At 52.1% G+C, this 57,671-nt stretch carries 52 protein-coding genes (2 of these 52 cut by a window edge); 24 read left to right on the top strand and 28 right to left on the bottom strand.

Annotation, left to right across the window (positions count from 1 at the left end):
• Positions 1-145: the end of a cell-envelope stress modulator CpxP gene (cpxP, locus tag FDW88_RS14905; protein ID WP_137362848.1), read on the top strand. Its footprint begins 356 nt before the window's first position; only the last 145 of its 501 coding nucleotides appear in the window; its start codon lies beyond the left edge, outside the window; it ends in the stop codon at positions 143-145.
• A gap of 207 nt (positions 146-352) precedes the next feature.
• On the opposite strand, the gene FDW88_RS14910 is transcribed toward cpxP, so the two are convergent.
• Complete coding sequence (locus FDW88_RS14910) at positions 353-712, bottom strand: putative T6SS immunity periplasmic lipoprotein (protein ID WP_137362849.1); 360 nt, start codon at positions 710-712, stop codon at positions 353-355.
• Positions 709-1,272 carry a type IV secretion protein Rhs gene (locus tag FDW88_RS14915; protein ID WP_137362850.1) on the bottom strand — a complete coding sequence of 188 codons (564 nt, stop codon included), beginning with the start codon at positions 1,270-1,272 and terminating at the stop codon, positions 709-711. The genes FDW88_RS14910 and FDW88_RS14915 overlap by 4 nt, the downstream gene beginning before the upstream one ends.
• A gap of 307 nt (positions 1,273-1,579) precedes the next feature.
• On the opposite strand from FDW88_RS14915, the gene fieF reads away from it, so the two are divergent.
• From fieF to FDW88_RS14945, 6 genes are all read left to right on the top strand, one after another.
• Positions 1,580-2,482: a CDF family cation-efflux transporter FieF gene (gene fieF / locus FDW88_RS14920; protein WP_096758832.1), complete on the top strand. Its 903-nt coding sequence runs from the start codon at positions 1,580-1,582 to the stop codon at positions 2,480-2,482.
• Between the two features lie 184 nt (positions 2,483-2,666).
• The gene (gene pfkA / locus FDW88_RS14925) at positions 2,667-3,629 is read left to right on the top strand and encodes a 6-phosphofructokinase (RefSeq protein WP_096758831.1); all 963 of its coding nucleotides are present in this window, start codon (positions 2,667-2,669) and stop codon (positions 3,627-3,629) included.
• 199 nt (positions 3,630-3,828) lie between these two features.
• On the top strand, positions 3,829-4,818 hold the full coding sequence (sbp, locus tag FDW88_RS14930; RefSeq protein WP_096758830.1) for a sulfate/thiosulfate ABC transporter substrate-binding protein Sbp: 990 nt from the start codon (positions 3,829-3,831) through the stop codon (positions 4,816-4,818).
• A gap of 103 nt (positions 4,819-4,921) precedes the next feature.
• Positions 4,922-5,671 (top strand): CDP-diacylglycerol diphosphatase, encoded by a 750-nt coding sequence (locus tag FDW88_RS14935; protein WP_115259767.1) that lies wholly within the window; start codon positions 4,922-4,924, stop codon positions 5,669-5,671.
• Between the two features lie 73 nt (positions 5,672-5,744).
• A complete protein-coding gene (locus FDW88_RS14940; protein ID WP_115259766.1) occupies positions 5,745-7,049 on the top strand; it encodes an SLC13 family permease in 1,305 nt (434 codons plus the stop codon).
• A gap of 112 nt (positions 7,050-7,161) precedes the next feature.
• Entirely contained in the window at positions 7,162-8,634 is a 1,473-nt protein-coding gene (locus FDW88_RS14945) for a DASS family sodium-coupled anion symporter (RefSeq protein WP_096758827.1), read from the top strand.
• 41 nt (positions 8,635-8,675) lie between these two features.
• Here the strand turns inward: FDW88_RS14945 and tpiA are convergent, their stop codons facing one another.
• On the bottom strand, positions 8,676-9,443 hold the full coding sequence (gene tpiA, locus FDW88_RS14950; protein ID WP_096758826.1) for a triose-phosphate isomerase: 768 nt from the start codon (positions 9,441-9,443) through the stop codon (positions 8,676-8,678).
• A 108-nt stretch (positions 9,444-9,551) separates the two neighbouring features.
• Positions 9,552-10,151, bottom strand: a complete 600-nt coding sequence (locus FDW88_RS14955; RefSeq protein WP_096758825.1) for a YiiQ family protein — start codon at positions 10,149-10,151, stop codon at positions 9,552-9,554.
• Between the two features lie 225 nt (positions 10,152-10,376).
• Here FDW88_RS14955 and FDW88_RS14960 point away from each other — a divergent pair, with 225 nt between their 5' ends.
• On the top strand, positions 10,377-10,799 hold the full coding sequence (locus tag FDW88_RS14960; RefSeq protein WP_096758824.1) for a DUF805 domain-containing protein: 423 nt from the start codon (positions 10,377-10,379) through the stop codon (positions 10,797-10,799).
• 86 nt (positions 10,800-10,885) lie between these two features.
• Here FDW88_RS14960 and fpr read toward each other — a convergent pair whose 3' ends face one another.
• The 4 genes from fpr to FDW88_RS14980 all read right to left on the bottom strand — a co-directional run bounded on the left by fpr (position 10,886) and on the right by FDW88_RS14980 (position 15,291).
• Complete coding sequence (gene fpr, locus FDW88_RS14965; RefSeq protein WP_096758823.1) at positions 10,886-11,632, bottom strand: ferredoxin--NADP(+) reductase; 747 nt, start codon at positions 11,630-11,632, stop codon at positions 10,886-10,888.
• Between the two features lie 95 nt (positions 11,633-11,727).
• The gene (gene glpX / locus FDW88_RS14970) at positions 11,728-12,738 is read right to left on the bottom strand and encodes a class II fructose-bisphosphatase (RefSeq protein ID WP_096758822.1); all 1,011 of its coding nucleotides are present in this window, start codon (positions 12,736-12,738) and stop codon (positions 11,728-11,730) included.
• Positions 12,739-12,915: 177 nt separating this feature from the next.
• Entirely contained in the window at positions 12,916-14,424 is a 1,509-nt protein-coding gene (glpK, locus tag FDW88_RS14975; protein WP_096758821.1) for a glycerol kinase GlpK, read from the bottom strand.
• Between the two features lie 21 nt (positions 14,425-14,445).
• Positions 14,446-15,291, bottom strand: coding sequence for an MIP/aquaporin family protein (locus tag FDW88_RS14980; protein WP_096758820.1), 846 nt, complete (start codon positions 15,289-15,291; stop codon positions 14,446-14,448).
• 428 nt (positions 15,292-15,719) lie between these two features.
• Here FDW88_RS14980 and zapB point away from each other — a divergent pair, with 428 nt between their 5' ends.
• The 3 genes from zapB to FDW88_RS14995 all read left to right on the top strand — a co-directional run bounded on the left by zapB (position 15,720) and on the right by FDW88_RS14995 (position 17,112).
• Entirely contained in the window at positions 15,720-15,965 is a 246-nt protein-coding gene (zapB, locus tag FDW88_RS14985; RefSeq protein ID WP_115259761.1) for a septal ring assembly protein ZapB, read from the top strand.
• A gap of 92 nt (positions 15,966-16,057) precedes the next feature.
• Positions 16,058-16,726, top strand: coding sequence for a hypothetical protein (locus FDW88_RS14990; protein WP_137362851.1), 669 nt, complete (start codon positions 16,058-16,060; stop codon positions 16,724-16,726).
• Positions 16,723-17,112, top strand: a complete 390-nt coding sequence (locus tag FDW88_RS14995; RefSeq protein ID WP_117343659.1) for a hypothetical protein — start codon at positions 16,723-16,725, stop codon at positions 17,110-17,112. The genes FDW88_RS14990 and FDW88_RS14995 overlap by 4 nt, the downstream gene beginning before the upstream one ends.
• 39 nt (positions 17,113-17,151) lie before the next feature.
• On the opposite strand, the gene rraA is transcribed toward FDW88_RS14995, so the two are convergent.
• The 10 genes from rraA to priA all read right to left on the bottom strand — a co-directional run bounded on the left by rraA (position 17,152) and on the right by priA (position 27,971).
• Positions 17,152-17,637 (bottom strand): ribonuclease E activity regulator RraA, encoded by a 486-nt coding sequence (gene rraA, locus FDW88_RS15000; RefSeq protein ID WP_115259760.1) that lies wholly within the window; start codon positions 17,635-17,637, stop codon positions 17,152-17,154.
• 1,026 nt (positions 17,638-18,663) lie between these two features.
• Positions 18,664-19,089 (bottom strand): type VI secretion system tube protein Hcp, encoded by a 426-nt coding sequence (locus tag FDW88_RS15010; protein WP_249354892.1) that lies wholly within the window; start codon positions 19,087-19,089, stop codon positions 18,664-18,666.
• Between the two features lie 12 nt (positions 19,090-19,101).
• Positions 19,102-19,443 (bottom strand): putative T6SS immunity periplasmic lipoprotein, encoded by a 342-nt coding sequence (locus FDW88_RS22825; protein ID WP_220137863.1) that lies wholly within the window; start codon positions 19,441-19,443, stop codon positions 19,102-19,104.
• On the bottom strand, positions 19,440-19,991 hold the full coding sequence (locus FDW88_RS15020) for a type IV secretion protein Rhs (protein WP_137362852.1): 552 nt from the start codon (positions 19,989-19,991) through the stop codon (positions 19,440-19,442). The genes FDW88_RS22825 and FDW88_RS15020 overlap by 4 nt, the downstream gene beginning before the upstream one ends.
• 579 nt (positions 19,992-20,570) lie before the next feature.
• Entirely contained in the window at positions 20,571-21,500 is a 930-nt protein-coding gene (gene menA / locus FDW88_RS15025; protein ID WP_137362853.1) for a 1,4-dihydroxy-2-naphthoate polyprenyltransferase, read from the bottom strand.
• Positions 21,501-21,567: 67 nt separating this feature from the next.
• A complete protein-coding gene (gene hslU / locus FDW88_RS15030) occupies positions 21,568-22,899 on the bottom strand; it encodes an HslU--HslV peptidase ATPase subunit (RefSeq protein WP_096758815.1) in 1,332 nt (443 codons plus the stop codon).
• Between the two features lie 9 nt (positions 22,900-22,908).
• The gene (gene hslV, locus FDW88_RS15035) at positions 22,909-23,439 is read right to left on the bottom strand and encodes an ATP-dependent protease subunit HslV (protein WP_003028805.1); all 531 of its coding nucleotides are present in this window, start codon (positions 23,437-23,439) and stop codon (positions 22,909-22,911) included.
• A 92-nt stretch (positions 23,440-23,531) separates the two neighbouring features.
• Positions 23,532-24,497, bottom strand: coding sequence for a cell division protein FtsN (ftsN, locus tag FDW88_RS15040; protein ID WP_115259758.1), 966 nt, complete (start codon positions 24,495-24,497; stop codon positions 23,532-23,534).
• 93 nt (positions 24,498-24,590) lie between these two features.
• Positions 24,591-25,616 carry a DNA-binding transcriptional regulator CytR gene (gene cytR / locus FDW88_RS15045; protein WP_117343662.1) on the bottom strand — a complete coding sequence of 342 codons (1,026 nt, stop codon included), beginning with the start codon at positions 25,614-25,616 and terminating at the stop codon, positions 24,591-24,593.
• 156 nt (positions 25,617-25,772) lie between these two features.
• The gene (gene priA / locus FDW88_RS15050) at positions 25,773-27,971 is read right to left on the bottom strand and encodes a primosomal protein N' (RefSeq protein WP_137362854.1); all 2,199 of its coding nucleotides are present in this window, start codon (positions 27,969-27,971) and stop codon (positions 25,773-25,775) included.
• A 332-nt stretch (positions 27,972-28,303) separates the two neighbouring features.
• Here priA and rpmE point away from each other — a divergent pair, with 332 nt between their 5' ends.
• The 3 genes from rpmE (at position 28,304) to FDW88_RS15065 (ending at position 31,050) form a co-directional block, all read left to right on the top strand.
• Positions 28,304-28,519: a 50S ribosomal protein L31 gene (gene rpmE, locus FDW88_RS15055; RefSeq protein ID WP_096758811.1), complete on the top strand. Its 216-nt coding sequence runs from the start codon at positions 28,304-28,306 to the stop codon at positions 28,517-28,519.
• A gap of 336 nt (positions 28,520-28,855) precedes the next feature.
• Positions 28,856-29,536: an oligogalacturonate-specific porin KdgM family protein gene (locus FDW88_RS15060; RefSeq protein WP_096758810.1), complete on the top strand. Its 681-nt coding sequence runs from the start codon at positions 28,856-28,858 to the stop codon at positions 29,534-29,536.
• Between the two features lie 89 nt (positions 29,537-29,625).
• Positions 29,626-31,050 carry an MFS transporter gene (locus FDW88_RS15065; RefSeq protein ID WP_117343663.1) on the top strand — a complete coding sequence of 475 codons (1,425 nt, stop codon included), beginning with the start codon at positions 29,626-29,628 and terminating at the stop codon, positions 31,048-31,050.
• A 120-nt stretch (positions 31,051-31,170) separates the two neighbouring features.
• Here FDW88_RS15065 and metJ read toward each other — a convergent pair whose 3' ends face one another.
• Positions 31,171-31,488, bottom strand: coding sequence for a met regulon transcriptional regulator MetJ (gene metJ, locus FDW88_RS15070; protein ID WP_003825168.1), 318 nt, complete (start codon positions 31,486-31,488; stop codon positions 31,171-31,173).
• A 265-nt stretch (positions 31,489-31,753) separates the two neighbouring features.
• Here metJ and metB point away from each other — a divergent pair, with 265 nt between their 5' ends.
• Together metB and metL are read left to right on the top strand one after the other, a co-directional pair.
• Complete coding sequence (gene metB, locus FDW88_RS15075) at positions 31,754-32,914, top strand: cystathionine gamma-synthase (RefSeq protein ID WP_137362855.1); 1,161 nt, start codon at positions 31,754-31,756, stop codon at positions 32,912-32,914.
• A gap of 2 nt (positions 32,915-32,916) precedes the next feature.
• The gene (metL, locus tag FDW88_RS15080) at positions 32,917-35,349 is read left to right on the top strand and encodes a bifunctional aspartate kinase/homoserine dehydrogenase II (protein WP_115259753.1); all 2,433 of its coding nucleotides are present in this window, start codon (positions 32,917-32,919) and stop codon (positions 35,347-35,349) included.
• An 81-nt stretch (positions 35,350-35,430) separates the two neighbouring features.
• Here metL and FDW88_RS15085 read toward each other — a convergent pair whose 3' ends face one another.
• Together FDW88_RS15085 and FDW88_RS15090 are read right to left on the bottom strand one after the other, a co-directional pair.
• A complete protein-coding gene (locus FDW88_RS15085; protein WP_137362856.1) occupies positions 35,431-36,417 on the bottom strand; it encodes an MFS transporter in 987 nt (328 codons plus the stop codon).
• 62 nt (positions 36,418-36,479) lie between these two features.
• Complete coding sequence (locus FDW88_RS15090; protein WP_137362857.1) at positions 36,480-37,622, bottom strand: cytoplasmic protein; 1,143 nt, start codon at positions 37,620-37,622, stop codon at positions 36,480-36,482.
• Between the two features lie 133 nt (positions 37,623-37,755).
• On the opposite strand from FDW88_RS15090, the gene FDW88_RS15095 reads away from it, so the two are divergent.
• Entirely contained in the window at positions 37,756-39,312 is a 1,557-nt protein-coding gene (locus FDW88_RS15095; RefSeq protein ID WP_137362858.1) for a bifunctional UDP-sugar hydrolase/5'-nucleotidase, read from the top strand.
• Between the two features lie 38 nt (positions 39,313-39,350).
• On the opposite strand, the gene FDW88_RS15100 is transcribed toward FDW88_RS15095, so the two are convergent.
• The gene (locus FDW88_RS15100; protein WP_137362859.1) at positions 39,351-39,728 is read right to left on the bottom strand and encodes a carboxymuconolactone decarboxylase family protein; all 378 of its coding nucleotides are present in this window, start codon (positions 39,726-39,728) and stop codon (positions 39,351-39,353) included.
• A gap of 88 nt (positions 39,729-39,816) precedes the next feature.
• On the opposite strand from FDW88_RS15100, the gene FDW88_RS15105 reads away from it, so the two are divergent.
• The 3 genes from FDW88_RS15105 to katG all read left to right on the top strand — a co-directional run bounded on the left by FDW88_RS15105 (position 39,817) and on the right by katG (position 44,118).
• Positions 39,817-40,725, top strand: coding sequence for a LysR family transcriptional regulator (locus tag FDW88_RS15105; RefSeq protein WP_137362860.1), 909 nt, complete (start codon positions 39,817-39,819; stop codon positions 40,723-40,725).
• Positions 40,726-40,882: 157 nt separating this feature from the next.
• Positions 40,883-41,770: a methylenetetrahydrofolate reductase gene (gene metF / locus FDW88_RS15110; protein ID WP_137362861.1), complete on the top strand. Its 888-nt coding sequence runs from the start codon at positions 40,883-40,885 to the stop codon at positions 41,768-41,770.
• A gap of 167 nt (positions 41,771-41,937) precedes the next feature.
• The gene (gene katG / locus FDW88_RS15115) at positions 41,938-44,118 is read left to right on the top strand and encodes a catalase/peroxidase HPI (protein WP_137362862.1); all 2,181 of its coding nucleotides are present in this window, start codon (positions 41,938-41,940) and stop codon (positions 44,116-44,118) included.
• A gap of 106 nt (positions 44,119-44,224) precedes the next feature.
• Here katG and gldA read toward each other — a convergent pair whose 3' ends face one another.
• The 6 genes from gldA to argE all read right to left on the bottom strand — a co-directional run bounded on the left by gldA (position 44,225) and on the right by argE (position 53,302).
• Positions 44,225-45,328 carry a bifunctional L-1,2-propanediol dehydrogenase/glycerol dehydrogenase gene (gene gldA / locus FDW88_RS15120; RefSeq protein ID WP_135912759.1) on the bottom strand — a complete coding sequence of 368 codons (1,104 nt, stop codon included), beginning with the start codon at positions 45,326-45,328 and terminating at the stop codon, positions 44,225-44,227.
• An 11-nt stretch (positions 45,329-45,339) separates the two neighbouring features.
• Positions 45,340-46,002, bottom strand: coding sequence for a fructose-6-phosphate aldolase (gene fsa / locus FDW88_RS15125; RefSeq protein ID WP_137362863.1), 663 nt, complete (start codon positions 46,000-46,002; stop codon positions 45,340-45,342).
• A gap of 268 nt (positions 46,003-46,270) precedes the next feature.
• Entirely contained in the window at positions 46,271-47,122 is an 852-nt protein-coding gene (locus FDW88_RS15130; RefSeq protein ID WP_137362864.1) for a helix-turn-helix transcriptional regulator, read from the bottom strand.
• Between the two features lie 151 nt (positions 47,123-47,273).
• On the bottom strand, positions 47,274-49,007 hold the full coding sequence (locus tag FDW88_RS15135; protein WP_137362865.1) for a phosphoethanolamine transferase CptA: 1,734 nt from the start codon (positions 49,005-49,007) through the stop codon (positions 47,274-47,276).
• A gap of 211 nt (positions 49,008-49,218) precedes the next feature.
• Positions 49,219-51,870 (bottom strand): phosphoenolpyruvate carboxylase, encoded by a 2,652-nt coding sequence (gene ppc / locus FDW88_RS15140; protein WP_137362866.1) that lies wholly within the window; start codon positions 51,868-51,870, stop codon positions 49,219-49,221.
• Between the two features lie 280 nt (positions 51,871-52,150).
• Positions 52,151-53,302: an acetylornithine deacetylase gene (gene argE, locus FDW88_RS15145; RefSeq protein ID WP_137362867.1), complete on the bottom strand. Its 1,152-nt coding sequence runs from the start codon at positions 53,300-53,302 to the stop codon at positions 52,151-52,153.
• Between the two features lie 155 nt (positions 53,303-53,457).
• On the opposite strand from argE, the gene argC reads away from it, so the two are divergent.
• From argC to oxyR, 4 genes are all read left to right on the top strand, one after another.
• A complete protein-coding gene (argC, locus tag FDW88_RS15150; RefSeq protein ID WP_115259745.1) occupies positions 53,458-54,462 on the top strand; it encodes an N-acetyl-gamma-glutamyl-phosphate reductase in 1,005 nt (334 codons plus the stop codon).
• Between the two features lie 7 nt (positions 54,463-54,469).
• Positions 54,470-55,246, top strand: coding sequence for an acetylglutamate kinase (gene argB, locus FDW88_RS15155; protein WP_117343671.1), 777 nt, complete (start codon positions 54,470-54,472; stop codon positions 55,244-55,246).
• Between the two features lie 107 nt (positions 55,247-55,353).
• Positions 55,354-56,727 (top strand): argininosuccinate lyase, encoded by a 1,374-nt coding sequence (argH, locus tag FDW88_RS15160; RefSeq protein WP_137362868.1) that lies wholly within the window; start codon positions 55,354-55,356, stop codon positions 56,725-56,727.
• A 291-nt stretch (positions 56,728-57,018) separates the two neighbouring features.
• Positions 57,019-57,671, top strand: the 5' portion of a protein-coding gene (gene oxyR, locus FDW88_RS15165; RefSeq protein WP_137362869.1) for a DNA-binding transcriptional regulator OxyR. It continues 265 nt past the right edge of the window; 653 of the gene's 918 nt are visible here — the first part of the coding sequence; it begins with the start codon at positions 57,019-57,021; its stop codon lies beyond the right edge, outside the window.

Below are 57,671 nucleotides of genomic sequence, written 5' to 3' on the forward strand. Positions count from 1 at the left end.
GATGTATCGCCTGTTAACGCCCGAGCAGCAAGCGGTTTTAAATGAGAAACATGAACAACGAATGGAGCAGCTGCGCGATGTCGCGCAATGGCAAAAAAGCTCATCGTTGAATTTATTGAGTAGTAGCAACTCACGTTCCCAGTAGTAACCCTGTTTTCCTTGCCATAGACACCATCCCTGTCTTCCCCCACATGATGTGGGGGTTTTTTTTGCCCAAAATTCCAGTGAACTGCCAAAGATAAACAGCGATTTGCAGAAGGTATTTAGCGCTTATAAAAGCTTTTGTTATGTGTGGCTGACCTCAATGTAACTCACAGCCTTTATGTAGAGCCGTGTGATCTGACAATAGTGCTCAGCTTTTTCCTAAATCCAACACAGTACCATCATGGGTAATGATAAATGTGTAGTAGTGATTTTTTCCATTTAAGGTATAGCTTGCACCATACACCACCCCTTTTTCTAAATTAACCGTGAAGCAGGTACTTGGGTAGGTGAGATGTGTAAAGTCGCCGACTAATAATTTTTTACCTTCTCTACCATTAGTTGACAGAATATAGCGGTTTAACACATCGTTTTTATCTATGGTAAAGCAAACACGATTGCCATCTACGTAGATCGCCCGTCGTTCACCGGACTCTGCACCCTCTCTGCCTTTCCCCGGGCACCCGGCCAGAAATAAAAGTAAAGGGAGAAAAAAGAGCGATTTCTTCATATCGGAAAGCTCCCGAGTACCTTTTCATATTTCTGCATTAATTCCAGCGCCGGTTCTTCTGGGTCATAATCGCGGTAAACATAGAGATCGCTATGCCCATCAAACCCATAGTGCTTTAACAACCAGTAATCGCTGACTAAGGATGCTTGCTGCTCCAGTCCGTAATCAAGTAGATTTTTTTCATTTAGACTGTATGTATAATCAGCAGCCCATGAGAACGCCCCGCGTGTTCGTACCCACATTCCATATTGGTGCTGCCAAACATGCATCATTTCATGCAAAAAAAGATGCTGGGCATTTGGTGTTGGCTGTTTTGTTGGCATCGAGAAATCATCTTCGTATTTTATGGTTCTAAACCACATTTCGCCGTCAGGCGTCATCGCCTGACCTGGGTTTTGAGTATCAAAAGGAAGGTAACTTTCCAGATGAATCGAAACTTGATGGTAAAGAATGCTAAAGCCAAAGAGCGAGTTTGCAAGATTCATCTCGCCAAGCCTTAACCTACGCAGTCCCCCTTCTTGGATCGGTTTCCAGTCAATAGAATTAGGGTAATACACTATCTTAATCCCTCAAGATATGTTGATTGAGTATTTATCGTACACCTAAAGTAAAGGAGTAATGGAAAAGTTGTTGAGAGGTCCTAAAAATTCAGAATAAAACGTATTCAGATGACGTATTGCCATACTGGTCCGGCTATAAGAGGGGGCGTAATTTTTTATTTTAATGTGCTATGTTTGCTGCAACATTCCATCCCCGCTTTTCCACACATTGCGTATGGTTTTTTTTGCCCGAAATTTGACACTTTCTTATTGCCTGACTGTTTTAGTTCATCCGTTATACTAGCGGCATATCCTGATGGGAGTGCTTATGAATCAAACTTATGGGCGGCTGGTGAGCCGGGCGGCTATCGCGGCGACCGTGATGGCTTCGCTGTTACTTTTGATCAAAATTTTTGCGTGGTGGTACACCGGGTCGGTGAGTATTCTGGCTGCACTGGTGGACTCTTTGGTCGATATTGCCGCGTCGTTAACCAATTTGCTGGTGGTGCGCTATTCCTTACAGCCAGCCGATGATGAACACACGTTCGGGCACGGGAAAGCAGAATCGCTGGCGGCGCTGGCGCAAAGTATGTTTATTTCTGGCTCGGCGCTGTTCTTATTTTTGACAGGCATTCAGCATCTTGTTCAACCGACGCCGATGAAAGATCCGGGCGTTGGGGTAATCGTCACCGTCATTGCGTTAATTTGTACTATCATACTGGTCACGTTTCAGCGTTGGGTCGTTAAGCGTACGCAAAGTCAGGCCGTTCGGGCAGATATGCTTCATTATCAGTCTGATGTTATGATGAACGGCGCTATTCTCGTCGCGCTTGGTCTGGCCTGGTACGGTTGGCATCGTGCGGATGCCTTGTTTGCGCTCGGGATTGGCATCTATATTCTATATAGCGCATTGCGTATGGGCTACGAGGCGGTGCAATCCTTGCTGGATCGCGCCTTGCCCGATGAAGAACGTCAGGAAATTATTGATATAGTGACGTCATGGCCAGGAGTCAGCGGCGCTCACGATCTTCGCACGCGGCAGTCAGGGCCGACCCGCTTTATTCAGATTCATTTGGAAATGGAAGATAATCTGCCGCTCGTTCAGGCGCATTTAGTGGCTGAACAGGTTGAGCAGGCGATTTTGCGGCGTTTCCCGGGATCGGATGTGATTATTCATCAGGATCCCTGTTCAGTCGTACCCAAGGAAGGCAAGATGTTTGAGCTTTCATAATTCGTTGTAAAAAAGTGAGCAGGGCCAGCATTTTGTGTATAAATTACCACCGTTTGGCCTGACCTGAATCAATTCAGCAGGAAGTGATTGTTATACTATCTGCATATTCGTTGGATCGTTTCGATATGCGGAATCGACTTCCGGCAGCAGATTTCATTTTGCATTCCAAAGTTCAGAGGTAGTCATGATTAAGAAAATCGGTGTGTTGACAAGCGGCGGTGATGCGCCGGGCATGAACGCAGCAATCCGTGGTGTTGTACGTGCAGCGTTGACGGAAGGACTGGAAGTCATGGGGATCCATGATGGCTACCTGGGTTTGTATGAAGACCGTATGGTTCAGCTCGACCGTTATAGCGTGTCCGACATGATCAACCGTGGCGGTACTTTCCTCGGTTCTGCTCGCTTCCCGGAATTCCGCGACGAAAACGTGCGCGCTGTGGCTATCGAAAACCTGAAGAAGCGTGGGATTGACGCCCTGGTTGTTATCGGTGGTGACGGTTCCTACTTGGGTGCAAAACGTCTGACTGAAATGGGTTTCCCGTGCATTGGCCTGCCGGGTACTATCGACAACGATATTAAAGGCACCGACTACACTATCGGCTACTTCACCGCACTGGGTACCGTGGTAGAAGCGATTGACCGTCTGCGTGACACCTCCTCTTCTCACCAGCGTATCTCCATCGTTGAAGTGATGGGGCGCTACTGTGGTGACCTGACTCTGGCGGCAGCAATTGCCGGTGGCTGCGAATTCGTCGTCGTTCCGGAAGTTGAATTCAGCCGTGACGATCTGGTCGCTGAAATCAAAGCTGGCATCGCCAAAGGTAAGAAACACGCGATTGTGGCGATCACCGAGCACATGTGTGACGTTGATGAACTGGCGCATTACATCGAGAAAGAAACCGGCCGTGAAACGCGCTCAACCGTACTGGGTCACATCCAGCGTGGTGGTTCCCCGGTGCCTTACGACCGTATTCTGGCATCCCGTATGGGGGCGTATGCCATTGATCTGCTGCTTGAAGGTCATGGCGGTCGCTGCGTCGGTATTCAGAACGAACAGTTGGTTCACCACGACATCATCGACGCTATCGAGAATATGAAGCGTCCGTTCAAAGGTGACTGGCTGGACTGCGCGAAAAGATTGTACTGATTGCAATTGCCGGATGGCGGCTTGCGCCTTATCCGGCCTACATGAGCAAATCGTAGGCCTGATAAGCGTAGCGCCATCAGGCAAAAACCCGACTCCATATATTCCCCCACGTTATAGCAAATCTTTTTTTATTCTTTAAAGTTTGGATCGCTTTCTGGCACGCTCTGCTCATCACAACATTAAATAAGAGAGCTGGGCGATGAACAAATGGGGCGTAGGGTTAACATTATTGCTGGCATCGACCAGCGTTCTGGCAAAGGATATTCAGTTACTTAACGTATCGTACGATCCAACGCGTGAGCTGTACGAACAGTACAACAAAGCCTTCGCGGCGCACTGGAAACAGGAAACGGGCGATAACGTGGTGATCCGCCAGTCACATGGTGGCTCCGGTAAACAGGCAACATCCGTCATTAACGGTATCGAAGCCGATGTGGTTACCCTGGCGTTGGCCTATGACGTGGACGCCATTGCTGAGCGTGGCCGTATCGATAAAAACTGGATTAAACGCCTGCCGGACAACTCTGCACCTTACACCTCTACCATCGTCTTCCTGGTACGCAAAGGCAATCCAAAGCAGATTCATGACTGGAACGATCTGGTTAAACCGGGTGTATCAGTCATTACGCCAAACCCGAAAAGCTCCGGCGGGGCGCGCTGGAACTATCTGGCGGCATGGGGTTATGCCCTGCACCACAATAACAACGATCAGGCCAAAGCTCAGGACTTCGTCAAAGCTCTGTTTAAAAACGTGGAAGTGCTGGATTCCGGCGCGCGCGGCTCTACCAATACCTTTGTTGAACGCGGAATTGGCGATGTGCTGATCGCATGGGAAAACGAAGCGCTGCTGGCGACGAACGAACTGGGTAAAGATAAGTTTGAGATCGTCACGCCAAGCGAATCTATTCTCGCAGAACCGACCGTGTCTATTGTCGACAAAGTGGTAGAAAAGAAAGACAGTAAAGTGGTGGCCGAAGCTTACCTGAAGTATCTCTATTCTCCGCAAGGTCAGGAAATTGCGGCGAAAAACTATTACCGCCCGCGTGATGCTGACGTGGCGAAGAAATACGAAAATGCCTTTCCGAAGCTGAAGTTATTCACCATCGACGACGAGTTTGGTGGCTGGACCAAAGCGCAGAAAGAGCACTTCTCTAACGGCGGTACGTTTGACCAAATCAGTAAACGCTAACGCAGATGTGTTTGCAGGCCCGGTGGCATAACGCGACCGGGCTTTTTTATTTGTCATCATTTTACGTTACGCTTACCCTTCAATGGGATACAGGAAACGCGTAATGAAAAAAGCAGGCTATTTTTTACTGGTGGTGATGATTATCGCTGCCGCTGCGGGCATAGGTTACTGGAAACTCAACGGTAACCCGGATGCATTACGCCAGATTGTTCTTGAGCAATGCCTGCCGAACCAGCTGCAACGGCATAACCCTGCGCCGTGTGCGGAGGTGAAACCGGATGCCGGGTATGTGGTGTTCAAAGACCGTAACGGCCCTCTGCAATACTTATTGATGCCCACTTACCGCATTAACGGCACGGAAAGCCCGCTGCTGTTGCAATCAGGCACGCCGAATTTTTTCTGGCTCGCCTGGCAAGCGCGCGGTTTTATGAGCCAAAAATACGGTCAGGAAATTCCCGATAAAGCGGTATCACTCACGATCAACTCGCCGTCTGGCCGCACGCAAAACCATTTCCACATTCATATCTCTTGCTTGCGTCCTGACGTTAGAACGCAACTGGATGACAATCTGGCGAAAATCAGCACCCGCTGGCTGCCTTTGCCGGGGGGATTACGTGGGCACGAGTATCTGGCGCGCCGTGTCACGGAAAACGAACTGGCACAGCGCAGCCCGTTTATGATGCTGGCGGAAGAGGTGCCGGATGCGCGTGATCATATGGGGCGCTATGCGCTGGCGATGGTGCGTCAGAGCGATGAGTCCTTTGTCCTGCTGGCGACCCAGCGCGATCTGCTGTCGCTGAATCTCGCCTCCGCCGAGGAAATTCAGGATCATCAGTGCCAGATCCTGCGGTAACCCCACCTAATCTGGCGTTTACTCTCTGTGCCTGTCCCCGTATTCTTGTTGAAAAAAACAACAGGAGACAGGCATGTCGCTCTGGCTTACGCACCCTCTGTTTATCCCTTCATTGGTGGTTGGCATCACCATTCTGCTCTGGGCTACGTCGCTGTTACCGGAGTTCATTACGGCGCTGATATTCTTCTCTGTCGCAATGGTGGCGAAAATCGCCCCACCGGAGGTGATTTTTGGCGGCTTTGCTTCGTCGGCGTTCTGGCTGGTTTTCAGCGGTTTCGTGTTGGGCATCGCGATACGTAAAACGGGACTGGCGGACAGGGCGGCGCGGGCGTTGTCGTCCCGGTTGACCGATTCCTGGCCGTTAATGGTCGCAAGCGTGGTGCTGCTGAGCTATGCGCTGGCGTTTGTGATGCCGTCCAATATGGGGCGTATTGCGCTGCTGATGCCGATTGTCGCGGCGATGGCGAAACGCGCTGGCATTGTCGACGGTACCCGTGCCTGGTACGGTCTGGCGTTAGCCGTGGGTTTTGGGACGTTCCAGCTTTCAGCTACCATCCTACCCGCCAACGTACCGAATCTGGTGATGAGCGGCGCAACGGAAGGTTCTTACGGTATCCATCTGAATTATCTACCCTATTTATTGCTGCATACGCCGGTCCTCGGGTGGTTAAAAGGCGCGCTGCTGGTTGGACTGATCTGCTGGCTGTTCCCCGGCAAGCCCCATGCCCCTATGGATGTGACGCCACCTGCGCCGATGAGTCGCGATGAAAAACGGCTGGCCTGGATGTTAGCGGTGGTGTTGCTGATGTGGGTCAGCGAAAGCTGGCACGGTATTGGTCCGGCCTGGACTGGGCTGGCGGCGGCAATCATTACGCTGTTGCCACGGGTAGGCTTTATTAACGGGGACGAGTTTTCCAGCGGGGTGAACATCCGCACCTGTATTTACGTGGCGGGGATCCTGGGGCTGGCGATCACCGTGACGCAAACCGGCATCGGTAGCGCGGTGGGGGAGGCGTTGCTACACGTGATGCCGCTGGACGCGGATAAACCCTTTACCAGCTTTCTGGCGTTAACCGGTATTACCACGGCGCTCAATTTTATTATGACCGCCAACGGCGTTCCGGCGCTGTATACCACGCTGGCACAGAGCTTTGCCGATGCGACCGGGTTTCCGCTGCTGTCGGTGATTATGATTCAGGTGTTGGGCTATTCCACTCCGTTGCTGCCGTATCAGGCATCGCCAATTGTGGTGGCGATGGCGCTAGGCAAAGTGCCTGCACGGGCAGGAATGCTGCTGTGCATTACGCTGGCTATGGCAACGTATCTGGTTCTGCTGCCGCTGGATTATCTGTGGTTTAGCGTACTGGGGAAACTATAACGTCTTGTAATCGTAAAAATTTATGTATTGAGAAGGTGAATCGCATTCTGTATGTCGATACCGGGTAATATCGATGTGCATACTTGCGTGCTGGAAACTCAAGGATTGACTCATGGACAGATTGACCCCTATACGCTGTTGGCCTGCCATTATCTCGATCGTGATTACCCTGACTATCTGGTTTGTTATCCCTTGCCCTCCTGACGTTACTCCCGAAGCGTGGCATCTGCTGGCGCTGTTTATTGGCACTATCGCGGCCATCATTGGCAAAGCCATGCCTATTGGCGCTATCGCGATTGTAGCGATTATGCTGGTGGCAATGACCGGCGTCACTCACCCTGGTAAACCGACTGCGGCGCTGAGTGATGCGCTGAGCGGTTTCTCTAACCAACTGATCTGGTTGATCGGTATCTCCATCATGCTGTCGCAAAGCCTGTTGAAAACGGGGCTGGGCGCGCGCATTGGCTATGGATTTATTGCCCTGTTTGGCAAACGGACGCTGGGTATTGCCTGGGCGTTAACCCTGGCGGAAACGCTGATAGCCCCCGTAACCCCAAGCAATACCGCGCGCGGTGGTGGGATTATTCACCCGGTCATGCGGGCGATTGCCGAAAGCCTCGGGTCTCAGCCGGGAGATAAGGAAAACGGTTCTACCGGCCGCTATCTGGCGCTGGTGAACTACAACATTAACCCGATTACCTCGGCGATGTTTATTACTGCGACCGCGCCTAACCCACTGATTGTCAGCTTTTTGACCAAAGGGACGGATGGGGTACTGAATATGACCTGGGGAATGTGGGCCATCGCTGCGCTTCTGCCTGCGGTCGTCTCACTGATCGTGATGCCCATTATTATCTGGTGGCTCTACCCGCCGGCCATTACCCGCACGCCGAACGCGCCGCAGTTCGCCCGGCAAAAGCTCGATGCGCTTGGCCCGCTTGCGCTGGCAGAGAAAATCACCCTCGCGGTTTTCGTTTTGCTGCTCTGCCTGTGGGCGGGTGTTCCTGCGATGATTATGGGCAGTGCCTGGACCGTCAACCCCACCAGCGCGGCGTTAATCGGCTTATCAATTCTGTTAGTGACCGGGGTACTCAGCTGGGATGATATTCTCAAATGCCGTGGGGCATGGGATACGATAGTCTGGTTTGCTGCGCTGGTAATGATGGCGGACTTCCTGAGCAAACTGGGCCTGGTCGGCTGGCTGGCGACCAGCGTCGGAAGTGCCATCGATCATCTCGGCGTTCACTGGAGTATCGCCACACTGCTGCTGGTTCTGCTTTACGTCTATTCGCACTACTTTTTTGCCAGCACTACCGCGCATATTACGGCGATGTTCGCGGCGTTCTTCGCGGCGGGATTAGGTCTCGGTGCGCCTCCGGCGCTGCTTGGCCTGATGCTGGGATTCTCATCCTCGTTGATGATGTCGCTCACGCACTACGGCACAGGTACTGCGCCCATCATTTTTGGCTCGGGTTACGTTACGCTGGCTGAGTGGTGGAAAACAGGGCTGGTGATGAGTGTGGCCAACCTGACTATCTGGGGGGTAACGGGTGCCTTCTGGTGGCACTGGCTGGGATATTGGTAACGCGGAGATGACAAGGGGGGCAATGCCCCCCTTACAACAACTTAAGCCTGTTTAGCGGCTTCAGCTGCCTTAACGATCACGGCGAAGGCGTCGGCTTTCAGAGAAGCACCACCCACCAGCGCGCCGTCGATGTCCGGCTGCGCGAACAATTCTGCCGCGTTAGCTGCGTTTACGGAACCGCCGTACTGGATGATAACTTGTTCAGCGATTTTTGCGTCAGCTTTAGCAATATGGTCACGGATGAATTTGTGAACAGCCTGAGCCTGTGCCGGAGTTGCAGATTTGCCGGTACCGATAGCCCATACAGGTTCGTAAGCGATAACCACGCCTTCGAATGCTTCTGCGCCCTGAGTCTTCAGTACTGCGTCGATCTGACGTGCGCACACTTCTTCAGTTTTGCCCGCTTCGTTTTCTGCTTCGGTTTCACCGATGCACAGAACCGGCGTCAGACCCTGCTCTTTCAGCACGGCGAATTTTTTAGCGATCAGTTCGTCAGACTCTTTGTGGTAAGTACGACGCTCAGAGTGACCGATAATGATGTATTTCGCGCCGATATCTTTCAGCATTTCAGCGCTGGTTTCACCGGTGAATGCGCCAGACAGGTTCAGGTCAACGTTCTGCGCACCCAGGATGATGTGGCTACCGGCAGCGGCGTGGTTCGCCAGGTCGATATACATTTCCGGTGGAGCGATTGCTACTGCACAGCCAGCAACGCCAGCCAGTTCTTTACGCAGGTTAGCAACCAGTTCGTTTACCATGTGGCGGCTGCCGTTCAGTTTCCAGTTACCCATCACTAAAGGATGTCGCATATCATTTCTCCACGCTTGTCAGCGAATTAAGGAAGATGGCCGCCCGTCAGGGCAGCATGGTCTGTGAAACAGTATAGAGATTGATCATCATGAAGGCTTTGCTTTTTGTCATTTATTCGACCCTTCGAGATTTTCAGATAGCGCCAGCTTAATCGGTTCAACAGCGAAGGTCAGCCCTTTTTCGCCGTTATCTGCCACGACATAGCGAATTGCACCCTCGGTTTCTGCGTAGTAATGCTTACTTTTGCCTGCGGTGAGCAATTTTTGCAGTTTTTTCTGACTTTGTTCTTTGGTCAATAAGGGGGCTACGGTACGGATGACGGCACTCATGTACTCCAGCGCTTTGGCTTTGGCGGCCTTTTGTTCCGGCCCCTGGATCGGCAGCCAGGTTATCTGCATGCTTTTAATTTTCAATGTCCCGCGCTCAAGGGCTGATGACGCATACAGGTTTTCATTGATTTTACTGGCTGCTCGGGTGAGATTTGCCTTATCGCGGCTGCTGTCGATGGCGCGGAATTCATTTAATGCAAGCTTCGGATTCTGCGTATTAAAGTTTTCACGAAATTGGCTGATCGACAGATCAAACGTCGGCGCACCCGCCAGCAGATAGGGGGCAGTGGTTGCCGTCGAGGGCGCTTCCGCCCGAGCCACAGGGCTTGCGGACAGGGCTGAAAACAATAATAAAAACAGAGTAAATCCTTGCTTCATCAATCGTACCTTTCATTATGACTGACCACGATTAAAACGATATACTCGTCGTCTTTCAAGTGGCAGGTGCGTTAGCTGCGTTCATTCACCCGAATCACTTACTTGAGTAAGCTCATCGGGACTCATTCACTTGCCGCCTTCCCACCACTCGAAATCCATAGAGCAAAACCGTCGGGCTTGTCAAAAGGGTAAGCTGTTCTTGAAGGTAATAATAAAGGAACTTACATGACCATACAGCAGTGGTTATTCTCAATTAAAGGGCGTATTGGACGCCGTGATTTCTGGATTTGGGTCGGCCTCTGGATTGTCGGTATGCTGGTTCTGTTCTCGCTGGCGAGTAAAAAACTTCTCGATATTCAGACAGCGGCTTTTTGCCTGGTGTGCTTGTTATGGCCGACAGCGGCGGTGACGGTAAAACGCCTGCATGATCGGGGACGCTCTGGCGCATGGGCGCTATTGATGATTCTGGCGTGGATGCTGCTGGCAGGAAATTGGACGATGTTACCCAGCGTCTTGCCGTGGGTCGTCGGACGCTTTGTCCCCACGTTGATTCTGGTCGGCATGCTGATTGACCTGGGCGCGTTTGTTGGCACCCAGGGCGAGAATAAGTTTGGTAAGGATACGCAGGACGTGAAGTACAAAGCGTGAATACAATGCCAGATGGCGAAAGTGTCACCCGTAGGCCGGATAAGGCGAAGCCACCATCCGGCAAAAGTGACTTCAGGCAAACACCCTTACCAGTAATGCTCAGCGGTCATATGGCCCGGTCGGCGACGCAGGTGTTTGGTCATCTGCCGGGTATCTTTCAGCAACTGCTGGGTATCGCGTACCATCTGTGGGTTCCCACAGAGCATCACATGGCTGGTGGCGGTATCCATCGGCAGACCGACTGCTTTTTCCAGCTCACCGCTTTCAATCAGTGCGGGAACGCGGCCAGTAAGCGAACCTGCAGCTGTTTCACGGCTGACGACGGTCTGAATACGTAATTTCCCTTCGTAACGCTTTTCCAGCGCCTGCATCAGCGGCAGGTAGCTTAAATCGGCGGCATAACGGGCAGCATGGACCAGCACCAGATTTTTAAAGCGATCGACATCTTTGCCCAGTTGCAGAATGGATAAGTATGGGCCGATCGCCGTGCCGGTTGCCAGCATCCACAGCGTATCGCAATCGGGGACTTCATCCAGCACAAAGAACCCCGCGGCTTCACTGACCACCTGTACGTCATCGCCAGGTTTTAGCGCGGCCAGACGTGGACTCAGCTTCCCGTCAGGCACTGTCACCAGATAAAACTCTAAATCGGGGTTGTCTGGTGCATTCACGTAGGAATAGGCGCGCTGGACGCGTTCGCCGTCGATCTCCAGACCAAGCTTGGTGAACTGACCCGCAGTGAAGGGGAGAACCGGCGCGCGCACGGTCAAACTAAACAGGGCGTCGGTCCAGTTTTGTACCTTAGTGACTTTGCCTGTTACCCAATCTGCCATGGTGTCCTCCTGTCTGCTTTGATTGCCTTATCTTCGTTCGTTGCACGAAAGATTTCCAGCCCCGAAGGACTGGAAGGCTCAATCAAACAAATTTGTTACAGGATATGCGCCTGCACATCAGGATCTTTGCGATCAAGGTAGTGGATGGATTGAATACGACGGATCGTGCGCGACTTGCCGCGGATCAGCAGCGTTTCGGTGGTGGCGATATTGCCTTTACGGCTGATTCCATCCAACAGATCACCTTTGGTGATCCCGGTGGCGGAGAAGATAACGTTATCGCTACGTGCCATTTCGTCCAGACGCAGCGCTTTACCGGCTTCAATGCCCATCGCCTGGCAGCGGGCCAGTTCCTGTTCGCCGATACGGCGGTTTTCTTCGCTGTCGCCTTTGACGTCATGACGTGCCAGCAAACGACCCTGCATGTCGCCGTCCAGCGCGCGGATGACGGCGGCAGAAACGACACCTTCCGGTGCGCCGCCAATGCCGTACAGCACGTCAACTTCGCTGTCTGGCATACAGGTCAGAATGGAGGCTGCGACGTCGCCATCGGGAATGGCGAACACGCGAACGCCAAGCTTCGCCATCTCTGCGATCACCTCATCGTGGCGAGGTTTGGCCAGAATCGTCACGGTCAGATCGCCGAGCGGCTTGTTGAGTGCGGCGGCGACATTACGTAGGTTTGTTTCCAGCGGCAGGTTCAGGTCGATAGCCCCTTTGGCTCCAGGGCCTACAATCAACTTCTCCATGTACATATCTGGCGCGTTGAGGAAACAGCCTTTGTCACCAACTGCGAGGACCGCCAGCGCATTCGCCTGGCCCATTGCCGTCATGCGCGTACCTTCGATAGGGTCGACCGCAATGTCTACGGCATCGCCGTGACCGGTACCGACTTTCTCACCGATAAACAGCATCGGCGCTTCATCAATTTCACCTTCGCCAATCACGATGGTGCCGTCAATATTGACCTGGTTGAGCATAATACGCATGGCGTGCACCGCTGCGCCGTCGGCGGTATTTTTATCGCCGCGTCCCAGCCATTTATAGCCAGCCAGCGCTGCCGCTTCGGTTACGCGTGAAAATTCAATGGCAAGTTCTCGTCTCATTGCAAACTCGTAGCAGAAAGGAATGACGCGAAGTGTAGCACAGGGGAGAGGGCGGGATTATTGATGTGTGTGCGGGATTGCCCCGCACGAAGATATTGCTGGATGGCGACGCTAACGCGTCTTATCCGGCCTACGTCAGATTCGTATCAGTAGGCCGTGCCATCCGGCAATGACGGGTTACTCTTCGTGGTCTTCCCACGCCAGGGCGCGTTTAACCGCTTTTTTCCAGCCGCTGTAACGGAAGTTACGTTCGGTGGTTTCGATGCCCGGGCGGAATTCACGCTCGATGACCGCTTTTTCCTGCAGTTCATCCAGGTTTTGCCAGAAGCCAACGGCCAGACCTGCCAGGTATGCGGCACCCAGTGCAGTCACTTCACGTACTTCCGGGCGCTCAACGCGGGTGCCAAGAATGTCGGACTGGAACTGCATCAGGAAGTTGTTGGCGACCGCGCCACCGTCGACACGCAGCGCGTGCAGACGAATACCGGAGTCGGCCTGCATTGCTTCCAGCACGTCACGGGTCTGATAAGCGATAGACTCAAGCGTTGCACGGATGATGTGGTTGGAGTTAACGCCACGGGTCAGGCCAAAGATGGCACCACGCGCATACGGGTCCCAGTATGGCGCACCCAGACCGGTGAATGCCGGAACGACGTACACACCGTTGGTGTCCTTCACTTTGGTGGCGAAGTATTCGGAGTCGAACGCATCGCTGATGAGTTTCATTTCATCACGCAGCCACTGAATGGATGCGCCGGCCATAAACACCGCGCCTTCCAGCGCATAGTTTACTTCCCCGGTCGGACCGCAGGCGATGGTGGTCAGCAGCCCGTTTTCAGACTTCACGGCTTTCTCGCCGGTATTCATCAGCATGAAGCAGCCGGTGCCGTAGGTGTTTTTCGCCATCCCTTCTTTCACGCACAGCTGACCGAACAGTGCAGCCTGCTGGTCACCCGCGATACCCGAGATAGGAATACGCGTGCCGCCTTTACCGCCAATGTTGGTCTGACCGTAGACTTCAGAAGAACGACGCACTTCCGGCAGCATGGCACGCGGGACGTCCAGTGCGTCCAGCATTTTGTCGTCCCAGTCCAGGGTATGGATGTTGAACAGCATGGTACGTGAGGCGTTGGTGTAATCCGTTACGTGTACGCGCCCCTGAGTCATTTTCCAGATAAGCCAGGTGTCCACGGTACCAAACAACAGTTCGCCGCGACGAGCGCGCTCACGCGAGCCCTCTACGTGGTCGAGGATCCACTTCACTTTGGTGCCAGAGAAGTACGGGTCAATGACCAGCCCGGTGTTGTTACGGACATAGTCTTCCATACCGTCGCGCTTAAGTTTCTCGCAAATATCCGCGGTACGACGACACTGCCAGACAATGGCGTTATAGATAGGTTTACCGGTTTCACGCTCCCAGACGATGGTGGTTTCGCGCTGGTTGGTAATCCCGATCGCGGCAATTTCGTCGGAACTGATATCGGCTTTCGCCAGCACTTCTACCAGCGTAGAGCTTTGAGTCGCCCAAATTTCCATCGGGTCGTGTTCTACCCAACCGGCTTTCGGGTAGATTTGCTCGAATTCGCGTTGTGAAACGCTAACAATATTTGCATCGTGGTCCATTACGACCGCGCGGGAGCTGGTAGTGCCCTGGTCGAGCGCAACGATATATTTTTTTTCAGTCATGATTTTTGTCCCGTAGTCACATTACTGCGAAGCTTTTTGTTGAGTGTTGGCCGCGACGTCTTTCTCTTCAATCGCGCAGACATCGCACGGCAAATGGCGACCAATCAGTTTGCGATATGCCCATGCGCCCAAAATCGCGCCGGTAATCGGGCCAAACACCGGTACCAGGAAGTAAGGAATATCGCGACCGCCCGTGAAGGCAATCTCACCCCATCCAGCCATCCAGGCGAAGAGTTTCGGTCCGAAGTCACGTGCCGGGTTCATTGCAAAACCGGTCAGTGGTCCCATAGAGGCACCAATAACTGCGATCAATAAACCGATCAGCAGCGGCGCCAGTGGACCACGTGGCACACCGTTACCATCGTCGGTCAGTGCCAAAATCAGCCCCATCAGAATAGCGGTAATGACCATTTCAACTGCGAAGGCCTGCACAAAATTGATATGCGGGTTTGGATATGTTGAGAATGTCCCTGCCAGATTGAGGCTTTCAGCGCTACCGCGCACGATATGGTTGGTTTGTTCGAAATCGATGAAAAGATTGTAATAAAGCCCGTAAACCAAAGCCGCTGCGCAAAAGGCGCCGGCAATTTGTGAAATGATAAAAGGTACGACTTTACGCTTATCAAAGCAGGCAAACAGCCAAAGTGCGATTGTGACCGCCGGATTCAGGTGTGCACCAGAAACGCCTGCCGTCAGATAGATAGCCATCGCTACCCCCAGACCCCAGATGATACTGATTTCCCACTGCCCAAAAGTCGCCCCAGCGACTTTGAGTGCAGCAACACAGCCCACACCGAAGAAAATCAACAACCCGGTACCGAGGAATTCAGCAATGCACTGGCCTTTCAAGGTTGATGTTTGACTCATAATCGGATCCTGAAGAGAGATTAATGTTTATTGTGTGCGAGAAGGTCACTGACATCCCCGGAGCCCGGTAGGCACACTGTTAATTTATCGTTAACGAGCAAAAACGAGAAATATCGAAATTAAAATGTGTGTGCTGCATCAACAAAATGAGCGTTTTCGCGCCATAACGAGGTATTTGTAATACATAACTAGTGTGAGCTGAATCATTTCATTAACCAATATGTTAACACTTTTGAGCTATAGGGTGTTTGTCGCCAGGACAAGGATTAAAAGTGTTGCAAACCGCAATCTACGCGGGATGCTGCTGGACAGGGATGGCGCGGCTTCATACAATCGGTGCTAAGTAGAGAACGCGCTTTTTTATTAAGGCGTCACCGTTATCGGGACGAGGATTTATATCCATCAACGCCTTGCAATTCAGGAGAGGTATGACGATGTCATTAGAAGTGTTTGAGAAACTGGAAGCAAAAGTACAGCAGGCGATTGATACCATCACGCTGTTGCAGATGGAAATCGAAGAGCTGAAAGAAAAAAACAACTCACTGTCGCAGGAAGTTCAGTCTGCACAGCAGCAGCGTGAAGAGCTGGAGCGTGAGAACAACAGCCTGAAAGAACAGCAGAGCGGCTGGCAGGATCGTCTGCATGCTCTCCTGGGGCGTATGGAAGAAGTCTAATTCTGATTTCTTGAGAAAGGCATCCATTATGGATGCCTTTTTACTATGTAGACTTTAGGATATCGTAATTCTCAAATTTCAAAGAATACGATATGACAAAAAGAAATGATATTATTGATAGTTCGGATCGATTTATCACCAGAGATATTAGATACGGTCTTATCTATACAGAGAATATAGGATGGATTGATTTAGGTCATGCCAATCCGGCTGGAGCTGAAAAGCTCTGGTTTGAAATGACAAGGGCTCGTGGTGGTGATAGCGAATTTTATGAAGTAAATTATCATCAAAGTATGTCCAAAAGCATTCATGGCCTAAATATTAATACTGGCATATATCGTAGATTTATGGTGCGACGAGGATTGCAGGAACGAACTCTGCAAGGTGTTGCTTTATCTATATTCTTAAGTACGTCACATCGCTTTGAATCCTTACAGGATTTTTGGCCTTACGTTTATTTAACTGATAGTGGCTATAGTGCCGAAGATTTGGTATCGAATTTATTTGGTTTTTACCAAGCAGTAAATTACGCAGATTACACCTCTTATCTTCAGATATGCTCGAAAGAAAAGGCTTATCGGATATGGGACTTCTATGGTCCGGTTGGTGAATTTAAGAATAAAAGCGTCATTCCGTTACTGTTTCCCGATCCTTTAGATAAGGGGACGAAACATGAACCCTATTCAGGGGAGTTACCTTTATTTATGGATGTAATAAAACCGGTTGCAAATCCTGATTATGTTTGGGAACTCCGCATATGATGTCTCGTATATCAGGTATTATTATTGGTTTTATGATTTTCTTTGCGCTGTTGTATTGTTATTTCATGGCGAGCATTTTTACAAAAAAAAACTATGCGCAGAAGAATTTATTAATTTATCAGCTGTTAACGCCAGAACCTCTTAAACAGGTTCCAAGGGTATCCAGCGACTGGTTTTTTGTAAGCCATGCAGATGAAGGTAGCCATCTTCAACGCAGTGAAATAGTTTTTACGGGGATACCAAAGAGTGATGTTCAGAGAGCAGAGGAAAAATTAAACGCATACATTGAATCTTATCCTGCAAGTCGCGAGATGATGAGTGTCGTTGTTGAAGCTAGGGCTGGGAATTATGATGTGAAAGTCATCCACTACAAATCGGATGAATGAAAATAAAAGGCCATCAAATTTGCTGATGGCCTTTTTCGATTACTCGATATCGAGCGGGTCTTCGGAGAGGATCATCCCGGTATTGTCGGCGTACAGGTGGTCGCCGGAGAAGAACGTCACGCCACCGAAGTTGACGCGCACATCGCTTTCTCCAATGCCTTCACCTGCGGCACCCACCGGAATAGCGGCAATTGCCTGGATACCGATGTCCAGTTCTTCCAGATCGTCTACCTGGCGTACTGAACCGTAGATGACCAGACCTTCCCATTCATTCTGTACCGCCAGCCGCGCCAGTTCGGCATCAACCAGCGCACGACGGACAGAGCCGCCGCCATCGACTAGCAGAATGCGACCACGGCCATTTTGTTCGAGCAGATCGTACAGCAACCCGTTGTCCTCGAAACATTTTACCGTGGTGATTTGTCCGCCAAACGACGACCGTCCCCCAAAGTTAGAGAACAGTGGTTCCACGACGTTGACATCTTCCTGGTAGATGTCACAAAGCTCGGATGTATCGTATTTCATAGGCTCAACGTTCAGTTGCTGCGAGAATTTTTAGTATATCGCGCTATGTGTACTGTTGGCAAAATCATCAATTGTTAATTAGTGTCCAGATCAATAACTATTCGTATTTTTCATTGAAAAACAGTTAATTGCTGATTTTTAAAACAGCCGATACTGACCTACAATTACCCGTATTTCCATCTGTAAAGTATCCCCGAGGTATCTCCGGAAGATTGCTGGAGCATAAAAGAAAGCCCTATGAGAACGATCAGATTCACCAAAGCCGTGCTGATGCAACTCCCCGTTCCCTGATGCCGGCAAACGCCTTGAATATGCTGATAGTGTCGTTAATGGGTGCGGCTGCGCGTTACGTCTAGTGGCAGCAAAAGTTTTTGTGTGTCCCGAAAGCGCGACGGAAAATTTTACCGTGTGACGTTGGGCAAGTTCCTGGATATGACTATTGGGCAGGCCAGAGAGCGGGCATATGGTTTGGTGGCCCGTTCAGGCGTGAAGAAAAAGGCAGTAAAGCCCAGGCTGATTTATGGGCACGTGTTCTGCGTGCTGTCTATCGCTATGCATATGATAGCTACCGTGATAAAGATGGTGGGAGATTGTTACCGGATCCGCCCACAACCATTTTAAGTACAAAAATGCTTTGGAATGGAAATACACGGAGAACAACTAAAATCAGAAATAATGATTTAGGCAACTGGCTCAAGGCCCTTGATACCGTAAGACAATGGGCTATAGCAGGCTATAAAACTGATGTGTTGATGGGGGGTGAAGCCCAACCGTACGGAAATGTACGCTAAGAACGTAACTTTATGATTTAAATCTATAAAGTTGTTGAATTATTGGTTTGATGGCCAAGTACGCTCGTATTGCAAGTAAACGTGTTCGGGAATAGCGACGAGTATTGCAGACAGTCTGCTAAGTGGTCTTTATTTCAGCAGATCTGCCTGCCAATTCGATTTACCTCTGCTGCTGGTTGTAACCAACCGGGCGGCTCCAGTCATCGTCGTATTTGATATTCCCTTCGATATAAAATCACTCAATGCCTGAGTAGGTGATGGCGATATTTTCCATCATGCCCGGAGTGTGGGAACCCGGCATATAAGCATGAGCAGCATTGACGGACATGATTACGATGTTGTTAAGCGTAATTCGGTAAATCTCGTATTCGACACCCGCCTCGTTGATGTCGTAATAGTGGATTACTGCCTTTTGCAGCCGCTTACTTTGGCAGACTGCAACCGCAAAATATGGCGAGGTCTTATCGATCTCTTTGTGCAGGGTAAAAGCGTTGTGTTCGCGCGAACCCATCAGCTTACCAGTGTTGCGGCATGTGTTTTGGTACACACCGTAACTGCTGTTCATGATTTCAATTGCACCCTCACGGCCCAGCGCCATGCAACTGCCTTTGATCAGCTGTCCATTTTCATCATAAATATACATATAAGCTGGTAATGACATTTATAGATCTCCTTATTTTGTGCTTAATATTTGCCCGTTTCTGTCAATGAAAAAGTTGTAACGGTAATTCTTTCCGTTCAACGTGTATGAAGCCGCATAGATATAGCCCGGCGTTATCGGTATTTTTAAGCACGTTTCAGGATAGGAGAGAGCTACATGCGAATTTTCCGCCAATGTCTTGTATTCATTCCCCTGCTCAGAATAAACGCCGTATCGGCTCAGAACGTCCGATTTATTAACAGAGAAGCAAAGCGAATTATTTATAATAGGGAAACTACGCCATGGGGGAACGCTGTCGCCAGCGCCACACCCAGCCAGCGCAAAAAAGGCAGGAATGAGAAAGTAGTGTTTCAATGCGGGAACCTCCCTAATACTTTCTCATAGCGGGATATGAGGCTAAGGACAGGCTCAGATGGATCGTAATCCTTGAGGCGATACAAATCAGAGCGGTTGCCGAATCCATACGTTTTAAGCAGCCAATAATCAGCCACCATTGCAGCCTGCTGCTCTAAGCCGTAATCCAAGAGTATAGCCTTATCTAACGTGTAATAGTAATCAACTGCCCAAGAGAACAGGCCCCGCATCCTTACCATCATCCCGCGCTGATGCTGCCAAACGTGCATCATTTCATGTAAAAAAAGATGCTGCCCACCAACGCGATCGTTATTAACATGCGGCTGTGAAAAGTCAGGCTCATAAGTACCTTCCTGAAAGTACAATTCGCCGTTGGGCGTCATGGCGTAGTTGTTCTTTTGGAGGTTGAAAGGTAGATAGCTGCTGCGGTGGATCCAGACTTCGTTATAGTGGATGGTGAAAGCGTAGAGGGTACGGGCCAAGTTAATCTCACCAAGCGTAAACAGCCGTAACCCGCCCCGGTCTATCTCGTTCATTTCCCTTATCATTGGAGACATCATCCATTGATAAAAAACACCTTAATACGCCTTAAAGTAAATTTTTTCCTGTTAAAAAATGCGGGAAATATCAGAAATTGTCACAAACTGCGGCTACGCCGCTTCTAGCGTTAAGCCCCTCTGGTTTGGGGAGCAACCGTACGAGATCGTACGCTAAGAACGTAACTTTATGAATTTAAATCTACAAAGTCGTGGCGTTGTCGGTCAGGTTTACGTTGATTAGATTACCGGGTTTATTAGCACAGTTAATGCCGGAAACCGCACGGATACTGGCATTAATGGAAAAAGTAAATAAAACCCTCATTTTCTTTACTCGCCCAATCTGCTTAAAAAATGCACTTAGCGTATGCTCTCGTACGGTTGGGCTTCAGGCCCCGTGATCGGTTAAGTAAGCTGGGAAACGCTGATTTTAGTACTTATAGGTCACGGTGTTTACCGTTCGTTGGTATCCCCCCGAGGTATCTCCGGAAAATATGAAAAACATGGAAAAACCTCGCGACCCTCTATTTGTAAGGGTTGCGAGGCGTTATGCGATTCTAAAAATTGAAATTGTTAATTGATATTTGTCAGTTAAACAGACCACTGGCTTAGGAAAATTCCAACCACAAACAGTAGGTTAGTTAATAGTGCCGCTTTTACGGTGCGTTCCAGCATCGGGCGCATTGCCTCAGGGTTCATCTCACGCATCACGTAACGCGCCTGCTTAATCAGCAGCGGAGCGGCCAGGATGAACAGCCATCCCCACAGACTTTGCAGCGAAAACAGATTAAACAGCGCCAGGCAAACCAGCGTCCCCATCAGCAGGCAGGCATGGTAACGACGTGCATTCACGGCCCCCAGACGCACCACCAGCGTGTTTTTACCGTTCTCCCTGTCGCTGTTGATATCACGCAGGTTATTGACGTTGAGCACCGCGGTAGCCAGCAGACCGCAGGCGGTGGCTGGCAGGATCAGCGCGGGGATCAGCGTATGGGCCTGCAAATACCAACTGCCCATCACGCTCAGCCAGCCGAAGAAAACCAGCACGGAAATATCACCGAGGCCGATGTAGCCATAGGGGCGATTGCCGACGGTATAGGTGATCGCTGCGATAATCGACAAGCCACCGAGCACCAGGAAGCCGACAAAATCAGCCATCGTGTGGCAGGCCACCGCCACTAGTGCCAGGCCGGACAGGCAAATTAAGGCCACGGTGACCATTAAGGCGCGCTTCATCTGCTGTTGGGTGATCACCCCTTTTTGCATGCCACGCAGCGGTCCAATGCGGTCAGGCTTGTCGCTGCCTTTGACAGCATCGCCATAGTCGTTTGCGAGATTGGACAGGATTTGCAGCAGCCCCGCCGTTATCAATGCCAGCAGAGCCACCAGCGGATCGAAATACCCTTGCCACCATGCTAATGCCGTACCGACGATGATCGCCGCGAAGGCGAGCGGTAAGGTCTTAGGTCGTAAACTTTCCAGCCAGGCTTGTGAGCGGCTAATTTGTTGTTGTTCAGTCATATTTAGCGCCAATAAAAATGGGGCTTAATCAGCCCCATCAACAGTGATGAAAATGCATTGAACGCGATTATAGGATAAAACGGCTCAGATCTTCATCTGCGACCAGCGCATCCAGATGTTTGCTCACATATTCGGCATCAATTGTGATGCTTTGGCCGTTTAAATCGCTCGCATCATAGGAAATATCTTCCATCAGACGCTCAAGCACGGTGTGCAGACGACGGGCACCGATGTTCTCGGTGGTTTCGTTGACCTGCCAGGCGGCCTGAGCGATGCGCTTAATGCCATCTTCCGTGAACTCAATATTAACGCCCTCAGTTGCCATCAGTGCTTTGTACTGGACGGTGATGGAGGCGTTAGGCTCAGTCAGGATACGCTCAAAATCGCTGGTGGTCAGTGCCTGCAATTCTACACGAATTGGCAGACGACCCTGCAGTTCCGGGATCAGGTCGGACGGTTTCGCCACCTGGAACGCGCCGGAAGCGATAAACAGAATGTGATCTGTTTTCACCATGCCGTGCTTGGTCGAGACGGTGCAGCCTTCGACCAGCGGCAGCAGGTCGCGCTGCACGCCTTCACGGGACACGTCCGGACCGGAGGATTCACCGCGCTTACAGATTTTGTCGATTTCGTCGATAAAAACGATCCCGTGCTGCTCAACGGCGTCGATAGCGTCTTGCTTCAGTTCTTCCGGGTTTACCAGCTTCGCCGCTTCTTCTTCAATCAACAGCTTCATGGCTTCTTTGATTTTCAGCTTACGCGGTTTTTGTTTCTGGCCGCCCAGGTTCTGGAACATGGACTGCAGCTGGCTGGTCATCTCTTCCATGCCAGGAGGTGCCATAATTTCTACGCCCATCGGCGCAGCGGCGAGATCAATTTCAATCTCTTTGTCGTCCAGTTGGCCTTCACGCAGTTTTTTACGGAATGCCTGACGTGCAGCGGAAGGTTCCTGAGGCTGTTCAGACTGTCCCCAGTTATTTTTAGCTGGTGGGATCAGTACGTCGAGAATACGTTCTTCCGCCATTTCTTCGGCGCGGAAGCGGTTTTTCTCGATCGCCTGGACGCGGACCATTTTAATGGCAGCATCGGTCAGATCGCGGATGATGGAGTCAACTTCCTTACCCACATAGCCGACTTCGGTGAATTTCGTGGCTTCAACTTTGATGAACGGTGCGTTGGCTAGTTTTGCCAGACGACGGGCGATTTCGGTTTTACCGACGCCGGTTGGGCCAATCATCAGAATGTTTTTTGGCGTAACTTCATGGCGCAGCTCTTCGTCGAGCTGCATGCGGCGCCAGCGGTTACGCAGAGCAATCGCCACGGAACGCTTGGCGTTATCCTGGCCGATGATGTGTTTGTTCAGTTCGCTGACAATTTCGCGTGGGGTCATTTCAGACATGGGGGATCCTTACGCTTTGGAGTTCAATTCTTCGATGGTATGGAAGTGGTTGGTATAAATGCAGATATCCCCTGCAATATCCAACGCTTTCTCAGCAATCTCGCGGGCGCCAAGCTCGGTGTTTTCAAGCAGAGCACGTGCCGCAGCCTGGGCGTAGGGACCGCCGGAGCCGATGGCAATCAGATCGTTTTCTGGCTGAATGACATCGCCATTACCGGTAATGATGAGTGATGCAGTCTCATCGGCAACAGCCAGCAGCGCTTCGAGTTTGCGCAGCATACGGTCGGTACGCCAGTCCTTCGCCAGCTCAACGGCAGCTTTCACCAGGTGACCCTGATGCATTTCAAGTTTGCGTTCAAACAGTTCAAACAGCGTGAATGCATCCGCAGTGCCGCCCGCAAAGCCCGCGATGACTTTGTCGTTGTACAGACGGCGGACTTTTTTCACGTTGCCTTTCATTACGGTGTTACCCAGTGTGGCCTGACCATCACCGGCGATTACCACATGGCCGTTACGGCGTACGCTTACTATTGTTGTCACGAGCAGACCCCTTGGTTACAAATACGGAATTCAGGCCCCGCACAGATGTACGGGGCGTAATGCAAGTATAGATGGGGGGGATTTTGGGGGTTTCAACCCCCGGCAGACAGTCGAATACAGTTTGTGTGACCCGCTACTTTCAAACGGCTGATGGTGTTGTCAGCGTTTTCTTTGCCTTTGAGTGGGCCAATAACCACGCGATTCCAGCCGTTGTTGGTGGTAATACGGGAGTTAAAGCCCTCAAAAGCCAGCTGTGCACGCACGGTTTCTGCCTGTTCAGCCCCTTTAAACGACCCACACTGCACCATCCAGCGGCGCTCATCTTTTTTCTCAGCAGTCTGCTTCGGCACTTCGGTAATCGGTGCTGCTGGCTGCGTCTTCGGCTGAGCGGCAGCGGTATGTGCAGGCGTCTGCAGCAGATCCTGGTATGGCTGTTGGGCCGCAGGTTTGGGCTGCGTTTGACGAGGCTGCTGCACCGGCGCGGCTTGTGCGGTACGCGTTTGCTGCTGCTGAGGCTGCTCCGTTGCCCGAGGGCGTGGCTGCTGAGCCTGCTGCTGCGCGTTGCTCCATTGCTGTTGCTGCACCTGACGCTGACGCTGCAGCGTTTGCTGGCGCTGCGCAGGCGTTTGCTCATTCCACGGAACTTCGTTGAGCTGAGTAGGCTGCTGACGCATATCAGCCTGCATTTGCGCCAGCAACTGGCGCTGCTCATTGGTCAGCTGATCGGCATTCAGCACTTCACCGCCCGCAGAGGGTTCGGTTGGTGCACGCACGCCTGGTTGACGGCTTTCCAGCTCTTTGATGTATCGCCAGCGTTCCTCCGGCTTCGGCGGAATGCCATTGCCGGTAACTTTCTGGTTTTGCAGCGTCTCGGACTCTTCTTTCTTGTGATGCGTAATGAAGTACAGACCACCGATAAAGGTCACGAGTACGGCTGCTGCAATAGCGACCATCGCGGGTGAAACCGCAGGCGTATTGCGTTGCTTATTCCGTGAGGTGCTCTTTTTGCGCCGCGAAGGTGCCGGTTGGCCGCGACGTACATAATCTCGTTGTGCCACTATCGTTTCGCTGTATTTATTCGTTCGTCAGCCCGCCATGTTACTTAAGCGGCGGGCCTTTGACCAGACAGGGGAGTCCGAAAGCACTTTACTTTACGTCAGTGCCCGGGTGGTGCCCCGAATAATGAGTTCACAGTCCAGTAAACGTGACCCGCTGCTGACATTTTGCCCCTGGAGTTGATCGAGCAGTAACAGCATAGCCTCACGTCCGATATCGAAACGCGGCTGTGCGACGGTTGTCAGCGGTGGATCACAATATTCCGCCAGTGAAATGTTATCAAAGCCAATAATCGACAGGTCGTCAGGCACTTTCAGTCCCTGGCGTTTGGCGTAGGAAAGTGCGCCCAGCGCCATGACGTCGCTGTGGCAAAAGACGGCTGTCGGTGGTTGAGGCTGTTCAAGCAGTTGCTTTAGCGCGTTAGCCCCCGCTTCGTAGGTAAAATCACCGCGCGCAATAAAATGCGGATCGACGGTAATCCCGCTGCGGCGTAACGCCTGAACGTAACCTTGCAGGCGATAGTGGCACAGTGGCATATCTTCTGGTCCGGCGATACAGCCGATGCGTTTGTGCCCCAACTCCAGCAGATAGTTCATCGCGTTAAAGGCGGCGGTGAGGTTATCAATGTGAACGGTGGGCAGTTCCAGCTCAGGCGCGAACTCATTGGACATCACCATCGGCGGTAAATTGCGCTGTTCTTCTACGCTGGCATCAAATGGCAGGCGTGAGCTGAGCAGCACCATGCCGTCAATTTGCTTGGTAATAATGAGGTTAAGAAAGGTCTTTTCCTGCTGGTTCTGATGCGCGCAATCGCCGATCAGCACCAGATAACCCTGCTCGGCGGCGGTGACTTCTATGCCGCGAATGACTTCGCTGAAAAAGGGATCGCAAATATCCGGGACGATGACCAGGATGGTACGTGATTCATTACGCTTAACGTTGCGGCCCATTGACTGCGGTAAATATCCTACTTCCAGAGCGGCCTGCTCAACCTTGTTACGGGTTGACTGAGAGACTTTGTCTGGATTCATCAATGCACGGGAAACGGTTGCCGTGGAGACCTTCGCCTTCAGGGCAACATCTTTCATCGTTGCGGCAGTGACCTGCTTGTTCGGTTTCACTCTTTCTCCTCGCCAGGGCGCTGCTGGCGCAGCTCTGTCCCTGGGTAACCTTCATCTGAAACATTTTTATCAGATAGTGAATCGAAGCAGTTACAGAATTTTCATAAAAAGTGTGATGGATATTTAATTTTACGATCCGCCTCGCATCATGAGGGCTTATCCCTCAATGGGATCGACATCCAGCACCCATTTGACCTTGCGTGCTTCGGGCAGGGTATTGATCAACGCCAGCGTGCCGCTGACGATATGCTGCAGTCGAATTCGTGACGGATGTTGCAACAAAATTTGCCAGCGATAGCGACCGCCACGTTTGGGCGCCAGCGCGGGAACCGGGCCCAATACCCACAGCTTATCGTCGGCCAGCGGGCTGGCCTGAATCAGATTACGTAACTGTTGTAAAAACAGCGGTGCCTGCTGGTTGTTGTGATCTTCTGCCCGCACGATCACGTGGCTGGTCCACGGTGGAAGCTGCAACGTTTGTCGCTCGGCCAGTGCCTGCTCGGCAAAGGCGTCATAGCCTTTATGCAATAAGGTTTGCAGCAACGGATGTTCAGGGTGATGCGTCTGCAATACCACTTCGCCCTGTTTCCCGGCACGTCCTGCGCGCCCGGATACCTGGGTATAGAGCTGGGCAAAGCGCTCTGCAGAGCGAAAGTCAGCAGAGAATAATGCCCCATCCACATCCAGCAGCGCCACCAGCGTGACGTCCGGGAAGTGGTGGCCTTTCGCCAGCATTTGCGTCCCGATAAGAATGCGTGCTCCGCCGCGATGGACCTCCGCCAGATGCTGCTCAAGCGCCCCTTTACGGCTGGTGGTATCGCGATCGATACGTGAAATCGGCACGCCGGGAAAGAACGGCGCTAAGGCCTGTTCGAGCTGCTCGGTGCCGAGTCCAACCGGAACCATATGCGTAGAGCCGCAGGAGGGGCACTGACGCGGTATCGGGCGCTGGCTGTCGCAGTGGTGGCAGCGCAGATGATGCTGTGCCTGATGCAGCGTGTAGTAGTGATCGCAGCGTGGACATTCAGCAATCCAGCCGCAGTCGTGGCACAACAACGCAGGGGCAAAACCCCGGCGATTAAGAAACAAGATAACCTGGTTATCAGCCTGCAGATGCTGACGCATGCGGGCGATCAGCGCCGGGGCCAGTCCGGCCTGTACCTGCTGACCTTTCAGATCCAGCACGTGCTGCGTCGCGGGACGGGCATTTCCGGCGCGACGCGTCAGGCGCAACATGCGATATTTTTTTTGTCGTACGTTGCACAGCGTTTCCAGCGCCGGTGTGGCTGAGCCGAGGATAATCGGGATCTGCTCGCTGTGCGCACGGTAAACCGCCAGGTCGCGGGCGTGATAGCGCCAGCCTTCCTGCTGTTTATAGGAGCTGTCATGTTCTTCGTCGATGACAATTACGCCGAGGTTTTTAAACGGGGTGAACAGCGATGAGCGGGTACCGATGACAATTGCTGCTTCACCGTTTTTTGCTTTCAGCCATGCAGAAAGACGTTCGCTGTCATTTAAACCAGAGTGCAGGACTTCGACCGGAGCATTGAAGCGTTCACGAAAGCGGGCGATGGTTTGCGGCGTCAGGCCGATCTCCGGCACCATTACCAGCGCCTGCTTGCCCTGAGCGAGGACATTTTCCAGTACGCTTAAATAGACTTCCGTTTTGCCAGAACCTGTGACGCCGGCGAGTAGCCAGGCGCTAAAGCTGTCCGATGCGCTGTGAATAGCTCCAACGGCGGTGGCTTGTTCGGTATTCAGCCTTAAACGCTCGCCAGAGACGGCGTAGTGCGTGCGCCAGTCACTGAATCCAGGCGTTTCGCTTGCCAGGGAGCACAGACCTTTTTTGCGTAGCGCCTGCAATGCCGCATCATTAAATTCGAGGTTGGCCACCTGATCCCGCCAGATTTTTCCCTGTCGCAGTGCTGCCAGCGCCTGCTGCTGCTTCGGTGAGCGTTTCAGGTTGTTCAGGTCAGTGGCATGGCCTTCTTCGGTGGCAAACCAGTACCACATTGGCGTGTTGGTGGCGGGACGCCCCTGGCGCAGTAGCATCGGCAGGGCGTGAAACAGCACGTCACCAATGGGATGATGGTAATAATCTGCGGCCCACAGCAGTAAGCGCCAGACGGAGGTCGAATAGACCGGTTCGCTGTCCAGCACCTCAATGACCGCTTTTAATTCGCTCCGCGGCAGTTCGCTGTTCTCGCTAACTGACAGGACAATGCCAATGCGTTCTTGCTGTTTGCCAAAGGGTACACGCACGCGACACCCGGCTTTGGCGCTCATACCTTCCGGTAAGAGGTAGTCAAAGGTGCGGGGTAGCGGGACGGGTAAGGCAACGTGAGCAACGGGCATTGAATCATCCTGACTTGAATTCTGGCGGGTTAGTATACACATTAGTGAGGAGCGGAATGCGGATCAGTTTGCATGAGCAGGCTAATTTCTGTATGATTCGCCGCCTTTGATGCAAATTGATTGCGTCAAATACTGACCATTACCCGAGAGTTTCGCGCGGCTGGAAGGCGGCAAGCGAGCGAATCTCTGGGAGCATAGTGAACTATGTGACCAGAGTGATTGAACGCAGGCAACGCATCAGCAGTGTGAAAGGTGACGGGGAATAATTAACATCGCGTGGTGTCTGGCGTTAGGGCTGGAAGAGCGACGCGGCCTTAACTGAGGTTCTCCCCATGAAAAAAGATATTCATCCGAAATACGAAGAAATTACTGCAAACTGCTCTTGCGGTAACGTCATGAAAATCCGCTCTACCGTTGGTCACGATCTGAACCTCGACGTGTGCGGTAAATGCCACCCGTTCTATACTGGCAAACAGCGTGATGTTGCTACCGGTGGCCGTGTTGACCGCTTCAACAAGCGTTTCAGCGTACCGGGTACCAGCAAATAAGTTTTTTGCTGTCGGAAAAAAGCGCCGTAAGGCGCTTTTTTTGTACCTGTGAATCAGTGCTGAAATATGTATGCTTGCGGTGAATGTAAAACCAATGCATAAATAAAACGGTGTTTTTATTTTATCGGTGAAATGTTTCTATTGGTGATCTTTATCGTTTTTATCTTTACGTCTTTGCCACTGATTTGAGTTTTTGGCAAAATTTAAAAGGTTTTGTCCCTCCAGCTTAAATACAATTTTTGGGAAATCTAAAATTATTCATAGATCCAATTTGATTATCCTTTTTAGGGAGGTCATATGGATTCATTCCTTAATTGTTTATGGGAAGGGACGTTTATGAAATTAAACTCCGCATTATTACTTATTCCATTATTCTCTGCAGCTGCACACGCAGGCTATGTTGATTACCGCCATGAATATTATGACGATGGTCGTAACTATGACCGTGTTTATATGTCTCACCGTTTTGCTACCGGTTTTGGTGTGGCAGTCGAAGCTATCTCACGTTCCGATGACTCGCAATCGAATGATGCGTGGAACAATATGGAAAGTAACGGCAACGAGTATACAGCAAGCTATCAATTTACTTCGCAGGGGCTTACCTGGCAGCCGGGTATTGCAATCGAGACTGGCGATAACATCACGATTTATAAGCCTTATATTCGCGTGCAGTATAACATCAATGACAACTGGTGGACCGCGTTCCGCTATCGTCAAGAGTACATGCGTAGAAACACGGAGGGTAAAGATGACCGTATGGTTTATCGCCCTGAAGCCTGGGTTGGTTATAACATCAATAACTGGATGTTTGAACTGAACGGCATTTATAAAATTGCCGATAGTGAAGATTTATATAACAACAAAAGCGAAGATTATGAGTATAACTTCCGGGTTGCTTATAACATAGGTTCCTGGGTTCCTTTTGTTGAAATCGGTAATGTTTCATCAGGTTATAACACAACAACGACAGACGATCGTCAGACCCGTTATCGTGTCGGTCTCGGTTATAACTTCTGATCGCTAATACTCTTCTCATCGGTTTATTACGCTGAGTATCGGGATATAAGCATAATTTGCGTGAATAGTGTATCTAAGGAGTTGACATCATGTCCAATGATGGAACTATGATTAGAAGCAATAGCAGTATTGCCGTCAGACCTTTCGGATTCAGAGATAAAATTGGTTATTTATGTGGTGACCTGGGAACCTGTTTTATTCTTGGGTTAGTGAATAGCTTTTTAATGATTTATTACACCAACGTACTCGGTGTTTCTGGCGTTATTGTTGGCTCACTTTATTTTGTGACCAAACTCTTTGATGCGTTTGTCGATGTTGGCGTAGGGCGCTTATGTGATACGTCTAAACTGACGGCGTATGGGCGTTTTAACCCTTGGGTACGCCGCATGAAGTATCCATTCTGTATCATTGCGGTCGTCCTGTTTCTGCCGTTTGTACAAGACTTTTCTTATACGGCGAAAATTATCTACATCTGCGTCTCCTATTTCATTTACGGCTCACTGCTATCGACTGTGAGTATTCCTTATGGTGCCATGTCTGCGGCGATTAGCTCTAACCCGGAAGATCGCGTATCGCTTTCAACCTACCGCAGCGTTGGGTCCGCAATCGGCGGCGGGGCAACCGGCTTTTTTATTCCTATCCTGATGTACACCACTCTGGTGGACGGAAGCCAGGTGATTTCCGGGCAGCACTTCTTCTGGATCTCCATTGGTTGCGCAATACTGGGCTTTATCTTTTTAACGCTGACCTGCCATTTAACGACGGAACGCGTGCGGGTGGAAAGAAAAGATAGCATGCCCGTGTCGGTGCTTCTGAAAGGGTTGATACGCAATAAAGCATTGATTGTTTTAGTTGTTGTGGATCTGCTGATCGTGATTAATCAGGGGCTTTCCGGCACCAATATGACCTATCTGTTTAATGACTATTTCCACAATAAAGAGGCGATGTCTGTCGCGTTACTGTTTACCTTTGGTTCCTTGATTTTGCTGGCACCCTCGGCATCCTGGCTCACGAAGCGATTTGGTAAGAAAGAAGCCAGCGTAGGTGCGCTGCTCTTTTCGGTGGTCATGTACGTGATCATGTACTTTACCCATATCACCGACGCGAAAGTCTATTTGGTTTTCCTGTTCCTGGCGACGCTGGGGGCGGGGTTATTCAACCTGATGATTTGGGCGTTCATGACCGATGTTTGCGACTACCACCAGTATGTCACCGGCGATCGTGAGGATGGTACCGTTTATGGCGTGAACTTCTTTGCCCGCAAGGTGGGTCAGGCGTGCGCAGGGGCCATTGGTGGCTTTATGCTGGCGATCATTGGTTATCAATCGTCATCAACCGGCGGTGCGGTGCAAACCAGCATTGTGCAGGAAAATATTTATACGATGGCGAATCTCTTGCCGGCTTTATGCTTGTTTTTGGCGGCGGTCGTGCTGATTTATTTCTATCCGTTGAACCGTAAAGAAACGCTCAAAATGGAAGAAACATTGAATAAGCTTAATGGTATTAGTAAGTAACCTTGTGAAGGTATGAGGCTCTGTATCGCGCGTTATGCGTTAGGAGAAACAGGATGAGAAGAGGCGGGAGCAGTCCCGCGTCTTCTCATCTTTTGCAACGTCAGCCGCCGTTTTAACTAGTTAGTACTCCCACGTCTCCGGGTTGATCCCCAGTTCACGCATAATTACCTTGGCTTCTTCCGGGATTTCATCACTGCGCTCTTTGCGCAGATCGTCATCGTTGGGTAACGGTTGTCCGGTAAAGGCATGCAGAAACGCTTCACACAGCAGTTCGCTGTTGGTGGCGTGGCGCAGGTTGTTCACCTGACGACGCGTGCGTTCATCGGTAAGGATCTTTAACACCTTCAGAGGAATGGAAACCGTAATCTTTTTGACTTGCTCACTCTTCTTACCGTGCTCAGCGTATGGGCTGATATATTCGCCGCTCCATTCAGCCATGAGATACTTAATCCTCTTTGTCATTAAATTTGAGGCCAGAACCTGAGCCCGGACCATAACTGTGCGTAGTTTATCGTAGTGGCGCGGCCCTGACACGAAGTTAGCCGACGCAGATGTACGCTAATGCATATAATTTTAACGGCTATTTTGAATTTGCTCAATCTATACGCAAAGAAGTTTAGATGTCCAGATGTATTGACGGCTATTGTAACAATGATTACTCTGGGGTCTGACTATTCACCGGCTCAGCCAGGAACTCCTCAATATGACGCGTAAACAGGCCACCATCGCAGTGCGTAGCGGATTAAATGACGACGAGCAGTACGGTTGCGTTGTCCCGCCGATTCACCTTTCAAGCACCTATAATTTTACCGGATTCAACGAGCCTCGGGCCCATGACTATTCACGTCGCGGTAACCCGACGCGTGATGTTGTCCAGCGTGCGCTGGCGGAGCTGGAAGGCGGTGCGGGTGCGGTGCTGACCAGTACCGGTATGTCTGCAATTCATCTGGTAACTACGGTGTTCCTGAAGCCGGGCGACCTGCTGGTGGCGCCGCACGACTGTTACGGCGGCAGCTATCGCCTGTTTGACAGTCTGGCGAAGCGTGGGTGTTATCGCGTGCTGTTTGTCGATCAAGGCAATGAAGCCGCGCTGAAGGCCGCGTTGGCGGAGAAACCGTCGTTGGTGCTGGTAGAAAGCCCAAGTAATCCGCTGTTACGCGTGGTCGATATTGCGAAAATCTGCCAGTTGGCGCGTGAGGCTGGCGCGGTAAGCGTCGTTGATAACACGTTTTTAAGCCCGGCACTGCAAAATCCACTGGCATTGGGCGCCGATCTGGTGTTGCATTCATGCACGAAATATTTAAATGGTCACTCAGATGTCGTGGCTGGCGTGGTGATTGCAAAAGATCCAGAACTGGTCACTGAGCTGGCATGGTGGGCGAATAATATTGGCGTCACCGGCGGCGCATTTGATAGTTATCTGCTGTTGCGCGGCCTGCGTACGCTGTCACCTCGTATGGAGGTGGCACAACGCAACGCCCAGGCGATTGTCGACTATTTGCAAACCCAGCCGCTGGTGAAAAAACTGTATCACCCGTCACTGCCGGATAATCAGGGGCATGAAATTGCCGCGCGTCAGCAAAAAGGCTTTGGCGCGATGTTGAGTTTTGAACTGGATGGTGATGAGCAAACGCTGCGCGACTTCCTTGGCGGGTTATCATTGTTTACGCTGGCAGAATCACTGGGGGGCGTCGAAAGCCTGATCTCCCATGCCGCGACCATGACCCACGCGGGGATGGCACCAGAAGCACGTGCTGCTGCCGGCATTTCTGAGACGCTGCTGCGTATCTCCACCGGTATTGAAGATGGCGAAGATTTAATTGCCGACCTGGAAAATGGCTTCCGGGCTGCAAACAAGGGGTAAACATGAGTGTGATTGCGCAGGCAGGGGCGAAGGGTCGTCAACTGCACAAATTTGGTGGTAGTAGTCTGGCTGACGTGAAATGTTATTTACGTGTCGCAGGCATTATGGCTGAGTACTCGCAGCCTGACGACATGATGGTTGTTTCCGCGGCGGGCAGTACCACTAACCAGTTGATTAGCTGGCTGAAGTTAAGCCAGACCGATCGCCTTTCTGCGCATCAGGTTCAGCAGGCGTTACGCCGCTATCAGAGCGAGCTTATTAGCGGTCTGTTACCACCAGACGTGGCCGATGGGCTGATTGGCGAGTTTATTCACGATCTGGAGCGTCTGGCCGGTTTACTCGACGGCGGCGTCAACGATACGGTTTACGCTGAAGTAGTCGGGCATGGTGAAGTGTGGTCAGCGCGTCTGATGTCTGCCGTACTTAACCAGCAGGGTCTGGAATCTGCCTGGCTGGATGCGCGCGAGTTTTTGCGCGCGGAACGCGGCGCTCAACCGCAGGTGGATGAAGGCCTTTCGTATCCCTTACTGCAACAGCTGTTGGCGCAGCATCCGGGGAAACGCCTGGTGGTGACCGGATTTATCAGCCGCAGTAATGCGGGCGAAACGGTGCTGTTGGGGCGTAACGGTTCTGACTACTCCGCGACCCAGGTTGGCGCACTGGCGGGTGTTTCCCGCGTGACTATCTGGAGCGATGTCGCCGGGGTGTACAGCGCGGATCCGCGCAAAGTAAAAGATGCGTGTTTGCTGCCGTTGCTGCGCCTTGATGAAGCCAGCGAACTGGCGCGTCTGGCGGCACCGGTTCTCCATGCCCGTACCTTACAGCCGGTTTCCGGCAGCGATATTGATCTCCAGTTGCGCTGTAGCTATACGCCGGAGCAAGGATCGACGCGCATTGAACGCGTGCTGGCTTCCGGTACCGGGGCGCGTATTGTCACCAGCCATGACGACGTTTGCCTGATTGAGTTCCAGGTGCCCACAGGTCAGGACTTTAAGCTGGCTTACAAAGATATCGACCAGATTTTAAAACGTGCACAGGTGCGTCCGCTGGCGGTGGGTGTGCATCCTGATCGCCAACTGCTGCAATTTTGCTACACCTCTGAAGTCGCTGACGGCGCGCTGAAAATTCTTGATGAAGCAGGCCTGCCGGGCGAGCTGCGTTTGCGTCAAGGCCTGGCGTTGGTGGCGATGGTGGGTGCTGGGGTGACGCGTAACCCGCTGCACTGCCACCGTTTCTGGCAACAACTGAAGGGGCAGCCGGTTGAGTTTACCTGGCAGTCAGAAGAGGGTATCAGCCTGGTTGCCGTGCTGCGTACTGGCCCGACCGAAAGCCTGATCCAGGGTCTGCACCAGTCAATTTTCCGCGCTGAAAAACGCATCGGCCTGGTGCTGTTTGGCAAGGGGAATATCGGTTCTCGCTGGCTGGAGCTGTTTGCTCGTGAGCAGAGCACGCTGTCTGCGCGTACCGGTTTTGAATTCGTGCTGGCAGGCGTGGTGGATAGCCGCCGTAGCCTGCTGAATTACGAAGGACTGGACGCCAGCCGCGCGTTAGCCTTCTTTGATGATGAAGCGGTAGAGCAGGATGAAGAATCCTTGTTCCTGTGGATGCGCGCGCACCCGTATGACGATTTAGTCGTGCTGGACGTCACCGCCAGTGAACAACTGGCGGATCAGTATCTGGATTTCGCCAGCCACGGTTTTCACGTGATTAGCGCCAATAAACTGGCTGGCGCAAGCACGAGTAATAAGTATCGCCAAATCCACGACGCCTTTGAGAAAACCGGTCGTCACTGGCTGTATAACGCCACTGTCGGTGCCGGATTGCCGATCAATCATACCGTACGGGATCTGATTGACAGCGGAGACACCATTTTGTCGATCAGCGGGATCTTCTCCGGCACGCTGTCGTGGCTGTTCCTGCAATTTGACGGTTCTGTTCCGTTTACCGATCTGGTGGATCAGGCGTGGCAGCAGGGGCTGACTGAGCCGGACCCGCGCGTTGACCTTTCTGGTAAAGATGTGATGCGCAAGCTGGTGATCCTGGCGCGTGAAGCGGGTTACGACATCGAGCCGGACCAGGTTCGCGTGGAGTCACTGGTACCTGCGCACTGTGAAGAAGGCTCTATTGACCATTTCTTTGAAAATGGCGATGAGCTGAATGAGCAGATGGTTCAGCGGCTGGAGGCCGCCCGTGAAATGGGGCTGGTACTGCGCTACGTGGCACGTTTCGATGCCAACGGCAAAGCGCGTGTGGGGGTGGAAGCGGTCCGTCCTGAGCACCCGCTGGCGGCGCTGCTGCCGTGCGATAACGTGTTCGCCATCGAAAGCCGCTGGTACCGTGATAACCCGCTGGTGATCCGTGGGCCGGGGGCGGGTCGTGATGTGACCGCCGGGGCGATTCAGTCGGATATTAATCGTCTGGCGCAGTTGCTGTAATCTCACTTTACATGTCGAAAACAGGTACTCCTCTTTATGTCGGGGAGTACCTGCTAATCTCACTTCTCTGGAAAAAGGCTATTAGATTAAGCTCTCGTTGTTTACAGCAATGAGATTGTTCATTTTTATCTGAATGAGCGCAACCCCGAGCGGAGGACACAGTAACGTCCAGAACAACACCCACCCCGTTTTGATCCCAGCCTGTTCCTTTGATAATGACAGAAGTTCATCGTTGAGTGTCATGCATAATATGGCGCAACCAAACGGCATCAGTACCGATACCCATCCTGCGCCGAACGCCGTCATTAATTGAGACGACGGTTTTACGAACTGTATTTCACGGTGTATTTTTACGAACCAATACACCATATAGAATGGGATTATTAATGCGAGGAGTGCCATGAAGGCTGGCTCTGCGCGTTCAGGACGTTGGGTTGATGATTTCCGCTCTGGTGGTGGGGCAAAAAATAGCGAGTTTTTTATCGGCAGCGTGAGAACTAATGCCACAATTGCCAGCGTAGGTGGCATTAGCAAAATATTTTCTGGCGCAGCCTGAAAAATGAAGGCAATAAGGTAGGTGCTTGTTAATAATTTAATTAATGAACAGAGGCCAAATATAATCACGAATATTTCAATGCTGCCCGTCGCGACGGCAATTAACGCCGGTAGCAATAGCGAGATTGCCCCCTGGCTTGCGGCAATTAAAAATTGTCCGATGGTAAGTAAAGTTAGGCCGGATGCGTCTTTTACCAGAAAGGTGATTACTGTGCCTGCTACCAATAAAAGCGCAATAATATACAACGAGTATCGGTTTTTTAATCGGCACAGGAACCAGGCCAACATAAAGCCCATTAACGTTCCCAACTGTCCGAAAGCTATAATAAGGCCGGATGCCTTAGGCGTGATCCCCAGTGATGATTGCCAGAAATACATATTATATGTGGAGCCTAATGTACATATTATTGATATTAGGATAAATAATGTAAATATGCTCCAGAAACGATAACTGCTCAATAAGTCTGCGCAAGTCCATTTTCGCCCCCTCAACCCTGGTATAGAAAGTTCCATTTTCTCACTCCTGTAATGTCATCATATTTGGCACAACATAATGCTACCTTTAGGCACTAAATTCATACAGATAGTGGGGTATGGAATCGGACTAACTGGTCATTATACTGGCTGCAATACGAGGTTATGATTTGGCTTACACTGTTGGCCGAGAATTGCGCACATTGCCTGAATTTAGGCTGCTGCTGTAGCCAGAAGATAAAAATACCGCTAGCTGTCAGGCTAATCGTTTCCCCCGTAGCTAAACAGGAATGAGTCAGGGCGCTAACCATTTTACGGTTAGTGCCTTGTTCCCAAATCTGCCACTGGTTTCGCCACCATCCCTGATACGTTTTACCCCGCAGCCGCCAGGGGAGTAGACACGTATTGTCATCGATCTCTTCATCAATAAACCACAGCGAGGCGCGGTGCTCGCGAAACTGTTCCGCCCATGCGGTAATTGCGGCGCCGCGTAGAAAACATTCATGGGTGATAATGTGCGTTTTTACCTGCGGCCAGAGATGGCTCAGTACCCGAAAATGGCCGTGCGCGGCAATGACCGGGCGCAAAATAGCGCCGCTGGCGTTGCGTTTGAGTTCGGCGCTGCCGTACTGGATTTCATCAAATTGGTTGCGGCGTAAAAACTGACTTTCTCGCTGAGCCACACGCTGAACAATATCGTCATGCGTTGCAGTTGCCTCGCCAATGCCGCGCCAGCGGTAACGTAATGTGTCACCAATGGGATAGGGGGTAAAATTGCTGGAAACATGCAGAATATTGCCACGAATAGCATCAAAGCTGAGCAATACATAAAGTTTCTGGTCGGCGCTGGCGCCTTGAAAAGGCACGATCAACGGAACCGTCGCGATTTGTTCTGGCGGCTCAAAAAGTGTGAGCGGCTGTCGTTTGGGCGTCCAGACCTTTTTACACGCCCGACACTGAACGCGCTGACTGCCCTGAGGATTTCGGCCATAGCGGATTGGGCCCCGTTGGTAACAACTTGAGCAAAAATGACCGCTATTAGCTGCAGAATCCGCTAAATAGGCCGACAGCCAGAGTCGGAACTGTTCCTCGTTAAACAGCGGCGGATAACTTCCGCATGCCCGGCAGTGCAGCGCGGCATACCCCAGCCGATAATCTGGCTGATCGTAATCTGGTGAGCTTGCCAGCCCCAGATTGCGACAGCTAAATGACTTGCAGCAATTGATGGTGAACAAAGAAGACATCTTATTACCAACGATTTTTAATGGTCGTTGATTTTGACCTGCAACTATCACCGGTGGATGTGAGTTTTCTCACATAATAAAACCTATCAGAACGTAACGTAGCGGATCTTTATATGACTGAAAGGGATTGATTATGAAGTTAAAAATGCTTGCTATCGGCGCTCTGGTCTCTTTGCCTCTCTGGGCGAGTGCCAAAGATGTCACGATTATCTACACCAACGATCTCCATGCCCACGTTGAACCTTATAAGGTGCCGTGGATTGCCAATGGCGCGCGCGATATTGGCGGTTGGGCGAATATCACGACGATGGTTAAACAGGAGAAGGCCAGCAATAAAGCGACCTGGTTTTTTGATGCGGGCGATTACTTTACGGGGCCTTACATCAGCAGTATGACCAAGGGTAAAGCCATTATCGACATTATGAACACCATGGACTTTGATGCTGTTACCATGGGTAACCATGAGTTCGATCATGGCTGGGATAACACGCTACTGCAACTCAGCCAGGCAAAATTCCCGATTGTTCAGGGCAATATTTTCTATCAGAACAGCAGCAAGGCCTTCTGGGATAAGCCTTACACCATTATTGAAAAAGATGGCGTGAAGATTGGCGTGATTGGTCTGCACGGCGTGTTTGCCTTTGACGATACGGTTTCTGCTTCGACGCGCGTTGGCATTGAAGCGCGGGATGAGGTGAAGTGGCTGCAACGCTATATTGATGAGCTGAAAGGCAAAGTGGATCTGACCGTGGCACTGATCCATGAAGGCACGCCGGCGCGTCAGTCCAGCCAGGGGAGCACTGACGTACGCCGTGCGTTGGATAAAGACATCCAGACCGCGGGTCAGGTGCATGGGCTGGATATCCTGATCACCGGGCATGCGCATGTCGGGACGCCGGAGCCGATTAAAGTGGGCAATACTCTGATCTTGTCTACTGACAGCGGCGGTATTGATGTCGGTAAACTGGTGCTGGATTATCAGCAGAAACCGCATCAATTTACCGTGAAGAACTTCGAGCTAAAGACCATTTTTGCTGATGAGTGGCAGCCAGACCCGCAGACCAAACAAGTCATTGATGGCTGGAACAAAAAGCTCGATAAAGTTGTACAACAAACGGTCGCAAACTCTCCCGTTGAGCTGACCCGTGCTTACGGTGAATCTTCTTCGCTGGGAAATCTGGCGGCGGATGCGCTGCTGGTGGCGGCAGGTAAAGATACCCAGTTGGCGCTTACTAACTCAGGCGGTATTCGCAATGAAATCCCGGCGGGCGCCATCACCATGGGCGCGGTCATTAGCACCTTCCCGTTCCCTAATGAACTGGCAACGATGGAGCTTACAGGTAAGCAGTTGCGTAGCTTGATGGAGCACGGCGCGAGTTTAAGTAATGGCGTGTTGCAGGTATCCAAAGGGCTGGAGATGAAGTACGACAGCAGCAAACCGGCCGGTCAGCGGGTTACTGTATTGACGTTAAACGGCAAGCCGATTGAGGATGCTACGGTTTACCATATTGTGACCAACAGCTTCCTGGCAGATGGTGGCGATGGTTTTAGCGCATTTACCGAAGGTAAAGCGCGTAATACCTCCGGCGGTTACTATGTCTCTAATGCGGTTGTTGATTACTTCAAAGCGGGAAATACGCTGACGGATGAGCAACTCAAAGGCATGCGTGTGGAAGATGTGAAACCGTAACGAGTTCAGGCCAGCAGAGTATCCGCTGGCCTGTTATTTTAACCTTTGTGCGAGGCAAACACCTCTTTTGCGGCGAACAGCCCGTTTAGCGCAGCGGGAAAGCCCGCATATACTGCCATCTGCATCATTACTTCAGTAATCTCCTCCTGCGTTAACCCGACGTGCAGCGCGGCGGCAATGTGCACTTTCAGCTGCGGTGCGGCATTTCCCAGCGCCGTGAGCGCGGCGACGGTGGCTATTTCCCGACTGCGTAAATCCAGCCCCGGACGAGCGTAGATATCGCCAAAAGGAAACTCGATCAGGTAACGAGCGAAGTCCGGCGCAATATCTTTCAGGCTCTCGACGACGGCGTCGCCGCCTTTACCATCAACCTGTTGCAACATGTTCTGTCCGGTAATAAAGCGTTCTGAAAGCATGATAATTCCCTCGGTAGTTACGGTATGACGAGAGAATAGGGCGCGCAGAATGATTTGGATAATACCGATTCCGTGATACCTTTTCGGTATGACTGCTTCCCCGCTTCACTCTCTGGATATCCGCCTGCTGCGCTACTTCGTGGTGGTGGCACAAGAGAACAATATGAGCCGCGCGGCGCAGCGCTTGTTTATGTCGCAACCGCCGCTCAGCCGCCATATTCGCCAGCTTGAAGATCGGCTGGGAGTGACGCTTTTTATCCGTCATACCAAAGGTCTGACGCTCACGGATGAAGGCGTGCGCGTGCTGGAGATTGTCCGCCCGTTGTTGGCACAACAAGATGAAACGTATGCGCAATTGAGCAAGCTTGGGCAAACCAGTACACAGTCGCTACGCTTTGGATTGACTACCGCATTTGAGCAGGGGATTTTCGCCTCGCTGGAAAGCCAACTCGCGACGCGTGTTGCGGCGTTGAATATTGTACGCCATGGCTCACCTGAGCTCGTGCGTCAGGTACGGCGTGGAAAACTGGATGCGGCCCTGGTGGCGTTGCCGCTGCAGAGCGCCGGACTCACCGTGATCCCGCTGGCGTGGCAGGAACCGTTAATTGCCGCCCTACCTGCCCACTGGCCGGAAGCCGATGCGGATTCGCTGGCGCTCCGCGCGCTTAACTCTCGACCCTTGTTTTGGTTTAAGCGTGAGCGAAACCCGGCGTTCTTCGACTACACGCGCGCTATTTTCCGCCACGCAGGCTACTCGCCTGTCTGTATTGAAGAGCCGCTGGAGCATGATGTTCTGCTCGCGCGTATTGCGCGTGGCGAGGGGGTGAGCCTGTTTCCGGCATCGTTTGCAGCTATCCAGCGGCAGGGAGTGGTTTTTCGTCCGCTATGCGACACGGAATTGTGCATCACTGTCGGACTGATATTACCGCCTGAACAAGAATCTCGCCTGCAATGGCTTCCTTCATTACTCTCGGCGTCCTTCCTTTCTGCACGCTAAAGTGAATTATTTTCATCTTCACTGAGTATTCCTCACCTTTCACGATGATTTTTATGTTGACGTTACGGCGCTTTTCCGTCATTTTTACATCTAGACGTCTAAACGTATAGCAGTTCACAACACAACATATAACGACAAAAGATTGATGAGGTAAGGTATGAGCTTTTTTCACGCCAACCAGCGGGAAGCCCTGAATCAGAGCCTGGCTGAAGTCCAGGGTCAGATTAACGTTTCGTTTGAGTTTTTCCCGCCGCGCACCAGTGAAATGGAGCAAACACTGTGGAACTCAATCGATCGCCTGAGCAGTCTGAAGCCCAAGTTTGTCTCCGTGACCTACGGCGCAAACTCCGGTGAGCGTGACCGCACGCACAGCATCATTAAGGGGATTAAGGATCGCACCGGTCTTGAAGCCGCCCCGCACCTGACCTGTATTGATGCTACTCGCGACGAGCTGCGAACTATCGCTCAGGATTACTGGAACAACGGGATTCGTCATATTGTGGCCCTGCGCGGCGACCTGCCGCCAGGCAGTGGCAAACCGGATATGTACGCCGCCGATCTGGTTGGGTTACTCAAAGAAGTGGCAGACTTTGATATCTCTGTTGCGGCCTATCCGGAAGTCCACCCGGAAGCGAAAAGCGCCCAGGCCGATCTGCTCAACCTGAAGCGTAAGGTCGACGCCGGAGCGAATCGCGCGATCACCCAGTTTTTCTTCGACGTGGAAAGCTATCTGCGTTTTCGTGACCGCTGCGTAACCGCAGGTATCGATGTGGAAATTATCCCGGGTATCCTGCCGGTCTCTAATTTTAAGCAGGCGAAAAAATTCGCTGACATGACCAACGTGCGCATCCCTTCCTGGATGTCGACGATGTTTGACGGTCTGGATGATGACGCGGAAACCCGCAAGCTGGTGGGCGCTAACATTGCCATGGACATGGTGAAGATTTTAAGCCGTGAAGGGGTGAAAGATTTCCATTTCTATACGCTCAACCGCGCCGAGATGAGCTACGCGATATGCCATACGCTGGGCGTCAGGCCTGCTTAATTGTAACATCAGCCCTCTACGGAGGGCTTTTTGTTGATCATTTTGATCTACATCTCTGTAACTAAAAATATAAAAGGATTTAGCTATCGAATCTGTGGGTTTTTTCGACTATATCTTATCTCTGGTGGTGTATATCGTAGCTAGAACACTGTAAAGGGAGCATATAGATGAGCATGTCCGACGATAGCCAAAACGCATCAACTGCCGGTAAGTGTCCTTTCCATCAAGGCGGTCACGATCCCAGCGCGGGAGCAGGAAGAAATAACCGCGACTGGTGGCCGAATCAACTCCGCGTAGACCTTTTGAACCAACACTCCAACCGTTCGAACCCATTGGGTGAAGATTTCAATTACCGCAAAGAATTTAGCAAACTCGACTATTCTGCCCTGAAAGGGGATCTCAGAGCCCTCCTGTCCGAATCTCAACCGTGGTGGCCCGCTGACTGGGGCACGTATGCCGGTTTGTTTATCCGTATGGCATGGCACGGCGCAGGGACCTATCGCTCCATTGATGGACGCGGTGGCGCAGGTCGCGGACAGCAGCGTTTTGCGCCACTGAACTCCTGGCCGGACAACGTGAGCCTGGATAAAGCCCGTCGTTTGTTGTGGCCTGTTAAGCAAAAGTATGGTCAGAAAATTTCCTGGGCCGACCTGTTTATCCTCGCGGGTAACGTGGCGCTGGAGAACTCCGGCTTCCGTACCTTTGGCTTTGGTGCCGGTCGTGAAGACGTATGGGAACCGGATCTTGATGTGAACTGGGGTGACGAAAAAGCCTGGTTGACGCACCGCCATCCGGAAGAGCTGGCGAAAGCCCCGCTGGGTGCGACTGAGATGGGACTTATCTACGTGAACCCGGAAGGGCCGGATCACAGCGGTGAACCGCTTTCCGCGGCAGCAGCGATTCGTGCCACCTTCGGCAACATGGGGATGAATGACGAAGAAACTGTGGCGCTGATTGGCGGTGGTCATACGTTGGGTAAAACCCACGGTGCAGGTCCTGCATCGCACGTCGGCCCCGATCCAGAATCAGCACCGATTGAGGCCCAAGGCTTAGGTTGGGCCAGCAGCTACGGCAGCGGTGTGGGCGCAGACAACATCACCTCCGGTCTGGAAGTGGTCTGGACGCAAACGCCGACCCAGTGGAGCAACTATTTCTTCGAGAACCTGTTCAAATACGAATGGGTACAGACCCGCAGCCCGGCCGGTGCTATCCAGTTTGAAGCGGTCGATGCCCCTGAAATTATTCCGGATCCGTTTGATCCGTCGAAAAAACGTAAGCCGACGATGCTGGTTACCGATCTGACGCTGCGTTTTGATCCGGAATTCGAGAAGATCTCCCGTCGTTTCCTCAACGATCCGCAGGCGTTTAACGAAGCCTTTGCTCGCGCGTGGTTTAAGCTGACGCACCGGGATATGGGGCCAAAATCACGTTACATTGGACCAGAAGTCCCGCAGGAAGATCTGATTTGGCAGGATCCGCTGCCGCACGCGTTCTTCAACCCAAGCGAAGAAGATATCCTTAACCTGAAGGCGACCATTGCGGCTTCCGGGCTTTCTGTGGGCGAGTTGGTGTCGGTGGCATGGGCTTCTGCGTCAACGTTCCGCGGGGGCGATAAACGCGGCGGGGCTAACGGGGCGCGTCTGGCGCTGAATCCGCAACGCGGCTGGGATGTGAATGCGACGGCAGCCCGTGTTCTGCCGGTGCTGGAAGGTATTTATAAATCGGCGCATACCGCCTCGTTAGCCGATATCATCGTGCTGGCAGGCGTCGTTGGTGTGGAGAAGGCGGCAAGCGCGGCAGGTGTCAGTATCAATGTACCTTTTGCGCCGGGCCGTGCGGATGCGCGTCAGGATCAGACTGATATTGAGATGTTTGAACTGCTCAAGCCGATTGCCGATGGTTTCCGTAATTATCGTTCCCGTCCTGAGGTTTCGACCACCGAGTCGCTGCTGATCGATAAAGCGCAGCAACTGACGTTAACCCCGCCGGAAATGACCGTGCTGGTGGGCGGTATGCGTGTGCTGGGAACAAACTTCGATGGTAGCCAGCATGGCGTCTTTACCGATCGCCCAGGCGTGCTCAGCACTGACTTCTTTGTCAATCTGCTGGATATGCGTCATGAGTGGAAGGCGGTTGATGCGTCACAGGAGCTGTTTGAAGGTCGCGACCGTCTGAGCGGCGAAGTGAAGTACACGGCAACCCGCGCTGACCTGGTGTTTGGCTCTAACTCGGTCCTGCGTGCTGTGGCTGAAGTGTATGCCTGCAGCGATGCCCACGAGAAGTTTGTGAAAGACTTTGTCGCGGCATGGGTGAAAGTGATGAATCTGGACCGTTTCGACTTGCTGTAAAGCAAGAGGCCGGATGGCATACAGAAAATCCCCGCAATTGCGGGGATTTTTATTGGCCGTTAGGTATGGCCGGATAAGGCGAAGCCGCCATCCGGTCAAACCGTGCTTATTCCCACTCTTGCAGGAATCGCTGACCGTACTGATCTGCCACCAGCAGCGCGGCGTAAACCTGATCCGGCGTGGCTCCGCCAGGCATGTTGTGAATGGTTTCGCCTTCGGCACAGGCTGCTTCGGCCACGATGCGCATTTTGGCCGGAATATCCTGCTTGATATCCAGTTGGGCAAGGGTGATTGGCAGACCAACGGAGTGGCACAGTGCCGCCACGGTTTCAATTTCTTCTACCGGCGCATTTTCCAGTACTAACTGCGTTAACGTACCGAATGCCACTTTTTCACCGTGATAATAGTGATGTGCATCCGGGATGGCCGTCAGGCCGTTGTGAATAGCATGTGCTGCGGCCAGCCCACCGCTTTCAAAACCGACGCCGCTCAGGTAGGTGTTGGCTTCAATCACGCGCTCCAGTGCTGGGGTCACCACGTGCTGCTCGGCGGCCAGCATCGCTTTTTCGCCTTCTTCGATCAGCGTGTTGTAGCACAGCTCGGCTAGCGCCAGTGCCGCCTGAGTACACTGACCACCGGCCATGGTGGTGGCGCCGCTGCGTGAACAGGCGCGGGCTTCAAACCAGGTTGCCAGCGCATCGCCAATGCCGGCGGCAAGTAAACGAGCCGGTGCCCCGGCGACAATTTTGGTATCCACAATGACCCGGTCCGGGTTGTTCGGCAGCAGCAGATAGCGATCGAACTCACCTGCATCGGTGTAAATTACCGACAGCGCGCTGCAGGGGGCATCGGTTGAGGCAATGGTCGGTGCAATGGCAACCGGCACGCCCATAAAGTGGGCCAGTGCTTTGGCGGTATCCAGCGTTTTACCGCCACCAATGCCTAATACCGCGCCACACTGCGCTTGTTCCGCGACGCCGCGCAGGCGATCGATTTCGTTTTGTGAACATTCGCCGCCAAACGGGGCGATTTCCAGCGCCAGACCGGCATCCTGGAAGCTTTTTTCCAGGGCGGGTTGGGCAAAGCCTAAGACAAATTTGTCTCCAACAACCAGCCAGCGTTCCGCCAGTGGTTTGAGGTAACTGCCAAGACGAGTAATAACATCGGCACCCTGGATGTATTTACCCGGTGATTGAATAATGCGATCCATACGTTATCTCCTTAAAGAGTGATCCGACCAAATGCGTTGTTCCAGTCCTGCTCAAACTTCTCTATTGCAGACTCTACCGCAGGGGTATTGAGCATTTGTTGCGCTACATCTAATGGCAGGGTGATTGCTTCACATCCTGCCAGTAAGCAATCCAGCGCCTGGCGTGGCGTTTTAAAGCTGGCTGCCAGCACCATGCTGTTTGGTGCATGCAGCTCCAGCAATGTTTGCAGTTCCTGTACCGTGCGGATACCGTCTCCGCCCTGGGCGTCAACACGGTTCACATAAGGGGCGACATATTTTGCTCCCGCCAGCGCGGCCAGCAGTCCTTGCGCTGCGCTGTACACGGCGGTGCCTAAGGTGGTAATACCTTCTTTTTTCAGCTGCTTGATGGCCGCCAGACCTTCGGCGGTGACCGGGATTTTAACGACGATACCTGGTACGGCGAGACTCAGGCGCTTAGCTTCTTCCACCATCCCCTGCGCATCACGGCTCATGGTCTGCGCGAACAGAATGCCGTCTTTGCCTATTGCCTTTTGCAGACGCGGCAGTACCTCCCAGATGGACTCTTTACTTGCCGCCACGATGCTTGGGTTGGTAGTGACGCCAGCAATCGGGAAGATGCGTGCCAGACGTTCAACTTCCGCCACGTTGGCGGTATCCAGGTACAGTTCCATACAAAACACCCTCTTAATATTCGGTTAGCCGCCCGTTGCCGGAATGCTGTTCTGCGTACAGGATAAGAGCGTTTTACAGTCGTGCGCTATCTGACAAATCTGCCAAAAACTGGATAAATGTAATGTATCTGTCAAAGTGAGAGATACATCACATGTTAATTAGCTATGGGTTTATTCTGGGGTATAGAGAGTTTTGAGGGTTCTTGAATATTACAAAAATCCAGTAAATGATGGATTTGTGCTCAGTCTGTGTCGCTACGCAACGGCTTCACTGCCGATGTGCCTTTTTTTCCGTTAACTGGCTGTGATATTGCCGACGATACTCTGACGGAGAACGCTCTGTATTCTTACGAAACAGGCGACAGAAGTAGTTACTGTCGACAAATCCACAGGAGTGTGCCACTTCTTTCACCTTCAGGTCGTAACCCTTCAGCAGCGCCTTAGCGTGTTCCAGTCGCGTATGGTTCAGATACTCGTTAAAACCAATCGCCCCGGTTTTCTGAAACAGGTGTGAGAGGTAATTCGGTGAAATGTAGAATGCCTGGGCGACGGATTCGCGGGTCAGCGGCGAGGCGTAGCGTTCGTCGATATAGTCGCGAATAGCGTCGAAAAGCGCCTGACTACGCGACGCGGTCTGGATCTGGCTGCCCAGCAGATCGCGACAGTGGCTTAACAGACTGGCGACGATCAACCTAGCCGTTTGTTGCTCCTGTGGCTGCATCTGCATCTCATGTAGCGTTTGCAGCAGGAAGGAGCCAATACGCGGTCCGCGCCGCGCAACGTGTTGTTTGGCGAGGTTTTGACATTGTTTTCCATCCCACTGAACGATGCTGAAACCTAACTGCTGTTTGCCGAACAGGATGCTGAGCGTGGTGACCGGCGTGTGCCACTGCGGGAGATTCCAACCACCTGCCGGGACGTACAGCACATCACCAGAGGTAAGTTTGTTTCCGATGCTGACATCAGCAAACTCGCCTTCCAGTACAATTTCCAGACGGGGAAAATCAACCTGATAGGCTAATTCCGGCATTGAACCGTTGGTGCTGGCGAAACACACCTGCCGCAGCGGGAGGGGACCGTTAATCAGGCGGGAGATAAGGTGGCTGACGTCGTGATACATGTGAATCCCTTGCTGGCAACAGACAGGGCCACAGTAACGTTGAAAGCAACCGCCCTCAAGTGATTATTGCCGGATGGCGGCTAATGCCTTATCCGGCCTACAAGTCATTGCGAGCTGTAGGTCGGATAAGCGTAGCGCATCCGGCAGCCTGTTATTGATTACCGATTTGATCGCCGTAAGGCAGAGTATCGTAATCAATCAGGGCGTTTTTCTTGTACGGATTACCAATCCAGCGGGTTGTCTCTTTGAACTGCGGGTTGGTAATGGCACGCGTCGGGTCGAATCCATCGTAGGTAAAGCCCGCTAAATCAGACCAGGTATGAATAAGTTCAGAGCTGCTGTACTTACGATCGACATCTTGTGAGAAGTCACGCGGGTGTGCAGCCTGCCATTTTTCAGACGTCCATAGCAGGAACGGCACCGTGTACATATGACGCGTTGGGTTGTCTTCATTACGCCCCTGCGTTTTATGCGGCGGCGTGTCATACACCTCTTCGCCATGATCGGAGAAGTAGAGCAGGAAGCCGTTCGGATCGGTGGCTTTGTAGTCGTTAATCAGGCTGGCAATGATGTGGTCGTTATACACATTAGCGCTGTCGTAATCGTTATAGGCTTCCAGCTCATCGCTGTTCAATCCTGGCGGGACGTTGTCGATATTATTGTCAAATTTCCCCTGACCATCCGGATAGCGGAATTTGTACTTAATATGTGTACCCAGCAGATGAACGATGATGAATTTTTTCGGCGCCGGATCGGCCAGCACCTCTTTAAACGGTGCCAGCACGTTGCTGTCATATTCGCGCGCACTTTGCGTTCGCTGCTGGTTCATATAGAACTGCTTATCTGTCTGCTTGGAAAATACGGCCAGCATAGTGTTACGCGCGGTCATAGTTTGCTGGTTAGTGATCCAGAATGTCTTATACCCCGCCTGCTTCATCATGTTCATCAGCGACGGCTGCGTCAGATATAAATCCGGGTTCTTCTCGTTAGCAAAGGTCAGCGCTTGCTGCAGGATTTCAATAGTGTAAGGACGAGAGGTCACAACATTATTGAATACGGTCAGGTTAGGATCGGATTTGTGCAGCGCGTCCAGTTCCGGCGTGGTTTTACGCGGATAGCCGTACAGGCTCATGCGCCCACGCTGAGTTGACTCACCAATCACCAGCACCAGCGTGCGCGGAGCATCGCCAGAGTTGTCTTTAAAATGCGCCAGTGGCGGTAGCGCATTGTTCTCATTCAGCAGACTGTTCAATGAGGTTAGTTGTTGACGATACTGATAATAGCCAGAAATAAACTGCCACGGTGCGGCGGGCTCCATACGAGAAGCAAGACCGTTCAGCGTTTGCTCGAAAGGTTTATGCTTAATAAATGTATTGACGGTCATCGGGTGCAGAATCAAGCCGTATAACAGCGCAAACGACACCAGATAACGCCAGGGGGAGGGAATATGAACCGGGCGCAGGCGCGTCCACAGCAGAATCGCTACGGCGGTATAGGCCAGCGCGATGAAGACAATTTTAAGGCTGAAATACTGACTTAAGTATTCGCTGGCTTCGTTGGCATTAGTCTCAAACATCACGTACAGCACGCTCTGTGAGAACTCCTGCCCGTAAATGACGTAATAACTCAGTGCGGCGAGCGACGCGGCCCACAGCACGACGCCAATGACGGCGGCAATAATACGGATACGATTAGGGAATAAGAATACCGGGATCAACCATAGCGAACTAAATAATAATGAGTCACGTAATCCGGTCGATCCGCTATAACCGCTAAAATAGATAATGGCCTGCAGTAATGAAGAAAAAAACCAAAAATAGAGAAGTGCCCAACCTAGGGCTTTCCAGCTAAACGGGGGTTTAGTCTGGAGTTGTAAGGATTGCATAGTGTGAGCCTGTCATTAATCGTGTCGCCAAGAGTAGCGGCTAAATCTTAAGGAGATCTGAAGCGTCGCGACGTTAAGATCGCTTTTCGTTGATGATTCATTCATAAAATAAATGAATCAAGGCAAGAATATATTTGAAATGAAACGGTTATGACAAGCGTTTTTGAGGTCACCCCCGCGCAATTGCACGAGGGTGACAGGGGGGGCTTACTTAACCGGTATTACGCATACCCGCTGCGACACCGGCGATGGTGACCATCAGCGCTTGTTCAACGCGCGGATCGGGGGCTTCACCTTGTTCTTCTGCCAGACGCGAACGGTGTAACAGTTCAGCCTGTAGCACGTTCAACGGATCGGTATAAATATTTCTTAACTGAATTGACTCGGCAATCCACGGCAGGTCGGCCATCAAATGTGAGTCGTTGGCGATTGCCAGTACCACGTTGATGTCGGCTTCCAGACGGTGGCGCAGTTCTTCACCTAACGGCCACAGCTCTTTTTTGACCAGACGCTGATCGTAGTATTCTGCCAGCCACAGGTCCGCTTTCGAGAACACCATTTCCAGCATGCCAAGGCGCGTGGAGAAGAATGGCCAGTCGCGGCACATCGCTTCAAGTTCGCTCTGTTTACCGTCTTCAACCACTTTTTGCAGTGCGGTACCTGCGCCCAGCCAGGCCGGGAGCATCAGGCGGTTTTGTGTCCAGGCGAAGATCCATGGAATGGCACGCAAAGACTCTACCCCACCGGTCGGACGGCGCTTAGCTGGACGTGAGCCGAGCGGTAATTTACCCAGTTCCTGCTCGGGAGTTGCTGAGCGGAAGTAAGGTACAAAGTCTTTGTTCTCACGCACGTAGCCACGGTACAGCTTGCAGGAGATATCTGACAGCTCATCCATAATATGGCACCAGCTGTCTTTCGGTTCCGGCGGTGGTAGCAGGTTGGCTTCCAGGATCGCGGCGGTGTACAGAGACAGGCTGCTGATGGTCACTTCCGGCAGACCGTATTTGAAGCGGATCATCTCACCCTGCTCAGTGACGCGCAGTCCGCCTTTCAGGCTACCTGGTGGTTGTGAGAGCAGTGCCGCATGGGCCGGAGCGCCGCCGCGACCGATAGAACCACCCCGGCCGTGGAACAACGTCAGTTCAATGCCGGCTTTTTCGCAGGTTTTGATCAACGCATCCTGCGCCTGATATTGCGCCCAGGACGCCGCCATCACGCCTGCGTCTTTGGCGGAATCAGAGTAGCCAATCATGACCATCTGCTTGCCCTGAATCAGACCGCGGTACCAGTCGATATTCAACAACTGAGTCATTACATCGTCAGCATTGTTGAGGTCGTCCAGCGTTTCAAACAGCGGCGCTACCGGCATGGTAAAACCAATGCCAGCTTCTTTCAGCAGCAGGTGAACGGCCAGCACATCCGACGGTGTTTTCGCCATCGAGATCACGTAGGCAGCAATAGAACCATGAGGTGCTTCGGCAATCACCCGACAGGTATCGAGGACTTCGCGGGTATCGTTACTCGGTTCCCAGCTGCGCGGCAGCAGTGGACGTTTGGAGTTCAGTTCTCGGATCAGGAAGGCCTGTTTGTCTGCTTCTGACCAGCTTTCGTAGTCGCCAATGCCCAGGTAACGGGTCAGTTCGCCCAGCGCTTCGGTATGACGGGTGCTTTCCTGACGAATATCGATACGCACCAGCGGGACGCCAAAACATTTCACTCGGCGCAAGGTATCGAGCAGTTCGCCATTGGCGATGATGCCCATACCGCAGGCTTGCAGTGATTGATAACACGCGTACAGCGGTTCCCATAGCTGCTCGTTTTGTGTCAGCAGACCTGCAGGTTTCGGCAATTTTTCGCCTTTCAGTCGCGCTTCCAGCCAGGCCTGGGTCGTCATCAGACGCGAACGGAGCATTTTCATCAGATGGCGATAGGGTTCTGCCGCGCCTTCTTCACCCACCAGCGCTAATAGCTCAGGCGTGGCTTTGACCATCGACAGTTCAGAAACCAGAAACTGGATGTCTTTCAGGAACAGATCGGTCGCTTTCCAGCGGCTGAGCAGCAGCACGTGGCGGGTGATATCTGCCGTTACGTTCGGGTTACCGTCACGGTCACCGCCCATCCACGAGGTGAATCGGACCGGGACAAAATCGACGGGCAGCTTGTAGTTCAGATGCGCTTCCAGCTGTTCATTCAGTTCACGCAGATAGTTCGGTACACCTTCCCACAGGCTATTTTCAACCACGGCGAAGCCCCATTTGGCTTCATCAACCGGGCTGGGACGCAGTTTACGGATTTCATCCGTGTGCCATGATTGGGCGATTAGCTGGCGCAGGCGGCGCATCAACTGGTGGCGTTCGTAATCGACGATGTCTTTGTTATCAAGCTGCTTGAGGCATGCGTTAACCTCACCCATTTTATGAATCAACGTACGGCGGGTGATTTCGGTTGGGTGTGCGGTCAGGACCAGCTCCAGAGAAAGCGATTCCACGGCTTTTTTGATTGTCGCTTCATCGAGGTTAGGCTGGTCTTTCAGTTTACGCAGGGTACGGGCAATCACTTCCGGGTTGCTGGCAGCTTCGCCTTTTGGCGAAATGCTGTGGTACTGTTCGGCGGTATTGGCCAGGTTCAAGAACTGACTAAACGCACGGGCAACTGGCAGCAGCTCGTCGTTAGACAGATTCTGCAGCGTAGTGAGCAGTTCCTGACGGTTCGCTTCATTGCCAGCGCGGGATGATTTAGACAGCTTACGGATTGTTTCTACGCGATCGAGAATGTTCTCTCCCAGCGCATCCTTGATGGTTTCTCCCAGCACTTTGCCGAGCATACTGACATTACTACGCAACGCGGAATATTGTTCGTTCATATGATCCCAGACACCCCATCTGTTTTGAATATGTCCTGTATCTTTCGCGTCCCAGCGGCATTGGCTGCAACGCGAAATCTTTCGGACTTAACTTTTTAGTCGTCTTTTATAAAGCCACGTAAAACACCTGACGTCAATTGCTGCGAAATCGGTTCAGCAAACGAAAAAATGGCGGGAATTTACGTTATTTAATTCACATCGCGTCAAATAAGCGTTGCTTATGCAAATGTTAAAAGAATCGCCTTGCTTACCACTAAAGGATTAGCAAGGCGACGTTCGGTTAATGCCAGCAAAAATGATGCACAACCTGGGTAATTAATTCGCGGGTTGGCTTAATGAAGCGTGTTTCCAGATATTCATCTGGTTGATGTGCCTGATTAATGGAACCTGGTCCCAGTACTAGCGTCGGGCACAGCGTCTGAATAAACGGCGCTTCTGTGCAGTAGTTCACCACATCGGTTTTCTCGCCGAGCAGTTTTTCCACCACCTCGACCAGTTGGTGATCCGGCGGGCATTCGTAACCCGGGATCGGCGGGTGCAGCTCGGAAACCGTCAGTCGGCCAGGCCAGCGTTCGCTCACCGGGGCCAGCGCGTCCGTCAGTAAGCCATTCAGGTCGCTTAACGTCATTCCCGGCAACGGGCGGATATCCATGTGCAGTTCGCAGCAGGCGCAAATACGGTTGGAGGCATCGCCACCATGCAGGCTGCCGAGGTTCAGCGTCGGGTAAGGCACGGTGAATGAATCGTGGTGATAGCGTGCTTTCAGCGAGTCGCGCAACTGCATAATGTGGCCGATGGCATCGTGCATCAGTTCAATGGCGTTCACGCCGCGCGCTGGATCGCTGGAATGGCCAGACTGGCCGAGCACGCGTACCGCCGTGGAAATATGGCCTTTGTGCGCGCGAATTGGCTGCAGGGATGTTGGCTCGCCGATAATCGCGCAATCCGGGCGAATCGCCGTATTTTCAGAGAAGTAGCGTGCGCCCGCCATACTGGTCTCTTCATCGGCGGTGGCCAGGATGTAGAGCGGCTTTTTCAGCTGTTTCACATCGACATCACGCAGTGCATCGAGAATAAACGCGAAGAAACCTTTCATATCCGCCGTACCCAGTCCGTAGAGCTTGTTGTCATGTTCGGTCAGGGTGAACGGATCGCGCGTCCAACGTCCTTCGTCAAACGGTACGGTGTCGGTATGACCGGCGAGCAGCAGGCCGCCTGCACCGGTGCCTGTACTTGCCAGCATATTGAATTTATTACGGGTGCCGGGAACCGGTTGTACCTCAACGCTGAAGCCTAAATCTTTGAACCAATCCGCCAGCAGAGTGATTAAACCTGCATTACTTTGATCGAGCGCTTCTTCGGTGGCGCTGATCGATGGTGTGGCAATCAGAGCGCGGTAAATCTCGATAAATGGCGGTAAATTGTTTTTCATTGTTGACACACCTCGGGTCATGATAGTATCAATATTCATGCAGTATTTGTGAATAAAAATACAATAATGTTGAGCGAAATAAAACCCACCAAGTGTAAGGTGAGGTGATAAAGGCTTATACCTGGCAACCGAATATAAGAAGGTGAACAGCCCCGATGTTGAATACGCTGATTGTGGGCGCCAGTGGCTATGCTGGTGCAGAGCTTGTGACCTATGTAAATCGCCATCCTGATATGAACATAACCGCTTTGACTGTCTCAGCGCAAAGCAATGATGCAGGAAAATTAATCTCTGATTTACATCCGCAGTTAAAGGGCATTGTTGATTTGCCGTTGCAACCCATGTCGGATATCCGCGAGTTTAGCGCAGGGGTAGACGTTGTGTTTCTGGCGACGGCCCATGAGGTTAGTCATGACCTGGCGCCACAGTTTCTGGAAGCGGGCTGCGTGGTGTTTGACCTCTCTGGTGCATTCCGTGTTAACGACGGCGCCTTCTATGAAAAGTATTATGGCTTTACTCATCAGCATCCTGAGCTGCTGGAGCAAGCGGTCTACGGGCTGGCGGAGTGGAGTGCAAGCAAACTAAAAGACGCGAATCTGATTGCTGTACCGGGTTGCTATCCCACGGCGGCGCAGTTGTCGCTTAAGCCTCTGATTGATGCCAACCTGCTTGATCTCAGCCAGTGGCCGGTAATTAACGCCACCAGTGGTGTGAGCGGAGCAGGACGTAAAGCTGCCATCTCGAACAGCTTCTGTGAAGTGAGCCTGCAACCGTATGGTGTATTTACCCACCGCCATCAGCCGGAGATCGCCACACATTTGGGGGCGGACGTGATTTTCACTCCGCATCTGGGAAACTTCCCGCGCGGCATTTTGGAAACCATCACCTGTCGTTTGAAGCCGGGCGTGACCCATGCGCAGGTGGCGCAAGCACTGCAGCAGGCCTATGGTGATAAACCGCTGGTTCGTCTGTATGACAACGGTGTCCCGGCCCTGAAAAATGTGGTGGGTTTACCGTTCTGCGATATCGGTTTTGCCGTTCAGGGCGAGCACCTGATTGTGGTGGCAACCGAAGACAATTTATTGAAAGGCGCTGCCGCACAGGCGATGCAGTGCGCAAATATCCGTTTCGGCTTTGCTGAAACGCAGTCTCTTCTTTAAGGGTGCAATGATGAATCCATTAATTATCAAGCTGGGCGGCGTTTTACTGGATAGCGAAGAGGCGCTGGAGCGTTTGTTTACCGCTCTGGTCAATTATCGCGAGTCGCACCAGCGTCCGCTGGTCATTGTGCACGGTGGCGGCTGCGTGGTTGACGAGCTGATGAAAGGGCTCAACTTGCCGGTGACAAAGAAAAATGGTCTGCGCGTGACGCCAGCCGACCAGATCGACATCATTACCGGTGCCCTGGCCGGAACGGCGAATAAAACGTTGCTGGCGTGGGCGAAGAAACACCATATTGACGCTGTTGGTCTGTACCTTGGCGATGGCGACAGCGTAAAAGTGACCCAGCTCGATGTAGCGTTAGGTCATGTTGGACTGGCACAGCCTGGTTCTCCTAAGCTGATTAACACGCTACTGGAAAACGGTTTTCTACCGGTCGTCAGTTCGATAGGCGTCACGGAAGAAGGGCAACTGATGAACGTCAATGCCGATCAGGCTGCGACGGCGCTGGCGGCAACGCTGGGTGCGGATCTGATCCTGTTGTCTGACGTCAGCGGTATTCTGGATGGTAAAGGCCAGCGGATTGCCGAAATGACCGCAGCCAAAGCAGAACAGCTGATTGAGCAGGGTATTATCACCGATGGCATGATTGTGAAGGTGAACGCGGCGCTGGACGCGGCACGTACGCTGGGACGTCCAGTGGATATCGCTTCCTGGCGTCATGCCGAACAACTCCCGGCGCTGTTTAACGGCACGCCGATCGGTACGCGTATTCTGGCTTAACTATTACTGTGCCGGATGGCAGCGTCGCCTTATCCGGCCTGCATGGGTTTTGTAGGCCCGGTAAGCGTAGCGCCACCGGGCAAAATATCATATTAAGGAAATTCGTTATGGCACTTTGGGGTGGGCGTTTTACACAGGCAGCAGATCAGCGGTTCAAACAGTTCAACGACTCTTTGCGCTTCGACTACCGCTTGGCCGAGCAGGATATCGTCGGCTCTGTGGCCTGGTCCAAAGCGCTGGTCACGGTCGGTGTGTTGACTGCTGATGAACAATGTCAATTGGAAGAGGCGTTGAATACTCTGCTGGAAGAAGTACGCCTCGACCCGCAACAGATCCTGCAAAGCGATGCGGAAGATATTCACAGTTGGGTAGAAGGCAAGCTCATCGATAAAGTCGGGCCGTTGGGTAAAAAACTGCATACCGGGCGTAGCCGTAATGACCAGGTGGCAACCGATCTTAAACTGTGGTGCAAAGACACGGTGCTTGAATTGTTGTCTGCTAACCGTCAGTTGCAAAGCGCGCTGGTGGTGACAGCAGAGAATAATCAGGATGCCGTCATGCCGGGTTATACCCACCTGCAGCGTGCCCAGCCGGTGACGTTTGCTCATTGGTGTCTGGCCTATATTGAAATGCTGGCGCGTGATGAGAGCCGTCTGCAGGATACGCTCAAGCGTCTGGATGTCAGCCCGTTAGGCTGCGGTGCACTGGCGGGTACCGCCTATGAAATCGATCGCGAACAATTGGCTGGCTGGCTGGGTTTCGCCTCGGCGACCCGCAATAGTCTGGACAGCGTATCCGATCGTGACCATGTGCTGGAGCTCCTCTCTGATGCCTCTATCGGTATGGTTCACCTGTCACGCTTTGCTGAAGATCTGATTTTCTTTAATACCGGGGAAGCCGGTTTTGTGGAACTGTCCGATCGCGTAACCTCCGGTTCATCATTAATGCCGCAGAAGAAAAATCCGGACGCATTAGAGCTGATTCGTGGCAAATGTGGCCGCGTGCAAGGTGCGTTGACTGGCATGATGATGACGCTGAAAGGACTGCCGCTGGCGTATAACAAGGATATGCAGGAAGACAAAGAAGGGCTGTTCGATGCACTCGATACCTGGCTGGACTGCCTGCATATGGCGGCGCTGGTGCTGGACGGTATTCAGGTAAAACGCCCACGTTGCCAGGAAGCCGCGCAGCAGGGCTATGCCAACGCTACGGAGCTGGCCGATTATCTGGTGGCGAAAGGCGTCCCGTTCCGTGAAGCACACCATATCGTGGGTGAAACGGTAGTTGAGGCGATTCGTCAGGGCAAACCGCTGGAAGCACTGTCACTGGCTGATTTGCAAAAATTCAGCGCCGTGATTGGCGATGACGTGTACCCGATCCTCTCGCTACAGTCGTGCCTCGATAAGCGTGTGGCGAAAGGGGGCGTTTCACCGCAGCAGGTAGCGCAGGCGATCGACTACGCGAAGGCGCGCCTGGCGTAACGTGTGTTTTGCCCGATGGCGGTAAACGCCTTCGCGTCGCCATCCGGCAAATAGTTATCTGAGCCTGGCATCAAGCCGGGCTTTTTTATGCAAAAAAAGCGGACCAGAGGTCCGCAAACGTTCACGTTGGCTTTAGTTATTTCGAGTATGAGAACGGACAGTAGCTTCAAGGGTTAAAGGGGTACCGTTCCGTTTCTGTGGTGCATTATTAAACAGAATGCTTGATAGGGATAATCGTTCGTTGCTATGCTACCTATCGCTACGAACTATCGTGGCAATGGAGGATGAATAATGAATATTCGTGATCTTGAATACCTGGTAGCACTTGCCGAACACCGTCACTTCCGACGAGCGGCAGACTCCTGTCACGTCAGCCAGCCAACGCTGAGTGGGCAAATCCGCAAACTCGAAGATGAGCTTGGCGTTATGCTGCTGGAGCGGACGAGTCGTAAAGTGCTGTTCACTCAAGCGGGTTTACTGCTGGTGGATCAGGCGCGCACCGTGTTGCGCGAGGTCAAAGTGCTCAAGGAGATGGCAAGCCAACAGGGTGAGACAATGTCTGGCCCGCTACATATTGGTTTGATCCCAACGGTAGGACCTTACCTGCTGCCGCATATTATTCCTATGTTGCACCAGACCTTCCCGAAACTGGAAATGTTCCTGCATGAGGCGCAAACGCATCAGCTGCTGGCGCAACTGGACAGCGGTAAACTCGACTGCGTGATTTTGGCGCTGGTGAAAGAGAGTGAAGCGTTTATCGAGGTACCGCTGTTTGATGAGCCGATGATGCTGGCGATCTATGAAGATCACCCATGGGCAAATCGCGACCGCGTACCGATGTCCGATCTGGCAGGTGAAAAACTGTTGATGCTCGAAGATGGTCACTGTTTGCGTGACCAGGCGATGGGCTTTTGTTTTGAAGCTGGTGCTGATGAAGACACCCA

This window comes from Citrobacter sp. wls829, from assembly GCF_005280825.1.
Taxonomy (GTDB): Bacteria; Pseudomonadota; Gammaproteobacteria; order Enterobacterales; family Enterobacteriaceae; genus Citrobacter; species Citrobacter gillenii.

Coding starts and splice junctions, on each gene's coding strand:
- FDW88_RS14910 (WP_137362849.1), bottom strand. CDS start 712: ATGAAGAAATCGCTCTTTTTTCTCCCTTTACTTTTATTTCTGGCCGGG.
- fieF (WP_096758832.1), top strand. CDS start 1,580: ATGAATCAAACTTATGGGCGGCTGGTGAGCCGGGCGGCTATCGCGGCG.
- pfkA (WP_096758831.1), top strand. CDS start 2,667: ATGATTAAGAAAATCGGTGTGTTGACAAGCGGCGGTGATGCGCCGGGC.
- sbp (WP_096758830.1), top strand. CDS start 3,829: ATGAACAAATGGGGCGTAGGGTTAACATTATTGCTGGCATCGACCAGC.
- FDW88_RS14935 (WP_115259767.1), top strand. CDS start 4,922: ATGAAAAAAGCAGGCTATTTTTTACTGGTGGTGATGATTATCGCTGCC.
- FDW88_RS14940 (WP_115259766.1), top strand. CDS start 5,745: ATGTCGCTCTGGCTTACGCACCCTCTGTTTATCCCTTCATTGGTGGTT.
- FDW88_RS14945 (WP_096758827.1), top strand. CDS start 7,162: ATGGACAGATTGACCCCTATACGCTGTTGGCCTGCCATTATCTCGATC.
- tpiA (WP_096758826.1), bottom strand. CDS start 9,443: ATGCGACATCCTTTAGTGATGGGTAACTGGAAACTGAACGGCAGCCGC.
- FDW88_RS14955 (WP_096758825.1), bottom strand. CDS start 10,151: ATGAAGCAAGGATTTACTCTGTTTTTATTATTGTTTTCAGCCCTGTCC.
- FDW88_RS14960 (WP_096758824.1), top strand. CDS start 10,377: ATGACCATACAGCAGTGGTTATTCTCAATTAAAGGGCGTATTGGACGC.
- fpr (WP_096758823.1), bottom strand. CDS start 11,632: ATGGCAGATTGGGTAACAGGCAAAGTCACTAAGGTACAAAACTGGACC.
- glpX (WP_096758822.1), bottom strand. CDS start 12,738: ATGAGACGAGAACTTGCCATTGAATTTTCACGCGTAACCGAAGCGGCA.
- glpK (WP_096758821.1), bottom strand. CDS start 14,424: ATGACTGAAAAAAAATATATCGTTGCGCTCGACCAGGGCACTACCAGC.
- FDW88_RS14980 (WP_096758820.1), bottom strand. CDS start 15,291: ATGAGTCAAACATCAACCTTGAAAGGCCAGTGCATTGCTGAATTCCTC.
- zapB (WP_115259761.1), top strand. CDS start 15,720: ATGACGATGTCATTAGAAGTGTTTGAGAAACTGGAAGCAAAAGTACAG.
- FDW88_RS14990 (WP_137362851.1), top strand. CDS start 16,058: ATGACAAAAAGAAATGATATTATTGATAGTTCGGATCGATTTATCACC.
- FDW88_RS14995 (WP_117343659.1), top strand. CDS start 16,723: ATGATGTCTCGTATATCAGGTATTATTATTGGTTTTATGATTTTCTTT.
- rraA (WP_115259760.1), bottom strand. CDS start 17,637: ATGAAATACGATACATCCGAGCTTTGTGACATCTACCAGGAAGATGTC.
- FDW88_RS15010 (WP_249354892.1), bottom strand. CDS start 19,089: ATGTCATTACCAGCTTATATGTATATTTATGATGAAAATGGACAGCTG.
- FDW88_RS15020 (WP_137362852.1), bottom strand. CDS start 19,991: ATGATAAGGGAAATGAACGAGATAGACCGGGGCGGGTTACGGCTGTTT.
- menA (WP_137362853.1), bottom strand. CDS start 21,500: ATGACTGAACAACAACAAATTAGCCGCTCACAAGCCTGGCTGGAAAGT.
- hslU (WP_096758815.1), bottom strand. CDS start 22,899: ATGTCTGAAATGACCCCACGCGAAATTGTCAGCGAACTGAACAAACAC.
- priA (WP_137362854.1), bottom strand. CDS start 27,971: ATGCCCGTTGCTCACGTTGCCTTACCCGTCCCGCTACCCCGCACCTTT.
- rpmE (WP_096758811.1), top strand. CDS start 28,304: ATGAAAAAAGATATTCATCCGAAATACGAAGAAATTACTGCAAACTGC.
- FDW88_RS15060 (WP_096758810.1), top strand. CDS start 28,856: ATGAAATTAAACTCCGCATTATTACTTATTCCATTATTCTCTGCAGCT.
- FDW88_RS15065 (WP_117343663.1), top strand. CDS start 29,626: ATGTCCAATGATGGAACTATGATTAGAAGCAATAGCAGTATTGCCGTC.
- metJ (WP_003825168.1), bottom strand. CDS start 31,488: ATGGCTGAATGGAGCGGCGAATATATCAGCCCATACGCTGAGCACGGT.
- metB (WP_137362855.1), top strand. CDS start 31,754: ATGACGCGTAAACAGGCCACCATCGCAGTGCGTAGCGGATTAAATGAC.
- metL (WP_115259753.1), top strand. CDS start 32,917: ATGAGTGTGATTGCGCAGGCAGGGGCGAAGGGTCGTCAACTGCACAAA.
- FDW88_RS15085 (WP_137362856.1), bottom strand. CDS start 36,417: ATGGAACTTTCTATACCAGGGTTGAGGGGGCGAAAATGGACTTGCGCA.
- FDW88_RS15090 (WP_137362857.1), bottom strand. CDS start 37,622: ATGTCTTCTTTGTTCACCATCAATTGCTGCAAGTCATTTAGCTGTCGC.
- FDW88_RS15095 (WP_137362858.1), top strand. CDS start 37,756: ATGAAGTTAAAAATGCTTGCTATCGGCGCTCTGGTCTCTTTGCCTCTC.
- FDW88_RS15100 (WP_137362859.1), bottom strand. CDS start 39,728: ATGCTTTCAGAACGCTTTATTACCGGACAGAACATGTTGCAACAGGTT.
- FDW88_RS15105 (WP_137362860.1), top strand. CDS start 39,817: ATGACTGCTTCCCCGCTTCACTCTCTGGATATCCGCCTGCTGCGCTAC.
- metF (WP_137362861.1), top strand. CDS start 40,883: ATGAGCTTTTTTCACGCCAACCAGCGGGAAGCCCTGAATCAGAGCCTG.
- katG (WP_137362862.1), top strand. CDS start 41,938: ATGAGCATGTCCGACGATAGCCAAAACGCATCAACTGCCGGTAAGTGT.
- gldA (WP_135912759.1), bottom strand. CDS start 45,328: ATGGATCGCATTATTCAATCACCGGGTAAATACATCCAGGGTGCCGAT.
- fsa (WP_137362863.1), bottom strand. CDS start 46,002: ATGGAACTGTACCTGGATACCGCCAACGTGGCGGAAGTTGAACGTCTG.
- FDW88_RS15130 (WP_137362864.1), bottom strand. CDS start 47,122: ATGTATCACGACGTCAGCCACCTTATCTCCCGCCTGATTAACGGTCCC.
- FDW88_RS15135 (WP_137362865.1), bottom strand. CDS start 49,007: ATGCAATCCTTACAACTCCAGACTAAACCCCCGTTTAGCTGGAAAGCC.
- ppc (WP_137362866.1), bottom strand. CDS start 51,870: ATGAACGAACAATATTCCGCGTTGCGTAGTAATGTCAGTATGCTCGGC.
- argE (WP_137362867.1), bottom strand. CDS start 53,302: ATGAAAAACAATTTACCGCCATTTATCGAGATTTACCGCGCTCTGATT.
- argC (WP_115259745.1), top strand. CDS start 53,458: ATGTTGAATACGCTGATTGTGGGCGCCAGTGGCTATGCTGGTGCAGAG.
- argB (WP_117343671.1), top strand. CDS start 54,470: ATGATGAATCCATTAATTATCAAGCTGGGCGGCGTTTTACTGGATAGC.
- argH (WP_137362868.1), top strand. CDS start 55,354: ATGGCACTTTGGGGTGGGCGTTTTACACAGGCAGCAGATCAGCGGTTC.